General features: G+C 69.3%; 34 protein-coding genes and 4 pseudogenes (1 of these 38 running past the window's edge). 19 read left to right on the top strand and 19 right to left on the bottom strand.

From position 1 onward, the window contains the following. From ACZ7LY_RS30080 to ACZ7LY_RS30060, 5 genes are all read left to right on the top strand, one after another. Positions 1–380, top strand: the 3' portion of a protein-coding gene (locus ACZ7LY_RS30080) for a hypothetical protein (RefSeq protein WP_471627895.1). The gene continues 154 nt to the left of window position 1, outside the view; the window shows 380 of its 534 coding nt (coding positions 155–534); the start codon falls outside the window, past its left edge; its stop codon occupies positions 378–380. Beyond that, positions 377–2,443 (top strand): DEAD/DEAH box helicase family protein, encoded by a 2,067-nt coding sequence (locus tag ACZ7LY_RS30075; protein ID WP_471627894.1) that lies wholly within the window; start codon positions 377–379, stop codon positions 2,441–2,443. Before ACZ7LY_RS30080 ends, ACZ7LY_RS30075 begins: the two co-directional genes overlap by 4 nt. Further along, positions 2,433–5,153 carry a TerD family protein gene (locus tag ACZ7LY_RS30070; RefSeq protein WP_471627893.1) on the top strand — a complete coding sequence of 907 codons (2,721 nt, stop codon included), beginning with the start codon at positions 2,433–2,435 and terminating at the stop codon, positions 5,151–5,153. The genes ACZ7LY_RS30075 and ACZ7LY_RS30070 overlap by 11 nt, the downstream gene beginning before the upstream one ends. A 239-nt stretch (positions 5,154–5,392) precedes the next feature. Continuing rightward, on the top strand, positions 5,393–10,657 hold the full coding sequence (locus ACZ7LY_RS30065; protein ID WP_471627892.1) for an AAA family ATPase: 5,265 nt from the start codon (positions 5,393–5,395) through the stop codon (positions 10,655–10,657). After that, the gene (locus tag ACZ7LY_RS30060; protein ID WP_471627891.1) at positions 10,654–11,829 is read left to right on the top strand and encodes a hypothetical protein; all 1,176 of its coding nucleotides are present in this window, start codon (positions 10,654–10,656) and stop codon (positions 11,827–11,829) included. The genes ACZ7LY_RS30065 and ACZ7LY_RS30060 overlap by 4 nt, the downstream gene beginning before the upstream one ends. A 63-nt stretch (positions 11,830–11,892) precedes the next feature. Here ACZ7LY_RS30060 and ACZ7LY_RS30055 read toward each other — a convergent pair whose 3' ends face one another. The 5 genes from ACZ7LY_RS30055 to ACZ7LY_RS30035 are packed head-to-tail and all read right to left on the bottom strand — an operon-like array spanning position 11,893 to position 17,090. Then, a complete protein-coding gene (locus ACZ7LY_RS30055; RefSeq protein ID WP_199837036.1) occupies positions 11,893–13,257 on the bottom strand; it encodes an ATP-binding protein in 1,365 nt (454 codons plus the stop codon). Beyond that, complete coding sequence (locus ACZ7LY_RS30050; protein WP_471627890.1) at positions 13,254–14,756, bottom strand: hypothetical protein; 1,503 nt, start codon at positions 14,754–14,756, stop codon at positions 13,254–13,256. The genes ACZ7LY_RS30055 and ACZ7LY_RS30050 overlap by 4 nt, the downstream gene beginning before the upstream one ends. After that, the gene (locus tag ACZ7LY_RS30045) at positions 14,753–15,889 is read right to left on the bottom strand and encodes a hypothetical protein (RefSeq protein ID WP_471627889.1); all 1,137 of its coding nucleotides are present in this window, start codon (positions 15,887–15,889) and stop codon (positions 14,753–14,755) included. Before ACZ7LY_RS30045 ends, ACZ7LY_RS30050 begins: the two co-directional genes overlap by 4 nt. A 56-nt stretch (positions 15,890–15,945) precedes the next feature. After that, complete coding sequence (locus ACZ7LY_RS30040; RefSeq protein WP_471627888.1) at positions 15,946–16,785, bottom strand: hypothetical protein; 840 nt, start codon at positions 16,783–16,785, stop codon at positions 15,946–15,948. Between the two features lie 35 nt (positions 16,786–16,820). After that, positions 16,821–17,090, bottom strand: coding sequence for a hypothetical protein (locus ACZ7LY_RS30035; protein WP_471627887.1), 270 nt, complete (start codon positions 17,088–17,090; stop codon positions 16,821–16,823). A gap of 125 nt (positions 17,091–17,215) precedes the next feature. Between ACZ7LY_RS30035 and ACZ7LY_RS30030 the strand changes: the two genes are divergently transcribed. The 5 genes from ACZ7LY_RS30030 (at position 17,216) to ACZ7LY_RS30010 (ending at position 25,692) form a co-directional block, all read left to right on the top strand. Further along, positions 17,216–18,460: a metallophosphoesterase family protein gene (locus ACZ7LY_RS30030; protein WP_471627886.1), complete on the top strand. Its 1,245-nt coding sequence runs from the start codon at positions 17,216–17,218 to the stop codon at positions 18,458–18,460. Next, positions 18,457–21,669, top strand: a complete 3,213-nt coding sequence (locus ACZ7LY_RS30025; RefSeq protein WP_471627885.1) for an AAA family ATPase — start codon at positions 18,457–18,459, stop codon at positions 21,667–21,669. The genes ACZ7LY_RS30030 and ACZ7LY_RS30025 overlap by 4 nt, the downstream gene beginning before the upstream one ends. A gap of 495 nt (positions 21,670–22,164) precedes the next feature. Further along, positions 22,165–23,760 (top strand): Mu transposase C-terminal domain-containing protein, encoded by a 1,596-nt coding sequence (locus ACZ7LY_RS30020; RefSeq protein ID WP_319697799.1) that lies wholly within the window; start codon positions 22,165–22,167, stop codon positions 23,758–23,760. After that, positions 23,757–24,530 (top strand): AAA family ATPase, encoded by a 774-nt coding sequence (locus ACZ7LY_RS30015; protein WP_078968246.1) that lies wholly within the window; start codon positions 23,757–23,759, stop codon positions 24,528–24,530. The genes ACZ7LY_RS30020 and ACZ7LY_RS30015 overlap by 4 nt, the downstream gene beginning before the upstream one ends. A 130-nt stretch (positions 24,531–24,660) precedes the next feature. Then, on the top strand, positions 24,661–25,692 hold the full coding sequence (locus ACZ7LY_RS30010; RefSeq protein ID WP_344420761.1) for a hypothetical protein: 1,032 nt from the start codon (positions 24,661–24,663) through the stop codon (positions 25,690–25,692). Positions 25,693–25,842: 150 nt separating this feature from the next. Here the strand turns inward: ACZ7LY_RS30010 and ACZ7LY_RS30005 are convergent, their stop codons facing one another. The 5 genes from ACZ7LY_RS30005 to ACZ7LY_RS29985 are packed head-to-tail and all read right to left on the bottom strand — an operon-like array spanning position 25,843 to position 32,777. Beyond that, the gene (locus ACZ7LY_RS30005; protein WP_471627884.1) at positions 25,843–27,261 is read right to left on the bottom strand and encodes a Wadjet anti-phage system protein JetD domain-containing protein; all 1,419 of its coding nucleotides are present in this window, start codon (positions 27,259–27,261) and stop codon (positions 25,843–25,845) included. Continuing rightward, complete coding sequence (locus ACZ7LY_RS30000) at positions 27,254–30,325, bottom strand: coiled-coil domain-containing protein (RefSeq protein WP_471627883.1); 3,072 nt, start codon at positions 30,323–30,325, stop codon at positions 27,254–27,256. Before ACZ7LY_RS30000 ends, ACZ7LY_RS30005 begins: the two co-directional genes overlap by 8 nt. Beyond that, positions 30,322–30,972, bottom strand: a complete 651-nt coding sequence (locus ACZ7LY_RS29995; RefSeq protein WP_346011188.1) for a hypothetical protein — start codon at positions 30,970–30,972, stop codon at positions 30,322–30,324. Before ACZ7LY_RS29995 ends, ACZ7LY_RS30000 begins: the two co-directional genes overlap by 4 nt. Positions 30,973–30,976: 4 nt before the next feature. After that, on the bottom strand, positions 30,977–31,540 hold the full coding sequence (locus ACZ7LY_RS29990; RefSeq protein ID WP_053644326.1) for a hypothetical protein: 564 nt from the start codon (positions 31,538–31,540) through the stop codon (positions 30,977–30,979). Then, on the bottom strand, positions 31,533–32,777 hold the full coding sequence (locus ACZ7LY_RS29985; RefSeq protein ID WP_471627882.1) for a hypothetical protein: 1,245 nt from the start codon (positions 32,775–32,777) through the stop codon (positions 31,533–31,535). Before ACZ7LY_RS29985 ends, ACZ7LY_RS29990 begins: the two co-directional genes overlap by 8 nt. Positions 32,778–33,129: 352 nt before the next feature. Between ACZ7LY_RS29985 and ACZ7LY_RS29980 the strand changes: the two genes are divergently transcribed. Beyond that, entirely contained in the window at positions 33,130–33,438 is a 309-nt protein-coding gene (locus ACZ7LY_RS29980; protein ID WP_053644319.1) for a hypothetical protein, read from the top strand. Between the two features lie 19 nt (positions 33,439–33,457). Here the strand turns inward: ACZ7LY_RS29980 and ACZ7LY_RS29975 are convergent, their stop codons facing one another. Further along, entirely contained in the window at positions 33,458–34,453 is a 996-nt protein-coding gene (locus ACZ7LY_RS29975) for a hypothetical protein (protein ID WP_471627881.1), read from the bottom strand. A 208-nt stretch (positions 34,454–34,661) separates the two neighbouring features. Between ACZ7LY_RS29975 and ACZ7LY_RS29970 the strand changes: the two genes are divergently transcribed. The 3 genes from ACZ7LY_RS29970 to ACZ7LY_RS29960 all read left to right on the top strand — a co-directional run bounded on the left by ACZ7LY_RS29970 (position 34,662) and on the right by ACZ7LY_RS29960 (position 38,021). Then, positions 34,662–34,925 carry a helix-turn-helix transcriptional regulator gene (locus ACZ7LY_RS29970; protein ID WP_053644315.1) on the top strand — a complete coding sequence of 88 codons (264 nt, stop codon included), beginning with the start codon at positions 34,662–34,664 and terminating at the stop codon, positions 34,923–34,925. 160 nt (positions 34,926–35,085) lie between these two features. Further along, positions 35,086–35,973, top strand: coding sequence for a DUF6083 domain-containing protein (locus ACZ7LY_RS29965; RefSeq protein WP_466627212.1), 888 nt, complete (start codon positions 35,086–35,088; stop codon positions 35,971–35,973). A 560-nt stretch (positions 35,974–36,533) separates the two neighbouring features. Then, positions 36,534–38,021, top strand: a complete 1,488-nt coding sequence (locus ACZ7LY_RS29960) for a UvrD-helicase domain-containing protein (protein ID WP_471627880.1) — start codon at positions 36,534–36,536, stop codon at positions 38,019–38,021. Positions 38,022–38,272: 251 nt separating this feature from the next. On the opposite strand, the gene ACZ7LY_RS29955 is transcribed toward ACZ7LY_RS29960, so the two are convergent. The 4 genes and pseudogenes from ACZ7LY_RS29955 to ACZ7LY_RS29940 form a co-directional block, all read right to left on the bottom strand. Then, positions 38,273–40,270: a zinc-ribbon domain-containing protein gene (locus ACZ7LY_RS29955; protein WP_471627879.1), complete on the bottom strand. Its 1,998-nt coding sequence runs from the start codon at positions 40,268–40,270 to the stop codon at positions 38,273–38,275. A gap of 142 nt (positions 40,271–40,412) precedes the next feature. Beyond that, positions 40,413–41,064 (bottom strand): annotated as a pseudogene (locus ACZ7LY_RS29950) (DUF6083 domain-containing protein). Positions 41,065–41,231: 167 nt separating this feature from the next. After that, positions 41,232–41,459: a helix-turn-helix transcriptional regulator gene (locus tag ACZ7LY_RS29945; RefSeq protein ID WP_053644310.1), complete on the bottom strand. Its 228-nt coding sequence runs from the start codon at positions 41,457–41,459 to the stop codon at positions 41,232–41,234. Then, complete coding sequence (locus tag ACZ7LY_RS29940; RefSeq protein WP_466627223.1) at positions 41,450–41,578, bottom strand: hypothetical protein; 129 nt, start codon at positions 41,576–41,578, stop codon at positions 41,450–41,452. Before ACZ7LY_RS29940 ends, ACZ7LY_RS29945 begins: the two co-directional genes overlap by 10 nt. 430 nt (positions 41,579–42,008) lie before the next feature. Here ACZ7LY_RS29940 and ACZ7LY_RS29935 point away from each other — a divergent pair, with 430 nt between their 5' ends. From ACZ7LY_RS29935 to ACZ7LY_RS29920, 4 genes are read left to right on the top strand one after another with little or no spacing between them, the layout of a single operon-like run. After that, a complete protein-coding gene (locus ACZ7LY_RS29935) occupies positions 42,009–42,980 on the top strand; it encodes a lipase family protein (RefSeq protein WP_466627227.1) in 972 nt (323 codons plus the stop codon). After that, entirely contained in the window at positions 42,977–45,061 is a 2,085-nt protein-coding gene (locus tag ACZ7LY_RS29930) for a vWA-MoxR associated conflict system protein (protein WP_466627230.1), read from the top strand. The genes ACZ7LY_RS29935 and ACZ7LY_RS29930 overlap by 4 nt, the downstream gene beginning before the upstream one ends. Next, the gene (locus ACZ7LY_RS29925) at positions 45,058–46,068 is read left to right on the top strand and encodes an AAA family ATPase (RefSeq protein ID WP_053644304.1); all 1,011 of its coding nucleotides are present in this window, start codon (positions 45,058–45,060) and stop codon (positions 46,066–46,068) included. Before ACZ7LY_RS29930 ends, ACZ7LY_RS29925 begins: the two co-directional genes overlap by 4 nt. Beyond that, positions 46,061–51,451, top strand: coding sequence for an SAV_2336 N-terminal domain-related protein (locus ACZ7LY_RS29920; RefSeq protein WP_471627878.1), 5,391 nt, complete (start codon positions 46,061–46,063; stop codon positions 51,449–51,451). The genes ACZ7LY_RS29925 and ACZ7LY_RS29920 overlap by 8 nt, the downstream gene beginning before the upstream one ends. Here ACZ7LY_RS29920 and ACZ7LY_RS29915 read toward each other — a convergent pair. Then, on the bottom strand, positions 51,394–51,846 hold the full coding sequence (locus tag ACZ7LY_RS29915) for a TatD family hydrolase (RefSeq protein ID WP_471627877.1): 453 nt from the start codon (positions 51,844–51,846) through the stop codon (positions 51,394–51,396). The genes ACZ7LY_RS29920 and ACZ7LY_RS29915 overlap by 58 nt on opposite strands. 555 nt (positions 51,847–52,401) lie before the next feature. Here ACZ7LY_RS29915 and ACZ7LY_RS29910 point away from each other — a divergent pair. Then, positions 52,402–53,156: pseudogene (locus ACZ7LY_RS29910) on the top strand (IS5 family transposase); the annotation flags it as partial. 109 nt (positions 53,157–53,265) lie between these two features. Here the strand turns inward: ACZ7LY_RS29910 and istB are convergent. The 3 genes and pseudogenes from istB to ACZ7LY_RS29895 form a co-directional block, all read right to left on the bottom strand. Then, positions 53,266–54,057 carry an IS21-like element helper ATPase IstB gene (gene istB / locus ACZ7LY_RS29905; protein ID WP_471627876.1) on the bottom strand — a complete coding sequence of 264 codons (792 nt, stop codon included), beginning with the start codon at positions 54,055–54,057 and terminating at the stop codon, positions 53,266–53,268. Then, positions 54,056–55,553: pseudogene (istA, locus tag ACZ7LY_RS29900) on the bottom strand (IS21 family transposase); the annotation flags it as partial. The gene istB and the pseudogene istA, both read right to left, overlap by 2 nt. Positions 55,554–55,565: 12 nt before the next feature. Beyond that, positions 55,566–56,809: pseudogene (locus ACZ7LY_RS29895) on the bottom strand (IS110 family RNA-guided transposase). Positions 56,810–57,671 lie beyond the last annotated feature (862 nt).

Below are 57,671 nucleotides of genomic sequence, written 5' to 3'. Positions count from 1 at the left end.
AGGCGCTGGAGCTTCCGGGCTCGGCCAGGGACTACCACTTTGTTCTGCAGAGCGCGGTCGATCGACTGTGGAGTACACGTCGTGCGGAGCCTGGGGCCCTCGCCGCGCTTGAGGTGTTCGCCCTGCTGGACCTGGAGTTGATGGAAGCAACCCCGCACGCCGTGTCCTTCGACACCACTGATGCTCCGGCGGCGTTTGTGCGGGTGTCCTCGGTGCCACGGTTGATCGGCCTGCTGGAGCGCGAGGGCGCCTTCGCGGAAGCACTTGAGCTGGCGCGGCGGTTGGCCCGTTTCGGGCAGGGCGAGGATGTGGCGGCCCGGCTGTCGGAGAAAGCTCAGGCGCTGGTTACCGAGGCTGCGGCACAGGGTGGATCGTCATGAGTGCGGGCCTGGAGCGACTGATCCCGGCTGCCTCCTACTTGGAGGAGGCGTTCTTGCGGTGGGTGCTCACGCCGGCCGTGGACGCGTCGATCGTTGCGCGGATCCGCAGTCAGCACCCGGTCACCGTCAACGAGCGCGCTTACCGGCTGGACTACCTGATCGCGGGTGAGGCGCTGCAGTTGGCCGTCGAGCTCGACGGGTTCGCCTTCCACAGTGACCGGGCCGCGTTCACCTACGACCGGCTGCGACAGAACGATCTGGCCGCGACCGGCCTGACCATTCTGCGGTTCTCCTACGATGCGGTGCGTACGGACACGGCGCGCTGTGTGGCCCAGTTGCAGGCGATGCTGAGGCAGGATCCGCTCCTGGCGCCGCTGGTGACTGCCGTGCCTCGCATCGGGATCCCGGACATGGCTGGCGATCCGATGCGGGCCGCCGATCCGCCTGGCGGTGCCGAACTGCCTTCAGGCGGGGCGTACTTCGCCGGTGAGCGGGCCAGGGTGGACCGGGCGCCGCTGCGGGAGTGCCAGGACGAGGCGTTGGCCTCGTTGGCGAACTACTACGCCTCCGGCGGCCGGCATGCGGCTGCGGTGATGGCGGTGGGGTCGGGCAAGACGGCCCTGGGGGTGGCGGCCGCGTTGTCGTTCAGTCGACGGCGGGCGCTGGTGGTGACCCCGGGCTCGGTCATCCGCGGCACCTTCGCCAAGGCCCTCGATCCGGGGATACCGGGCAACGTCCTGTATGGGCTGGCGGGCGGGCCGCTGCTGCCCGGTGCCCGTCCGCCGGCCACGCTCGTCCTGGACGCGGACGACGGGCAGATCAGCCAGGTCAGCCGTGAGCGGCTCCTGGCTGCGGACATCCTGGTCACCAACTTCCATGCGCTGGGCACGGGCGACAGTGACGGGGACCTGCTGGCCAAGCTGGAGGCGGAGGACATCGACTTCATCGTCGTCGACGAGGCGCACATCGCGGCCAGCGCCTCCTACCAGCGGCTGTTCGCCCACTTCCAGGGTGCGCGCACACTGCTGATGTCGGCGTGCTTCCAGCGTTTGGACGGCAAGCCGATCGACGCCGATGTCGTCTACCGCTACCGGCTGGTCGACTCCGTCGCGGACGGGTCGGCGAAGAACCTGCGGGTGCACCGGTTCGCTCCCGAGGTGGCGTCGACGGTGTATGAGGCGGTGTGGCCGGACGGGCGGCGCGAGCAGATCGTGGGCCGTGATGCTTTGCTGGCCACGCTGGGCGACGAGCGGAAGATGGCACGCATCACCGCACAGTCCGAGGCGCCGATCCGCCAGGTGATGGCCGTGACGCGGGCGTGTCTGGATGCACAGGCCAAGCTGCTGGCGCCCGTGAAGCCGAGGGTGCTGTTCGCGGCGATGGGCCAGGCGCATGCTGAACAGATCGCGCGGATCGCCGAGGAGTACGGGATCCCCAGTGCCACGCTGCACCACAGCATGCCCGCCTCCGCGATCGCCTCCACCCGGCGGCGCTTCGAGTCCGACGCCGGGGATCTGCAGGGCATCGTGCAGCTGCGGATGCTCGGCCAGGGCTACGACTTCCCGCCCATCACCGTGGTCGTACCGCTGCGCCCCTATGGCAGCTTCGGCGAGTTCTACCAGTTCGTCGGCCGCGGTGTCCGCGTCCTGCGCCAGACCGCGGTGGCTGCCGACCAGCAGTACCTGGACGTGGTCTGCCATGCCGAACTCGGCCTGGAGGAGCATCTGGAGGCCATGTGCGCGGACAACGACATGGATCCCGCTGTGCTCCTGGATGTCCCGCTGATCGACGCCACCACCATGGAAGGGGATCTCCCCGGCCCCGGCGGCGCCGCGGAGGGGGCCGGCGGGGGTCTGGGCGGTGTGGACGCGTTCGTGCTGTACGAGCGCGGACGCGTCGAGCAGCGCGTGGTGCACGAGCTGGACCGTGTGGAGGCCCGAAGAACGGAGCGGGAGATGCAGCTGATGGCCCAGCGCTACGCCGTCTATGCGCAGAACACCGCTGCGCCGGTGCCGTTTGAGCAGTTCGTCGAAACCATGCGGAGGCTGACCGGTGGCCGGTGACCCGACACGCTGGTGGCAGCCGGCCGTGGAATGCAGTCCCGAGCAGGCGCTCACCCTGGAGCGGGCGGCCGGGCAGCAGCAACGGTTCGCCGACGTCGACGCCCTGGCGGCCGGGCTGCTGGCCGCGGGGTTCGCCGGACGGCCGGTGGCCACCGTCGTCCCCGGCCGAGGACGCCACACGCCGGACACCGCCAAGGTGACGGCCCTCACCCGGGAAGAGGAAGTCTTCTGCGTCAACGCCTTCGGGGTCCAGGAGCAGCAGCGGCTCGGGGCGTGGTACCTGCCCCAGAAACTCTCGGTCAAGGCAGGGGCAGTCAATCTGCCGTATCTGCTGCGGGAACGCCCTGGCCACGCTCTGACGCTGGCCGCCGATGAGACCGCCCGCCTCACCGCTGTGGAGGACTGGGACACGGTGCTGCTGTGGGCGCTGCTGGTGCCGCTGTTCGAGACACTGCTTCAGCCCATCCGGCTGCGGGCGGCAGGAGAGATCTTCCCTCGCACAGAACAGCAGCGGTTCTGGACACTCATCGAGGAGCGTTACCGGCTGCTGGGCATCGACGAGAGCGCGCTGGAAGCCTTCCGCTTCGGCGGCGGCTGGCACCAGCTGGACCGTGTGGGACAGCAGCAGGCCCGCCTTCGTTTGCTGGACACCCTTGCCGCCGCCGACCTCGTGCAGCTTGCGGCACGTCACCGGATCCAGCGGTTGCAAGGGCTGATGGCTGGTTTCGCCAAGAAGGCCAGGACGGGAACAGCCCTGGCGCGCCGGGTGCTCACCAAAGAGCTGCAGCCGGTCGTCTCCGCGTACTTCGGGGGCGACTGGCTGGCTGTGCTGGATTACCTTCAGGCTCCCCCTCACCCGGATGAGGAGATCATCACCGCTCTGCCCGAGCCTCGTCTGTACGTCGGCATGGCCACGCAGACGGCCGGCATGGCTGCCGAGGCGGGCATCGCGGAGGACGAGGTCCATGCGATGCTCGCGGCCTTCCTCGGCGGCGGCAGTTCTCTGTCTCCGGTGGAGGAGCGGGCTGCGGCCCTGCGCGGCTGGTGGGCGGGCTTCGACCAGGCGCATGCCGGCCAGTCACGGGGAATGCCGTCGTTGTGGGGGCTGGTCGATCAGGATCTAATGAGTCTGAACCGGACCGAGCAGGGGTACACCCCTCAGTTGTACCGGCAGCGTCTGCCCGCCGATGTCTTGGAACGGGTGGGGCGGCTGTGGGAGACGGTGACGCTTGCGCGGTATCCCGGCAGCATCGTCAGCAACCCGCGCCCGCACCAGACCATGGCCGAAGCCCTCGGTCCCGCGGCCGAGTTCTGGCACGGCGTGGGCCTGACCGCCTGGTTCGTGTGCGAAGGTCCCTACTCCCGCACCACCTTGGACCGTGTCGACCGCTACTACAGCAGGCCGCTGGCCGCCCTGCGCGCGGCCGGATGCCCGGTCGACAGCGCCTTCTTCCGCGAACTGCAAGCCGCCGAACAACTCCTGGGGCCGGAGGAGGAGATCACGGACAGCGAGGACAGTACGGTCGAGACCCCGTACGGGCAGGTGACGTTCACCTCCAGCATGAGTCACGGCGCCCGCCGGGACGGCTTCAAGCGGGTACGGGATCTCATCACACGGCACCGGCGGGCCTGGGCCGAGCAGTATCTCGGTGCCTACGTGGAGGGCCGCTGGCGCTCCCAGTTGGAGGAGGTCGCCCACCAGCATCACCGCTTCGTCGCCGCCAAGGGGCGTCCCCCCACCCTGCCCCAGTTCGCGCGGTTCGCGACCACGGCAGCCAACCACTGGACGGGCGGCGACCTGGGGGCGCTGTACACGGCCATCGGCGAGCCGACGCCATCCCAACAGGAGCGGCCTACCCGCCTACTGACTGAGGACGGCTACGACTTCGCCCGCCGGGTGTACCAGGAGCTGGGCGGCAAGCCCGTCGACCACGACACCTGGGTGAACAACCCGGAAGAAACCCAACGGCAGTGGCAGCTCAGCCGCCTGGCCACCGAGAGCCTGCGCCACCTCCAGCTGCAGGAAGCACTCGGGCAGCCGCCGACCGCCAAGGAGTTCGGCGCCCAGCGTCTGACCTGGCCCTGGCCAGGCGAGGAAACCGAAGGCTGGCCCATCCTCGAGCGCGTCCTTGCAACGCTGACCCGTGCCAGCCTGGCCCCGGCCACTACCCGCTCCCCCACCAGCCCGCTACCCGGCGAGGAGAGCGGCACCCTGCAACTGCGGACGAGGGGAGCCAACGCAGCCATCCGCACCGAGCCGACGACGGTCCGCGTCACCTGCACCGGCGCACCCGTTGACGTGTCCGCTGTACTCCTCACCCGCAACGGCAAGGTACGCAGCGACCACGACCTCGTCTTCTACAACCACCCCAGTCACGACGGGGTCAGCGTCGGCGGGGACACCGTCACCGCCGACCTGGGCCTCATCCCTGACGACATCGCAACCATCGCCGTCATCGTCAGCATCGACCTCGAGGCCCAACCCGCCGCAGTCTTCGACCATCACACCCAGTGGCAAGCAGACATCACCCAGCCCTCCCGCACCCAACTGGCCTTCACACCTGACCCCTTCTCCTCGGGTGAGACCGTCACCATCGCGGTGGAGCTCTATCGCCACACGACCGGATGGAAGGCCCGTGCCGTCGGGCAGGGCTACGACACCGGGCTGGCGGGCCTGGCCACCGACTACGGCATCGACGTCGAAGCCTGACGCCCCCTGTCTGGTACGCGAAGCCGTCGACGACCAGGTAAGTGCGGCCACCGCCGTCGATCTCGCGTGCGAGAGCCGCTGCTGGTGCCCAACCTTCCAGGTGTTCCTGCGCCAGCTGGATCTTGCGCACACGATCTCTCCTTGGGTTTCCGTTCCGTCCCGGTACGTCAGGGAGGTTAGAGTGACCGCGACGCGCACCATGGGGGGTGCCAAGTGAGCAAGGCACGCTGGAGGTGAGCATGGGGCTGCGCCCGACACACCTTGGCTACGCTTACCAGGACCTGCTCACCGCGCTGCGACTGGTGGACCTGGCGGTGGGACGTGCGAATTCCCTGCTGGTCGACACAAAGATGTTCACCGGCGACCGATTCGATGACATCACGTGCGAGTGGAGCACCGGCAGCCGCGAGCGGCTGCAGATTAAGCACACGGATTATGACCGCGCGTTGTCGCTGGAGAGTTTTACAAAGGACAAGCGAGGCCTACGCCTGGATCTGCTCTTCTCCTCCATGGACCACGACTTCACCTCGGATCCGGGTTCCTCGCACCGCCTCGTGGTGCGCGACATGCAGCCGGAGGATCCCGAGCTGACCCGGGTGCTGCGCCCGGTCCACGCCAGCACCGATCCCGGGCCTGCACTGCACGGCCTGAGCAGCAAACGGTTCCGTTTCGACGCCGCTGCGCTGCGTGCACACGCTCCGTGGAAGGAGATGCTCGCCCAGGTCAGTGATGACCTGCTCAACCGCGCTTGCGCATCCCTGGTCGTCGACACGGATCTTCCGGCGTGTTCGCTCAACATCCGCGAGCCCGGGCCAGCCGAGGCGGCCTTGCTGCACCGCATCACCGAAGAACTCGGTGCCGGACGGCCGCCGAACCGGCATCGCACACCCGAGGAGGTGGCGCTGGCCCTGATCGAGGCGGCCAAAGCGGCGCGCAGCCGGGCGGGGACCGTGATGGTCGAGGACCTGCTTCCTCGTCTGAGTCTGGAAGTCGACTTCGGAGCGGTCCGTGAGGGGCACCCCGTGGACCGTGCCACCGAGGTGAGACGTCCTACGGTGCTCACGGGCGTGGTCGCGGCCGTGAAGGACGCTGCGCAGCAGGGGGGTGTCGTGGTGGTCACCGGCGCTCCCGGCATCGGCAAGTCGTGGTTGTGTGAGCAGCTCGGGGATGCGCTGCGGGAGACATGGCTGGCGGTGAGGCATCACTGCTGGCTCGGTGCCGCGGACATCGACCGTGAGCAGCGTGTGCTGACCGAGGTCGTGATCGGCAGCCTGCTGAAGCAGCTGGGGACGGCCGTTCCAGAGGCGCTGGCGCAGGTCAGGCCACGCTACGCGGCCACGCCGGAGACCCTCACGGCCGCGGTCACTGCCGCGCGCGGCCTGGCACCGGACCGGCCGATCGCGCTGATCGTGGACGGTATCGACCATGTCAGCCGGGTTCTTGGATCCACCACCGGCAGCGCCTTTCGTCCGCGGGTGGACCCGGCGGCCTCTCTGGTCACGGACCTCTCCGCCCTGGAACTGCCGCCCGGTGTCGTGCTCGTCCTGGCCAGTCAGCCCGGCCCTCACCTCGAGGCCGTCGACGCCGGTGCCTCCCGTCTCACCGTTGCCCCGCTCAACCGCGCCGAACTGCATGCTCTGGCGGACCGCCTGGGCGTGCTGACGGCCCTGGCGTCCTCCCCTGCCGGTGAGGGGCTCGATCCCGCTGCGCGGGCGAGGACCGCGGTCGCACTGATCGAGGAGCGCTCTCGAGGCAACGCCCTGTACGCCACGTATTTGTGCCGGCAGGCCATTGGTCCTGCCCCGGGCCTGGGAGCGGCGCCGGCGCCGGATGGTGCCGGCGATCCTCTGGAAAGGTTGCGGACGGTGCCGTCGTCGGCGCACGACCTCGACGACTACTACGCCTATCTGCTGGCCGGTCTGACCCCCGGACAGCGCTCTGCTGTCAGCATGCTCGCAGTCTGCGACTTCGCTGTGAGTGCATCGGAGCTCGAGGAAATTTTCCCGCTGCCCGGAATGCAACTCGGTGCCGCGCTGAACAGCGTGGCACCAATCGTCGCGCAACAGCCGGGCATCGGCGGACTGAAGATCCATCATGAGAGCTTCAGCCGCTTCATCCGCCGGGTCGATGGCGACGACACGTGGGTCGATCAGGTCCGGTCCCAGGCCGCCGACTGGTTGTCCCAACGGGGCTTCTTCACCGATCCCCGCGCGTTCCGGCACCTGCCCGAACTGCTGGCCGCACTGGGGCGCGATGACGAACTCGCTCTGCTAATCGAACCCGATTTCCTCACCCGCGCGATTGCCGGGCTGCAGCCGCCTCAGGCCATCGTCCACACTCTGACCGTTGCCGCGCGGCGTGCGGCGGTCCGCAACGACTGGCCCACACTGGTGCGCTGCGTCGAACTGAGCCGGGCGCGGGCGACGTATGAGGACGAAGGCCTGCCAGGTTCCCTGGTGCCGTATGCGGATGTGCTGGTGGCGCTGGTGGGAGCCGACCGCGTGGCGGCAAGCCTGATGTACGAGGGTGTGACCACGTTGGCGGCGCGGTGGGGCCTGCAGCTGTGTGCGGCGGTCGACCGGGCCGGCTGTGCCGCCCCGTGGGAGGCGTACCTCACGGCCTGGGACAAGGCACGCAAGGATGAGCGTGTCGACTACGGATCCGAGAGCGATGAGTCGGTGTTCCTGGCGGAGTTGCGCGGACGGATCCGGTTGCCAGCCCGGGCTGCTGACGATGTCGAGCTCGGGCAGGCCCCGCGTACGCTCGCGCAGCGGGTCGCCCGGTTCCTCGACCAGGAGGCTCTGACCTCGCCTGAGGATGCGCTGGGTGTGCTGTTGGACTGTCTGGGTCCAGACCCGTTGCTCGAGAGCGCGGAGCTCATCGAGCAGCCCGACCGGCGCGCGGCCCTTTTGCTGCACCTTGCGGACGCCCATGGCACGGCGGGCGGCGCGCTGCCGTCTGCCCGCACGCTGGCCACCGCGGCCTGGGCCAGCGGGCCGTGCGACCCGCGGCGCCTGCTCCGCCATGGTGTGGCAGTGTCGGACCTTGCCGAGGAGCTCTTTTCCGGGGACATCGCCGCGGTTCTCGCGAAAGCAACACAGGATGTACTGACCGATCGTGCCAGTGGCCTGTCCGGCCCGGTGAACAGGTGGCTGACACTGCTGGCCGTGGCCCATGCAGCCGATCCGCAGGCGCCCGCCCGACTGCTCCCCCTCCTGGACGGCGATGGCTTCTACCGTGCCTGGCTGCGCTTCACCCTTGCCACCGTCGGCCTGCACCGCGACGTCGAGGCGGGCATCCTCACAGCCGAAACCGCGTCTGCCACCGTGCGTGTCGCGCTCGAACAACTTGCCCAGCATGCAAACGCGTTCACGGGCAGCCCCCGGGCTTGCGATCTTGCGGACATCCACCGGCAGGTGCGGCAGGTGTTGCACGACGCCGTCGCCCTGCTGCGCGGCGATGATGTCGCTGTGGGCATCGCCTTCCTGCAAGCCGTCAGCAAGGGCACCACCACCTCTCTCATGGGCATGGCCGGAACCGGCCCGCTGATCACCACGGAGCTGGTGTCCCTGCTCGCCGGGAGCGTCGGTCAGGCAGGGGCCGACGTCGTGCACGAGCTCATGCGCACGTTGCGCGGAGCGCAAGCCGAGCGCCGTGCTCTGTATGCGGAGGACGCCGACTTCGAGCTTGAGATGGCCCGTGTGAGTCTCGCCTGCGACGACCCGCACGAGGCGCAGCGGTGCTGGGAGCGTGCCGCCCGCTACATGGGGGCCTATGGCGGTCACAAGGACATCACCATCGAGGAGCTGCTGGATCCGCTGCCTCAGCTCATGCAGGCCGATCCCGTCCAGGCGCAGGTGCGTCTGGCGCGTACGCAGCCTCTTGTCCATCTCGTCGCGGACTGCACCGACGGGCGGGGCACGGCGGGAACGCCGCAGGAGTGGTGGCGTTCCCTTGCGCGCCTGGATCCGCGGGGTGCCGCGCAGTTGGGCGCCCAGGTGCTGCTGGCCGAGTCCGGGCTGCCCGATGGCCGGGTAAGCGCGGCCCACCGGCAGCTGCTGGCCACGCAGGCTGACACGGCCGACCCCGTCGTCCTGGCCGCGCTCCGCATCGCCGCTGGACCCGATGGCCGCAGTATCCGGCAGGACGTTGCTCTGCTCACCAGGCTTGCTGACCTGCCCGGCGACGACGCGGCCCGCGCATCGCGTCTCCTGCCGGTGCTGGCCAATGCAATCACCTCCACCTACGACGACCAGACACTGATCGCCGCATCGCAGGCTGCCGGGGACGAGCCCACTTCTGCGCTGCGCACAGCAGCACAGCGTTGTGGCGGTGAGGGCGGCTTGCCCTGGGCGCCCCGCCCCGTGCCCAACAACACCTCACGTGACTGGTTCGGCCCCGAGAAGCACCCCACCACAGCCGCGTATCTGCACGCCCAGCAGCGCCCGACGCTGCCCGTAGGTGCTGCTGGCGCGCTTGCTGCGGTCCGTGACCGCACCAGCAAGGCATACGATGCCCCCTCGGGCCCACGGTGGTCGAGGGATGCCCTGGCCAATGCGGTCGGGTGGCGGCTCTTGGAGGTCATCGACGGTCAGGGAGCAGACGCAGCCGCCCAGTTCCTGCACCGGATCGCCGACGAGATGAACGCCTCCAACCCTCTTGAGCTGCTGGCCGACCTCGCCTCGGGGCTCCGCTTGCGCCAGGACAGCGATCCTGGTGTTTTCGGCCCTCTCGCCGCCACGGCGGGCATGCTCGCCTACACCAAGATGCGAGGCGGCGGCGGATGGCGTTCCTTCGGCGGCAATGACCGGCTGGATCTGTGGCAGCAGGCGCACTACGCGGACCCGGCCACCGCAGCCCGCAACCTCGCAGACCAGGTGGCCCAGGCCGTCGCCGAGGCGTCCTACAGCCGCACTATCGGTGTCAGCCTGGCCCTGGTCTCGGCGTTCGCTGTTCAGCCCCCGCTCGCTTCACCCCCGGCTGTCAGCGCTTTCGCCTGCTGGGATGCGGCGTATGGCGTCATCGCCCACCGTCTGCCGGGCCGTGCCCGTCTCGGCCAGGGTGCCTACCACCCGGTGCCGGAGCAGGCGACCCAGCACGACATCGACACCGCACTGTGCGAACTTGCGTTGGCCACGATTGCCCTGCCCGAACGCGGCGACAAGCGCCGCGCCCTGATCGCAGCGACGGTTCTGCTGGCCAGCCGTTCCGGCCAGGCGCAGGCAGCCCTGGCACGCGTCCTCTCCTTCGACCTCGGAGCTGGCCCCCTGACCTGGCTCCTGACCGTCCTACAAGGACACCTGCCCGACGGACCTCTGGATGCCGCCCTTCTCGAACAGCTCGTCACGCTGTGCGGCAGTGACGTGCTGTCCGTCCGTGCCGATGCGTCCGCCATCCTGGCCCGCGCTGGCCACCAGGCGCCCGCCCCTGCGGCAACGGCAGCTCATCCGACACTCGCACGCGCCATCGCCGCCGCCCTCTCCCCCAGCGAGGACAGCGCATGAACAACCCTCGGGAGTTCGCAACCCACCTCGTCGACCACTACCTGGGCGACCGCCTAAACGCCGCCGGCAGTCCGGCCGGGCTCCGCGAGACCGTCATCGATCTCGTGATCGATGCTCTTCCGGACGTCGAGACGCTCATGCGCATGCAGCTGGACCTTCTGACCAATGGACGCCGCAGCCAGCTTCCCGACGCCTATCTCGCCGACCAGGCCGCCGCCGAAGACGCCCTGCAACGCGCTGCCGCCGGCCTGCGTGCCGCGCTTGCCCAAGCGGGACATCTCGGCAACGCCCAGAATTTCGAACGCGGCGCGGCCGCGCGACTGCGCGATGACCCCCGCGCGGCCCTGCGTGCCGAATTCGCCCGCATTCCCCGCCCTCTGACTCGTCCCGAGGCCCTGGCGTGGTCGCTTGATCCAGCACCGTGGTTCAGTGAGAGCCATCAAGCGGACAAGCCCTGGCCGCCTTCCGGCTTCGCTTCGGTCGCGGGCCTGCGGTCCCTGCCGGGAAACGCCATGGCCTTTGCTCGCGTGAATGAAGGTCCGCACGAGGGCTGGGTGCAGATCGGCTTGTTCGAGCGGCAGCGCACTCCTGCACGCCGATACCCGGATCAGCCCGCCCGCCAACTGCAGATCGCCGTCGGCCTGGAGGCCCTCGACGACGACCCGCCGCCCGGCACACTACCCGCCTGCCAGGCCCCCTGGCAGCTGTGGACCAGCCCGTGGCGGCGCCTGGGACTCGGCCTTACAACCGAGTTAGCAGCCGAGCACATCAGTGCCGCAGACCAGGCCTTGACGGCCCTCACTGACGCTGGAACCGCTGGCCTGATCGATACGCCTCGCCCTCGCACCCTGAGCGGCCTCGGCCTGCCCGTCTACGTACTCGCACCCGCAGCCAGCGTCGTGGCCGCACTCGGCCTTGAACCCACAGAGGGAATCTGCGGGTTCAGCCTCAGCGACGCCACCGGTGAGGCAATGATCTGCCGCCAGTGGCACGGCCGCCTCGTCCACGACGGAAACTACGAACCACTCCTGCCCGCGGTCGCGGGAGCTGATCTACTCATCCGGCCCGACCTGTTCGCCCGGCTGCACGACACGATCGGCGCCGCGCGCTGCCGAGCCGGCGTCAACGTCCACCACGAATCAGCCGACGACACCCTCGACGACGAGGACTGAGGGCGCCCCAGCGACGACGCTCCCATCAACCCGCCTTCATGTGGCAGGCGTGCGGCGACCTATTCATCCGCGCCAGCGACGGGGCTGTGCCTGAGCGTAGATGGTGTGCTGGGTCAGGTGGGCGAGGACTGCGTGATTAGCCTCCCAGCCGTCGGCGACCTTGGAGGCGGCTCCGGGGTGTGCGGGATCGTTGGAGGGGTGGGCGTCGAGGAGTTCGGCGATGCCGGCGCGGGCCACGACGATGCAGGCGTGGCGGTGGCGTGAGGTGAGGACGCACAGGCGGCCGGCTTCCAGGTGGAAGGTGGAGGCGTCGCCGCGGCCGGAGAGGGGGTGCAGGACGATGGTGACGCGGAATTCGCAGCCTTGGAGCCGGTTGGCGGTGTCGACGGTGACGCCGTGCAGTTGGGGGTAGTGGCGGGCCAGGAGCGCGCGGATGTCGTGAGCCTGGCTGCGGTGGGCGGTGCCGATGGCGATGTCACCGGGCTGCAGGGCGTGCCCCTGGGGGGTTTCCTCGCAGGTGGTGATGGCGCGTCGGGTCAGCAGCCGGTCGGCGATGCCGAGGGTGGTCTGGAAGGCTTCGATGTCGCGCTGGCCGGTGATGCGGGCCGGTAGTTCGAACAGTGCCCATCCGGTTCGGGCGGCGTGCTCGATGACCTCGTCGGTGGGGGTGCGGATGTCGAGAGGGGAGAACGTGAGGGTTCGGTCGGCTTCACTGCTTCCGGCGTGGAAGGTCGTGGAGGGGTAGAAGGCGTTGCTGATCGGGGGGACGGCTGAGGGCGGCAGGCGCCAGGACACGGGCAGTGAGTGGACGGGCAGGTCGCGGTTGTTGGCGAGCAGGACGGCGACCGCGCTGTTCATGGGGTCGTGGGACAGGCCTTGGAAGCGGTCGGTTGCGACCTCGGAAAAGGGGTCGAGTTGGCCGGGGTCTCCGACGAAGAGGGCCCGTTCGAAGATGCCGGCGGTCCACAAAAGCGTGTCGGAGCGCATCTGGTAGGCCTCGTCGATGATCGCCCATGGCCATCGGCGGTCGGTGACCGTGGCCCATTTCATGGCGGTTCCCACGATGACGTCGGCCGTCTTTTCGAGGGCTTCGATGCGGGTGCCGATGCGGATGCCGGGATGTGCCTGCAGGTCGTGCGGGACTGTGTAATCCGTTGCGGTGAGCCGGGCGGTTCTCAGGTGCGGGTGGTGCCGGGCGAATCGCCGCACGAGGTGGTCGACCTGGCTGTTGGTCTGGGCGATGACGGGGCAGGGGGTGCTGGATTGCGCGAGGGTGTCGGCGGCTCGGGCGACCAGGGTGGATTTGCCAGCGCCGGGCGGGGAGTCCACGACGAGTCCGCGGTGGGTGAGCGTGGGCAGTTGCTCCAGGACGGCGCGGGCGGCCTGGTCCATCTGCTGCTGCGGCGACTGCCGGTGAGGCGGTGTCACTGTTCTTCCTCGCCCTCGCCCTCGTTGCTGTGGTCCGGCTGGTCGGCGGGAGGCCCGCCGTGGGTCCAGGGTGTCTGCTCTCGTGCGGGGAATTCAGGCATCCGGTAGGGGGCGGGTGCGATGGTGAATACGAGGAAGGCGCCGGCGTCGGGCAGGACGGCGTGGTTGGGGCGGTCCATGGTGCCCATGCCGGCGGTGATCTCAAGTTCGACGAGAGTGTCGCCGTCGGCCGGGGTGACCTCGCAGATCTTGTAGCGGGCGCTGCGGTAGGTGTGGCAGGCCAGGAGCTGACCGGGTTCCATCGGCACGGGGTCCGGGGTGGACACGGTGAGCCGGGGCCGCCATTGGGTACGTCCACTGGGGCCGCGCAGGGTGTGTTCCGCGTCGATGGTGGTGACGGTGCCGCCGAAGGCTTTGCCGGTGGTGCGCAGTTCTGCCCGTACGAAGGGGTCTTCGGCGGTGCGTTCGGCGGCGAAGGCGACGGCTGCGTGTTCCATGCGGGCCAGGCGGACGGCGGCGGCAACGGCATTGTCGCGGGCCGGACGGGGGCGTCCGTCCTGGGTCAGGTAGGTGCATTCGTCGGTGAATACGGTGCGTTCGTGGTCCCAGCGGCGTGCAGTGCTCTTGGCTTCGGGGAGGGCCTGCAGGAGCGTGTAGGCCTGCCACATCAAATCCCAGGTGGGCTGCAGGTAGGTGGCCAGCAGACGGTCGAGTTCTTGCAGGGTGCGGGGCTGCTCCTGGTCCAAGGCCCGGCGGCGGGCGCGGGCATAGGCGTCGAACAGGGGCGCCAGGTGGTCGTTGTCGAAGGGGGCGTCGGTGGCTGGTCCCGCCGGACGGTGGGTGGCCGGGTCTTCTGCCTCCAGTGCGGCGTCGCGTCCCGAGGCTGCGTGGCGGGGCGGGTCGATCCAGGCCAGCAGGGTGGCCAGGTCCTCGTCCTCGAGGGGGCTTTGGCCGCTGATCCAGTGCATGCCGAGGAAACTGGTCATGGGGATGAGGGCGGCTGAGCCGGGGAGGTCGGCGCGGTCGGTGAGATAGGTGAGCCAGTGTCCCAGGCACTGGACGGCCCGGGAGCCGGGAGCCTGGTCGTCGACGCTGCGGAACCTCAGGTCGTCTCCGAGGTCTTTCAGGTGCTGCACGGTCTGGGGGTTGGGGACGAGGATCTGGGGGGCGTCGGTGTAGCGCCAGCGTGCCGGCTTGTTGTTGGTGGCGGGCAGGTGTTCGCGGTGCCGCTGGCAGGCGTTGATGTAGGCGGTGACCGTGTCTGCCAGGGCGGCGAGCATGGGGCCGGTGCTGCCCGAGGGCGGCGCGACCAGGAGCTGGGGGCGGTGCGGGTCGGTGCCCAGCATGACGGCCAGCGGTCGTGCGGCGGGGCCGGTTTGCTTCAGCGCCAGCAGCATCAGCGGCTGGTCGCTGAGGTGGAGGTGGCACAGTTGGCTGGCGCGTTGGGCGTTGCCGGTCTGGGCGGCGCGCATCCGAAGGAGGGAGGTGAGCTGGATCATGCGGTGTCCGTGTGGAGGTCTGCGTGGATGTGCTGTGCGTGGCGCAGGGCCTGGGTGATGTCTTGCTGGTCCCGTGAGGGGTGCATGCGTCCGTCAGCGAGGTCCAGGGCTTTGGCGATGGTGTCGATTCCCGCGAGGTCGTCGCGGACTGCGGTGCCCAGGGCAGCGGTCCTGCCCTGGTTGAGGGCCTCGGTGCGGCAGTGAAAGGACAGGTCGCAGTGGTGGCGGCAGCCAGGGGTGTAGTGCGGCCGCACGGTGACGAGTGCGGCAACGAGTTCACCGCGGGGCCGGGTCGGTCTCTGGTCGGGGCCGGGCGCCAGGTCGAAGGTGGTGCCCGGGGGAAGGTTGTCCAGCAGTTCGGGCAGGCGCCTCAGCCTGCCGAGGTGGCGGCTCAGGTTCTTGATCTGCTTGTGCGCGCTGAAGGGCGTGGCGGTGGGGTGGCCGGTGAAGTTGCGCGGGTTGACCAGGATCACGGTGTCGGAGACACGGTCTGGCGGGAGGCCGTCGCCGGCGAGGAGTTCCCGCAGAGCCAGGACGTAGGCGGCGGCCTGGGTCAGTGCTGCGGTGGCCTTGACGGGGTCGGGCTGTCCGTGGATGACGGGGAAGGATTTGATCTCAACGACGTGGAAGACCCCGTCGAGCTGGAAGGCGATGACGTCGGGCTCGAGGTAGACCTGGTGGCCGGCGACGGTCAGACGCAGTACGGGGTGGTCGAGCAGGGTGCGGGGGTCCGACCTGCGGTGTGCTGCGCTGAGGATGAGGGAGCGGGTGCGGGCGTGGCGTAGTTGCGGGGAAGACTTGTCGTCATCGCTGCCGACGCTGTTGACATCCTCGTAGGACACCTCGGGCAGGGTCAGGCCCAGGGCTTTGCGGAGCAGCGGCACCAGGGGGGCTCCGGCCTGGGCGGTGACCTTGCGCTCGAAGGCGATGCCGTAGTCGAGGGCGAGCTGGGATTTTCTCAGCGGCCGCGGGAGGTCCAGATGGGCGGCGAGGGCGTCTTTGTCGATGCCGGCCGCGTCCAGCATGGAGCGGCGGTCGCAGCTCGGGTTGGCGGTCAGCGCCGCCAGGGTGCGTGCGTTGTGCGGGATGGGCGGGGCGGTTCCGCGCAATGCGCCCAGTCGTGCGTCGAGCAAGCTCACTGTTTTCCTTGGCGGGACAGGGCACAGCTGTGCTGGTTGCAGGGGTGGGTTTACGAAGTACGGCGCAGGCGGGCGGTGTTGCGCAGGATATTGCCGAAGATCTGCTCCGCGTCGCCGAGTTGCTGGCGTGCCCGCTGGGCCGCTTCGGCGCGGGTGTCGGCGTCGTCGTCGGCGTGGATCGCCAGTTCCGCTGCGGCGGCCCGGCGCAGCGCGTCCAGGTCGAGCGGGCCCCGGGGGGTGTCGCCGTGGATGTTGCGGCTGTAGTGCAGCAGGAGCTGTTGGACGGGCTGCGGCATCCCGGCCTCGCCGGCGAGGTGTTCGGCGGCGTCCGCGAGCCGCAGGGCCGATGTGAGGAAGTGGACGCGCTGGGTGAGCGGTCCTACCAGGCGCTGCTCCAGTGGCCAGGTGCTCAGGGCGAGCAGCGCGCGGGCCGGTGAGAGAAGGTCGGAGGTCAGCGCGGGGCAGATGTAGTAGGCGCGGCCGTAGGGGGCGGAGCGGAAGGAGCGTTCCTCGTCGCGGCGCAGGGTGGTCATGCGTGCCGTGTTCAGCGGGCTGGAGAAGAACGCCTGGTGGACCTGGCTGAGCAGTTTGGGCGAGGCGGGGACGGTGAGGAGGGCCAGCGCCTGGTGGACCTGGTCGCGTACGGGCACGCCCTGGTTCGGCTCGACGACTGCCAGCGCGGGCTCGGGCCGGATCTCTGGCTGGACCTCCGGCTGGGCCACCTCCGGGACATCGCTGAGCCCGCACAGCACGTTCCAGGCGTGCCGGGTGCGTGTCAGCTCCTCACCCAGGACGTTCACTTGGACGTTGTCCTGTTGTGTGAGCGCCTGCCGGAGCGCCTCTTGCAGCTGTTGCATGCGCTTCTCGAGTGCGACCAGATGCTCGTCCATACCCGCATGCTAGCAGTCACTCGGGGCTTCCAGTTTTACTCCAGGTATTGCGAAGAGCGGCATGCGAGGGGCCCGGTCGCGCAGGGGTGCGTCCCGGTGGGGTCGGTGACCGTCGGCGCGGACTCCGGCCGGACCGCGTCCGGGGCGGCACTGAGCCCGCACAGAACATCCCAGGCATGTTGAGTGCGTGTCAATTCCGCACCCAGAAGGCGCACTTGGCAAGTATCGTGTTGCGTGAGCGCCTGCCGGACCGCCTCCTGCAGTTGCTGCATGCGCTCCTCGAGAGCGATCAGATGCTCGTCCATGCCGGGATGCTAGCAGTCACTCGGGACGCCCAGTTTTGCTCCAGTTATTTTGGTGTACAGTCCCGGGCTCATAAGGCACCACCGGTGCCCTCCTACGCCTCGCTTCCAGAAGGGCGCATGAAGGCATGAGCAGACTGCTCCACACCTCCGACTGGCATCTGGGCCACATCCTGCACGGGCATCCACGCGACGAGGACTTCGATACCGTCCTGGCCGAGATTGTGGCCATCGCCCGGGAGAGCCAGCCGGACCTGATCGTCCACAGCGGCGATCTGTTCCACTCCTCCCGTCCCACCGTCCGGGACATGTTCCGCGCAATGCGCGCCCTGCGCGAACTCGCCGCCATCGCCCCCACCGTGGTCGTGGCCGGCAACCACGACTCCCCCCACTACCTGGAGTTCCTCCACTTCGTGAGCGGTCCCTCCTGCGGCCGGGGCCTGTTCTTCGTCGACCGGCTCCGCCCGGCACACGACGGGGGCGTGATGACCTTCGAGGCCTGCGGCGGTGAGCAGCGCATCCGGCTGGCTGTCCTGCCCTTCGTGCACCCGAACCGGTTCTGGCGGCGCGATTCCACCTCCGGCACGACGTATGCCGACTACGCCGAGGCGATGCGCGGCCTGCAGGGGGAACTGACGGAGGCCTTGCACGAGGGGTACGACCCCGACCGGGACATTCTGCTGTTCACGGCCCACGTGTTCGTCAAAGGCGCCAGGACCTCCCCGAGCGAACGGGCCGTGGACGAGGCCTTCGAGACCCCTCCCGAAGATCTTCCGGTGGTGTCATACGCCGCTCTCGGACACATCCACCGCCCGCAGGCCATCGAGGGCCTGAAGTTCGCCGCCCGCTACGCGGGCAGCCCGCTGGCCATGGACTTCGGTGAAGCCGACGAGACCAAGAGCGTCGTGATCGTCGACGCCGACCCGGGGCGGCCGGTGCGGGTGCTGCCGCGCCGGCTCTCCAGCGGCCGGCGGCTGACCCACTTCACCGGACCCCTCGAGGAACTGAAGGCCGCGGCCGACCAGTACGACGGGACCTTCCTCAAACCGGTGATCACCGGCGAGGAGCCCGACGGGCTCCTCAGCCAGAAGATCGCCGAGATCGTCCCGAACGCGATCCTCATCAACCCGGCCCCGGCCCGGGAAGATGCCGCCGGCGCCGTCCTGGACGGTGACCTGGGCGATGAGCCGGAACTCCCCGACGCGTTCCGGGCCTACCTGGCCCGTGAGGGAGTGGACGCAGATGCCGCGGAGTCGACCGTCACCGCCTTCCTCCACCTGCTCAACGAACTCGACGACGAGACGCTGACCCCGGTCCCGGCCGAGGAACAGCTGCGCGCCGCGCTGGAAAATCCCTGGAAGGAGGCGTCGTGAAGCCCTTGCAGCTCACCCTCACGGGCGTGCGCAGCTACGCCGGCACCTGCAGCATCGACTTCACCGGCAAGCGCCTGCTCGCCATCCTGGGCAACACCGGCGTGGGCAAGTCCACCATCCTCGAGGCGATCATCTTCGCCCTGTACGGGACGTGTTCGTGGTCCAAGGACCCCAAGGCCGCCTACGAGCTGATCGGCAAGGGATGCCCCAGCATGGACGTGGCGTTCGAGTTCTCGGCGAACGGCCGCGAGTGGAGTGTGCGCCGCACCCTGCATGCGGAAGGCAAGAAGAGGCCGCAGGCCGTGCTCGAGCCCCTGGCCGATGACAGCGCCGACTTGCGGGTCGACGGCAAGTCCGCGGTGACGCAGGCGGTGACCCGGATCATCGGGCTGGACTGGGACGGCTTTGTCAGCACGGTCCTGCTGCGCCAGGGGAAGTTCGACGCCCTCCTCAAGGCCCCCAGGGCCATGCGTGCCGACATCCTGCGGCACATCTTCGGCATCAACGAGCTCGAGCGTGTACGCAAACGGGCCGGCGTGCGACTGGAGCGCCTGAATACGCAGATCACCGAGGGAACCAGGGCCCGTGCGCTTCTCCTGCCGGATCCTCATGCTGCCGCTTCCCAGGCGCTGCTGGATCTGGAACGCACCCGGGGTATCGCGGCCCGCCGGCGCGAGCGACTGGATGCGCTGCGCGCGGCCCAGAGCCGGGCCGTCGAGCACAAGCACCGCAAGACGGGCTTGGACAAAGCGGCGCGGCTGCTGCGTGAGCGCGCTGTTGCGGATTCGAGCATCACGATGGCCGCGCTGGCGCGGAAGAAGAGGGAACTCGATACCGAGGCAGCAGAGCAGGAGACCACCGGACGCGACTTGGCCGCGAAGCTGGAGGCGGCGCAGGGCGCGCTGGATACGGCCGCACAGGCCGGTGACACGCTCCGCTCCCTGTCCAGCGCGTTCGCTGTCCTGTCCCGCCTGCCGGAGCGTGCAGCCGGCCTGGACGCCGTCGAACAGCGGCTGAAGCAGGAGCAGCTTCAGCACGACGAGCACGAACAGGAGCACACGCAGGCACGACAGGAACTGGAAGAGCACGAGCAGCGCAACGCGGCCCTCGTCGAGGCCGCCGGCCGGGCCGAGCGCATGGTGAGCGAGGCGCGCACGCACACCGACCAGGTCCAGGAGGCCGTCCGGGCAGCGCTGCAGGAGGCCAACGCCGCGGCCGGGCATCTGCAGACACAGCGCACGACGCTCGAGACGGTGGAGGAACAGCGCGGCCACAGCGCCGGCCTGGAGAGCGAGCTGAAGAAGCTGCGCGGCGCTCTGGAAGCGGCCCAGGACGACCTCGCAGCGCTGCAGCGCAGGGAGGCGGCCCACGCGGCGGGTGCCGGTCTGGCACCCGGGGACGCCTGCACGGTGTGCACCCAGCCCGTCCCCAGCGACTTCGCTCCCCCGCCGCTGTTGGACGGCAAGGCACTTACTCAGGCCAAACGCAAGGTCACCACACGCTCGAACGCCGTCGAAGCGGCGGTGGAGGCCAAGGCTGAAGCGGCCGCCCAGCTGAAGGGAACCGAGCGGAAGGTCGAAAAGCACCGCCGCGGACACCTGGCCGCCCGCGAGCGCATGGACGCGGCGCTGCTCCAGGTGCAGGAGCTGGTGGATGCGGTACACCCGGCCGGTGCTCCCGCCACGGCCACCGCCCTGGACGCGCTGGGCCGGCAGACGACGGCTCAGGTGCATGCCCTCGCCGAGGGCGAACCAGTAGGCCGGGCGCAGATCACCCGTGCGGTCAAAGCACTTACCCAGCCGCTGCGCGACGCAGAGGGTGAGGCCCTCGCGGCCCACACAAGCGCCCAGGCGCAGTTGGGGGCGGCGCAGGCCGAGAACGAGGCGGCCCGGGCCGAGCTCAAGCGTCAGCGCGGCCGCCTGCAGCGTGAACGCAAACGGCTGGACAAGACCCGGCTGCAGTACGAGACCGAGCTGGCGAGTGTGCTGACGGAGGTCAGCGAACTGCCGCCCTCCATCCGCCCCGCCCAGCCCTCCCCATCACAACTGCCCTCCCTGCAGGGCATCGCCTCCGCTAAGGAGGCGGCCGGCCAGCGCCTCGAACGGCTCGAGCAAAGGACACTGGAGCGTGACGACGCCCAGAAGGCCCTCACGCTGCACAGCGAAAACCTGCAGGCCCTGGACGCACGCCGCCGGCGCACCGTCGAGACCCCCACACGCAAGCTCATCAAACAGCTGGAGCGCTGGGCGGACACGGCCACCGATGCCACAGGTCTTCTCGAGGCCGAGGCGTCCCCCGACCTGCCTCCCGTTCCGGACGCAGGCGACCTGGCCGCCGTCGACACCTACTGCATGGCCCTCACCTCGCTGCATCAGCGTCTGACCGGCGCTCTCGGGCAGGCCGCTCAGCACGCCGACGACGAGGTCCGCGCATTCGAGAAGGAGCTGATCCGCCAAGCCGGCGCCACCGCCGACGAGACGGACCCGGACCCCGGCTTCCCGGTGCCCGAGAAGAGCGACCTGCTCGCCCCCGCCGTCCTCGACCCGCTCAGCCGCAAGACCATCCAAGCCGAAGGCGCGCACGAGACGGCCAAGGCCGATCTGCGCACCGCACAGTCCCAAATCCCCTACGCCGACGCGCTGGGCTCCGCCCTCGAAGCCGCCAGCCGGCAGGCCGCGGTGTGGAAGAGCGTGAGCGACCAGCTCACCGACGGGAAGTTCCTCACCTATCTCACCGATCAGCGCACCCATGCGCTGCTCAGGCACGGCAGCAGGATCCTCCGGCAGATCTCCATGGGTGACTACGCATTCACCGATGACTTCCAGATCCTTGAACGCGCCACCAATCACGCGCGCGACCCGGAGACCCTCTCCGGCGGAGAGACCTTCCAGAGCTCCCTCGCGCTGGCGCTGGCGCTCGTCGAACTCCACAACACCAGCCACAACAAGCTGGAAAGCCTGTTCCTGGACGAAGGTTTCGGCTCTCTGGACAACATCCGCCTGGGCGACACCCTCGCCGTCCTGAGCGACAGCGTGGCCCAGGACAAGAGGGTCATCCTCATCAGCCACCTGTTCCCGGTGGCCGAGGTCGTCGACAACGTCCTACTTATCAACAAAACCGGCCAGGGCTCCACGGCCGCCTGGCTCACACCGCAACAACGCACCGCAGCCATCCACGACGGGATCCAGCGCCTGCTGGAAAACACCTGAGCAGTACCAACCGGCCACCACAGTCGCCGAGGAGCCCATCTCCCAGTCCCCGAACAGCCTCTTCGGGCGCCGGTGGCTCCGCGTTGCGGTGACCGGCAGGCCCGGTACTTCCTTCCCGGCGCATCACAGGGCGCCCCTGCATGCCTGCGGCCGGCGCTGACAAGAACTGGCTCAGCGCCGACCGCAGCCGTCCACCCGACGGCGCCGCAGCAGGGCGGCCGGGCCGGGTCCTCCCCGGTATCCCGGCGCACGAGTGCTCCTCGGGCAGCCGGGCTGTGAGGAACACGCCCCCTTCCTGGCGAAGGTGCTGATGCTCGCACCCGGCGCTGGCTGACGGCTGGGCAGTGCCCGCCTCCCCTGGCATGACGCCGCCTCACAGCCCTGGCGACGGCCCAGGGGCCGCCCGCACCGTCCTGACCGGACACCGCCAACGCCCTGCGGAAGCGCGGCACTTGTAGCCTTCCGCGCTTCGTATCCATTTAAGGAGCAGACCGCATGAATGACTCTTCTGCCGGCACGCAGGGTGCCGGCAAAGCGGTGTTCACCGCCCGCTCGGGGCGGCTGGCCGCGCTGCCGCGGTTGCTGTCGCTGGACCAGAGCGGCGAGCTGACCAGCGCACACGTGAAGCTGGTCGCCACGGCCGTGGGCCGCTCGGAGCGGGCGGTGTGGCGGTGGGTCGCCACCGCGCGCGCCACCGGCCACGTCGACGCGGCATCCCGGACACGGTTCAGCGTCACCCCCGAGATCCGGCGGCTGCTGGTGCTGTGGGGAGGCAACGCCTCCGCCGTCCACCGCGAGCTCAAGCAGCGGGCCCTGGACGATCCCCGCATGCCTGCGGCCCCGTCACTGTCGACGATCCACCGGGCGCTGCGCCGGGACCTGACGCCCGGGGAGCGGGCCGGGCTCGCCAAGGGGGAGGCCGCCCGGCGGGCCTTCGACGTGTTCGCACAGCGTCCTCCCGCGCACCGCAACGCCGCCTGGGAGGGCGACCACAAGTGCGTGCCCGTGCGGGTGCTGCTCGAGGACCAGCTCGTGCAGCCCTGGGTGACCTGGTTCATCGACTGCCACACCAAAGTCATCACGGGGGTGGCTGTGACGCCCCATGCACCCAGCGCGGATGCGGTGCTGGCGGCCCTGCGGATGGCCCTGGACCGTACCGAGCCCTTCGGGCCGGCCGGCGGCCTGCCGGGCCTGATCCGGGTGGACCGCGGCAAGGAGTTCCTGTGTGCCACCGTGGCCTCGGCCCTGGGCGCCTTCGCCGTGCCCGTCGTCGATCTTCCCGCCTACAGCCCGCATCTGAAGGGCACCATCGAAGCGCTCAACGGCGCGGTCGAGGACATGCTGTTCGTCTCCATGCCGCGCTACGTGCACCGGCAGACGCTCACCGGCGGGCGTACCGCGGATCCGGACGAGCCCGCGCTCTCCTTCGAGGCGTTCGTGGAACTGCTGCTGAAGTGGGTGCACTGGTGGAACACCGAGCACCAGCCCAGGGCGCTGGGCGGCCGTACCCCGATGCAGGCGTGGTCGTGCGATCCCACTCCCCTGCATGACGTTCCCGCCGAACAGCTGGCCCATTTCGGACTCGAGGACGACGGCCGCACCCGCACCATCACCACGCAGGGCGTGCGGTGGCGCAACCGCCACTACATCGCCCCCTGGATGGTCGGCCAGGCCGGTGTCCGTGTCGCGGTGCGCCACCTGCCCCACCACGACCTGACCATCGAGGTCTTCGGCCTGGACGGCGTACACCTGGGCAGCGCCGTTCTGGCCGAGGCGGCCAGCGAGGAGCAGGTCCGTAAGGTCCGCAGCGCCCGCACCGCGAAGGCGCGGCGGCTTCGCGCGGACATGAAGGCCGCGGCACGGCTGCGCCGCGAGCGCTTCGAGGCCGTCACCACCGCCGCCCCGCCCGAGCGTCTGGGTGCGCTGACCGAGGCGGAGGCCGAGGCAGAACTTGCCGACTCGGCTGCCACGGACCTGCGGCGGGCCGATCCCGGCTACATCCCGCACCAGCCCGTCCCGGACGGCTGGGCCCGCCCGATCCCACCGGCCGCGGACGAGCCGGAGGACGACACCCCTGAGGAGAACGCGTGAGCGGTGACATGGACTACGGCAGGCTGCCCGCAGAGGACGAGGACCACTTCCACCGCCTCGATGCGCACCTGGTGGCCACCGACGCGCTCATGACGACCCTGGACGACGTCCAGGCGACGATCGATGCCAAGGCCATGATGGTCGCCTACGGAGCGGCCGGATACGGCAAGACGATGTCGGTGAACTCGGCGCTGCGCAAGATCGCCCCCGACAACACCTACCGCCTGGAGCTGCGCTCGGGGCCGACCCCCCGCGACATCCGCCACGGACTGTTTCACGCCCTGGGGCTGCCCGGGGAACCGCCGACCCGGCCGATCGAATTCGACACGCTCCTGAAGGAGACGCTGTCGCAGACGTTCCGGGTGCTGGTGTGCGACGAGGCCCAGTGGATGGGCCGCAGTTCGTTCGAGTACTGGCGCCACCTGTGGGACGACCGCAACACCGACATCGCGGTGATCTTCGCCGGCGGCGATGGCTGCTACAAGGTCCTCAAGCGTGAACCGATGCTGGCGTCACGGATCTTCATCTGGCAGAAGTTCACGCGCATGCCCGAGGCCGAAGTCGTCGGCACACTGCCGGCGTTCCACCCCCTGTGGACCGGGGTGGACCCGCAGATGATCCGCAACATCGACCGGGCCGCGGCCCACGGCAACTTCCGCAACTGGGCCACCATCACCAAGCACATGCTCAACGGCATGAAAAAGAAGGGGCTGACCGAGGTCAAGCAGGACCTCGTCAACTGGGTGTACAGCAAGCTCGGCGGCATGTAGCAACGCCCACGCAGGCGCGGCGGCCCGGCAAGCCCGGGCCGCCGCCAGCAACCGTGCGCCGTACGGACCGGCCTGGCGCCTGGCGGTCCGGGACGGTGTGGCGGCGCGCGGCCGGGAGAGGGTTGTGGCAGTGGCGTACAGCGACGTGACGATCGTGGTGGACGAGCGGGACGACCTGTTCTACACGCGGGCGGCGCTGCAGGCCCACCGTCCCGGGGAAGGCCGCATCACCGTGCAGCCGACGCCGGCCAGCTCCAGCCCGGCCGCGCTGGCGCACGACATGCTGTATGCGCTGGGCAAGCGGCTGGCCCCCGGGCCCGACTCCCCCGATGTGTGGCTGGACTCGGTGAACGCTGCCTGGCTCGCCGCGGCTGCCTGGGGCGTCGCAATGGGGGTGCGGCACGTTGTGGTCCCCCGGGCCCATCTGCTGACCATTCGGCGCATCGACCAACTGCTCGCCTGGCGCGAGTCGACGGGGGCTCAGCTGACCCTGCTGTGGCAGAAGGCCCCGCGCGGACTGCCGCCGGCGCTGGCCCGCGTGGAGCGCCGCATCAGCGGCCGGACCCAGTTCAAGGCGCTCCTCGCCGAGCCGGGACCGATACCCGCGCGCCCCTCCTTCCCTCCCGCTCCCCCGGCGATCACGGGAGCGGCGGCGACGGCTACGGGGCAGTCACCCACCCCGCAGCCGCGCGGGACCAGGGCCGCGTCGACGAGGCCCGGGCGGCGGGCTCACCCTTGCGCCGGTGCGTTGGCCACGGCGCAGCTGGACCAGGCCGCCCCTGCCATCGAGATCGCGTCCGAGGAGGCCGCCGCTCTGGCCGCTCTCGCGCACCCGCTCATCGCCGGAGCTCTAAGCGTACTGGCCTTCACACGGGCCGGTCTGGGCAGCCTGCGCTTCACCCGCGACCTCGACATCTCCGGTGACGTCTGCGTCATCAAGCTCCACGGGGTCGGCCATCGGCACTGCCCTTTGCATGCCGTGCCTGCCTGGGCACGCCCGCTGCTGGCCGGGGCCCGCGCCCACCACCGTCTGATGGCCTGCTCGCCCAGGGAGAGCGTGTTCTCCCCTGTCATGCTGGCCGAAGCCCGGCATCTGCGCGCGCACGCCGGACGTCTGCCTCAGCTCGACTTGTCCCTGCTCGCTGGCATCCTCGTCCCTTGAGCCGTGCGCAGCGAGGCACTCGCCCTGCGCCAAAGACGCGGCAGGGTGTTGATGCCGTGTTCGCAGCAGGCCACCGGCTGGAGCAGGAAGGCTGGAGCCGGGCACGCCCGGCCCGAACCGACCTGCTGGCCGCTGCCCGCTTCTGGGAGGTCAGGAGCTGCCGGACACGTGCACGGCTTTTAGCAGACCGGGGAGTGCGGGGAGGACTTCGTCGTAGAGCGTCTCCTGTTCGCAGCCGTGCCCGTCGGTCCGGGCGATCTCTTCGGCCAGGTCGCGCAGGGCCTCGATGCCGTCGCACGCCAGCTGGGCGGCGAGCTTGCGGTTCTCCTTCAGTTTCGTGGGCTCCTGGCGGTACTTGGTGCCGCCCCGGTAGAGGTCGACGGTCATCGCGACGGGTGTGACGGGCCGCCCGATGCGGTCGGCGAGGTTGCCGATGATGCGGATGCCGTGGGCGTCGAGGTCGCCCCATGCCGCGAGGGGCAGGCCGTCGAGGCCGCGGAGGAATTCGGCCAGGCCGTCGGTCGCATAGCCCTTGCCCCAGATGCACAGCCAGGTGTCGGCGATCTCCGGGATCTTGCAGACCTGTTCGAAGGTGTCCTCGTTCTCGACCAGGAAGACGCCTCGGGCGTCGCAGGAGATCATGCCGAGGGCGCGGACACCGCGGGCGGGAAGCGCGAGCCAGGGGCGGCAGGCTGCCGCGTCGGCGATAACGGTACCGACGCGCCACTGCAGGGGGCCGCGGATGCGTAGTTCGGTGTCGGCCTTGTCGACGGCCTGATCGAAGGGGATGCCGATCAGGTTGGAGAAGGCCTGCTGCCGGGCGGGGGTCCAGGCGCTCTTGGTGTCGCGCAGGCTGCGTCCGGCGAGCTCCTTCGCGGTGATCTTGCGTGGTGCGCCTTGAGCGGGCCACCAGACGCCGGCGGCCCGGATGGCGATCTCGTATACGCGCCAGTCCTCGGCCCTGGTGGCGGTGCCTTCGGGGATCTTCAGGACCCGGCCGGGCGGCGTCGTGGCCAGCAGAGCGTGCTCATGGGCGAGCTCAGGGATGCCGGACATGATGTCGAGGAGCTCGCGGTGCAGGTCCTCAGGATGCTGGCGGCCCTGGAGTTCGGCGAGTTTGTCCTCGGCGAGTTCGGCCCATGACCGGGTCAGGGTCCATGAGCGCGGACTGTAGCCGGTGGCGTTGACGACGTCGCAGCGCAGGATGACGGCGCCACAGCGGATGAGGTCGGCCACGATCTGCCAGGCGTTGTCGCCGAGGTCGGCCTGGATGGTGGGCCAGCGTTTGGCGGTCTTGGTCTGCAGGACTTTGATCAGTTGTCGGGTAGTCAGGGTGGGTGGCGGGTCGTAGGGGCTGACGGGGTGGTCGGCGACAAGGTCGACCTGCCGGGGGCTGACGCGTCGTCGGCGGTCTCGGGGGACGCGCACGTGGATGGTGTCGTCGCTGTCCTTGGTGATCCGCGGCAGTGTGACGGCTGTGATGCCTGGCGGCAGGTTGCGCAGGGGAACGGTCTCGCGGCCGTATGCCTCGCCGATGAGGAGAGGAGGTCGGGGAGTGAGGTCAGGCATGGGCGCGTCCTGCGGTGATCCAGTCTTCGGTGAGTTGGGTGCGGGCGCCGTTGCTGTCGAAGGCCCATGCGCTGGTGGGCTGGTTGATGATGTCGGCTGCTGATGCGTGGACGAACCACAGCAGTTCCCCACAGACGTCGGCGGCGTCGGCGAGGACGCTGTCCTGGCAGGTGCCGAGGATGGTCAGGTGCTGGTCGCGTGCGACGTCGCGTAGGGCAGCGAGCATGTCCTTGCGGTTGACTTCTCCGAGGCTGTTGCCGAGTTCGTCCAGGATCAGGACTCTGCCCTGGGTGTGAGAGTCGGCCAGGAGCGCCGCGAGGACGAGCAGGATGGCGTGCACCTTGACCTGGGCGCTGTTGGCGTTTTCTCGGTAGGAGACGTATCCGCCGCTGCGGGAGCGTTTCCATCGTGGGATGACCTGCCACTGCCAGTCCCCGGCGCCCTGGGGACGGATGCTGATGTGCTCGAGTTTGGCTCCGTGGCCGTCGCTGCGCAGGTCGAGGTCGTGGAATGCGGCGCTGATCTGAGCGAAGAGGCCGTCGAGGTGCTTTTCGATCATGTCCTGGAGGGTTTCCAGGTTGCGGGCGCTGGTGGTGACGCCATCGGTGAGTTCTGCGATGGCCTGCTGCCGGACGTGCTGGTCGTGGGTGATGCGCGCTGCGGCGACCTCGTCTTGGTCCCGATGGCCGGCGAGGCGGTTGTCCAGCGGGGCTGCTACGTCGGCGAAGGTGAGGGAGGGGAGGCCGGCGGGATCGGTGTCGGCGAAGGACTGCATCATTTCCTGGCCCGTGCGGAGGTCTTGGCTGACGTCCGCGCCTGAGGTGCCGTCAACGCCGTAGTGCTCGTAGGCCCGGCGCAGTTGGTCTTCCGATTGTCGGCGCAGGGCTGCCGGCCGGGAGGAACGGGTCTGGTCCGATGTCTGGTCCAGGAGGCGGGTGGCGTCTTCGAGGGTTGCGCCCCACTGTTGCTGCCACTGGGCGGCGGCGACCTGCTCGCGCTGGCGTTCGAGGGCGGCCAGGTTGCGCTGGCGTTCCTTGAGCGCCTTGCTGGCCGCTTCCAGGGTGAGCTTTGCGCTGGTGAGGAGCTGCTTGTGGGAGGCGTGCCGGGCCACGGCCTCCTGCCAGACCTGCTGGAACTCCTGCTCGTCGCGGGCGGCGTTGGCGGAGCGGCTGGCAAGGTCGTCGATCTTGGCCTGGAGGTCGTTCTCCTGGGTGCCAAGGTGTGCGAGTTCTTCAGCCGCCTGGGCGGCTGCGTGCAGGGTCTGGGCCAGGGTGAGGGCAGCGGTGGCCGCGGTCATGGCTTCGGTGGCCTCGGTGCAGGCTTGTTCTGCGGCTGCGAGGTTGGCGCGGGCCTGTCGGAGTTGGGCTTTGCGTCCGGCCAGGGCGGTGGGGAAGCCGCCCGTCACGGTCAGCGCCAGTGCCTGGTCGCGGACGGCCAAGCCGTCGGACGAGGGAATCAGGCGCTGTTGGAGGGTGGCGAGGAAGCGGGTCACGTTCAGGGTGCTGTGAATGCCCTCGGGCAGGGCTTTCTGCCCGGTGTCGGAGGAGATGATCTGGGCGCCGGGCAGAGCGGCATGCAGCAGGCGCCGGGCTGTGTCTTCGTGCTCGGGTTCGACGACGATCGCGTCCTGCCAGGGGGCAAGGCGCGGTTCCCACTCCGGGCGTACGCCCTCGTCTACGTTGAGCTGGTCGAGCAGGCCGTGCGCACGGATGCGGTGTTCGCCCAGCAGATCGATGGCGCGGCCGGCTTGACCGCTGCGGCCCTGCTCGACGTCGTGCAGGTGGGTGCGGGCATGGGTGAGGGCGCTCTCGGCCTCGTCGCATTGCAGCTCTGCCTTGGCGTGCTCGCGTTGGCGTTGGTCCAGGCGGGCGGCAGTGGCGGTGCAGTCGCTGCCGTCCCAGCCCTGCGCCGCAGGCAGCAGGGTGGCCCGCCGGTTCCGCAACATCGCCTGTTGCGTAGTCAACTCCGTCATTTTCCTGGACAGTTCGCCGACAAGTTGTCGTGCGTCGGACCATGCCTGGTGGGCTGCGCCTTTTTGGGTGGCGAGTTCTTCGGCGGACCCGAGCAAGTTCAGACGGTCCTCGGCGTCCTGCACGAGGACCGCGGCTTTCTCGGCGGCCTGCTGCTCTTCCTCCATGAGCGCGGCAACGCGCTGGTCACTGTGGTGGGCGTCGCGGTAGGAGGCCGCGAGGTAGCGGTGCCATGCCTCGTGGCCGCGCTGGAGGGCGAGGCGGGCGGTCTCGCGGGCGCGCACACCGCTCATCACCTGTTCTTCGGCGAGCAGTGCCTGGGTGTGCTCGGCCTGGGCCTTCTCGAGGCTGATCCGATGCTGCAGGGCCTGGCCGCGCAGGTCGTCTTCCTCCTCCAGCAGGGGGGTTATGCCTGACAGGGCGATCAGGGACCGGCCGATGTCTTGGGGCTCCATCTCGGTCAGCTGCTGGCTGAGCAGTGAGGGCACGGGCGGGCGCAGGGCGGTGTCGAGGTAGGTGAGGCAGCGCGGGGCGGTGCCGTAGAGCTTCTCGGCCATGGCGCGGGCGGACAGGAGCTGGCGGGTGCCCAGTTCGCGCCACAGGGCGTCGGCCTGGATGCTGCGCTCGTGATCGGTGGGGGCGTCGGCGACGTGCAGGCCTTCGGTCCAGTTGGCCTGCAGGTAGGGGGTGGTGGTCGCGATGCGGACCCATACGGTCAGGGGGTTCGCGGCCGGTTCGTCGGGGTGGGCGAAGACGCCGACGATGTAGCCGTGGGTGACAGGGGAAGCCTGGTGAGCCTGGTCGACGCCTGCTGCGTCGGGGCAGAACAGGATGCCGCTGGCGTGCCGACCCCCGTTGGTCTCCAGGCGCCACTGCGGATCGGCCAGCAGCAGGGAGACCGCGATGAGGAAGCTGGTCTTGCCGGAGCCGTTCGAGTCGTCTTTGGGGCCGAGACCGGAGACGGCGATGAAGGTCTCCGGGATGATCGGGACGGCGTGTGCCGTGAGCCGGGCGATGTCGAAGGCCTGGACAGCGATGAGCTGGCGGTCGCCGACGATGCCCCGGGACGGGTCGGAGGTGGGCGGGGTGGTCATGATCTGTCGTGCTCCTCGTGATCAAGAGCAGTGGCCGTCGGCGCGGTGGGGTGGGCGCGGCGCCGGCGGATCGATTCGGAGAGAGCGCTGTCGGGATCGGCGAGCAGGATCAGCTGTTCGAACAGTTCGGCGCCCACAGCCGCCGTCAGCCGCAGAAACTGGTGGCCCAGGACGTAGCCCGTTCTGGTCCGCCGGACCAGGTCGGCGTCGGTGAGGCGCTGCAGCGCGCTGGTGAGAACGACGTCGGACACCTGGCAGCCCTTGAGCTGGTCCCTGGGCACGGGGGTGCCCTGGGTCCACAGCTGCTCGGGCAGGGCGGTGCCGGACGCTCGGGGAATGGCGACGCTGAACAGAAGGATCAAGGTGAGGACGGCGCGGTCGTCTCGCGGCAGGACTCCGATTCCTTCGTGCGCCAGACGTTGTCTGATCTCGTCGGTGTAACCGGAGAGGTAGCCGCCGCCGACCGCGAGCAGGGTGCGTCCGGATGCGGCCAGAACCTGTTCCACCACGATGCGCAGCGGGATCTCGGCGAGGGCACGGAAGTGGAGGGACGGTACGGGGATCACGGCGGTCTCCACGGCGCAGACCGCCGCTCGGACGTCGGCCCGCCGGTTGTGGGACAGGGCTTGCAGTGCCGGTACGTCCACGGGCTCACTTCTTCCTCGGAGCGGGCAGGATGTCGTAACCGTTGCGCAGTTCGGCCACATCGCGCTCGGACCACAGCGCGACCATGGGTCCGAGGCGGATCATGCCGTCGCCGCCGTCTGCCGCGAGGTGTCCGCATGCGCGCAGGAACCGCAGGGCCGTCAGGAAGTGCCCGGTCTGCCCCAGCACGGCCGCCCCGTCGCGGGGCGCGAGGGTGTCCTGGAGAGGAGTCAGGGCGGCGAGGACGTCCTGCTGTGCGGCGGGTTGTCCCGGGTATAGCGGCTGGCTGGGGTCAGGCCAGCAGTGGCGGATGCAGCAGGCCAGCGTGAGCAGGCGGACGGTCGAGGCGGTTCGGTGGACGTCGTTGTCGCCCAGCGCGCCACTTGCCGGTTCCACATCGGGAGCCCAGCCGGTCATCAGCTCCTGGGTCCCGTCGGGGGTGACGACATCGACCAGCCGGCGCTCCACATCGTCGGCGGCGCAGCGCAGCTGGGTGAGTTCTGCGCGGTCCGCCGGGACAGGGACCGTGCGCAGGGCTCGGGCCCGTGCCAGCAGGTAGGGGTCACTCATGGGGGCTCTGCGGTGCGGCTTCGGTGTCGTCGTTTATGTCTTGTGGGCTGTCGGGAATGCGGTACACGGTCACCGGCGAGGCGTAGGTGACCGGCCCTGCGGCGTCCACGATGACCTCGCGGGAGATGTCGAGCATGAGCGGGATAGCGGGGTCGGCTGCGGCGCGCAGCATGTCGACCAGGTGCTTGACCGCTGCCTGCCAGGGCAGGGCACGCAGGCGGGCGGTGACGTCGGCTTCGTCCTTTCCGGCCATGAGTAGGGTCACGGTGGCCTCTCGCCGCTGCCGTGCGAGCGCGGCTTTGGCGCGTGCAGTCTCGACCGGATCCGGGCCGGGCGGCTGCGTCGGGGGGCGCGGCAGGCGCTGCCGCGGCGGCGGGGGCTGGTGGTCGGCTGCAGCGGTGAGGATCTGGCCCGTGGTGATCTGGACGTGGGGCGGATCGAAGACGGTCGTGGCGAACACCTGCGCGAGCGTTTCCGTGGAGGAGCGAAGGGCCGCAGTCAGGTACTGCTCGGGTAGGAGCATGCTGAAGTCGCGCCGGGTGGTGGCTTGTTGCATGAGCCGGTCGTGGAACTCGTGGACGGCTCCTGTGTAGCGCAGGGCTTCCCGGATCAGGCGGGTGCCGCCGGAACGCAGTGCGGGGTACTGCTCGGCGACGGCATGGACGAGGTGTTTCGCTTCCTCGAGCGATGTGGTGTGGGCATGGTGGTGACGTTGGCCGAGCAGTTCTTCGATGGGCCTGGTGCGCACCAGCCGCAGCAGGTGGTTGGTGTAGTTCGCAAGGCTCCGCCGGGCCTGGGCGATCTTGGCGGCCAGTTGTTCCTCGGTCAGGGAGCCGTTCAGAAGGCCTTCGCGGGCCCGGTCCAGCAGCATGGTGATCTCCTGGACACCGCCGGCCTCCCCCAGGCGCTCGTACACCAGCAGTGCGGCACCGCTGGTCGGGTTGAACACATACCGCTGGTCGTATGACTTGCCGTGCAGCGACTCCAGCAGACGAAGTTTGATGAAGATCCGGAATCTTGAATCGAACTCGTCGGCGGAGGCCACTGCGGCGCAGGCCTGGGCTATCTCCCCGCGGCTCAGGCCGTGTTCGGAGCCGAAGTCGCCGAACACGTCCCGGACGGCCTCGGCGATGCGCAGTGCCACCGGATCGCGTGTCACTGCGCTCGGTGCAGCAGCGACCGGTGCCACGAATGGCGGTATGTGTTCTAGACCCTTCGCGTCGTCCTCCTGCTGCACGGAGAACAAGTCAGGCTGATCCGGCAAGTCCCCCTCCACCCCCGCATCACGCGCGTCCCTGGACCAGCATGACCGCTACCGGGCTCAAAGGGCCTGGAAACCACAAAACTTGTCTTTATCCATCCCCAGCCCCAGCCGCAGCCGCAGCCGCAGCCGCAGCAGTGAGCGTGTGTCAGGCGCATCGGGCTCGCCGAGGTCTCTATCGTCCGTCTCGCTGGAGCGGGGCCTCGCGTCGAGCCGGCCGCCATGTACGCGAGTATCAACGCCTGCGGCATCGCCGCTGGCACCGTCAGCGCCAATCCCGCCGGCATGCTCGCCCCTCAGCGCAACCGCCTCGGTCCGCCAGCGGGAGTTGCCGCTGCGCACCGACCTGCGGGTCCTCAAGGCTGAGGTCCTGGCGGCCATCCTCGTCGGGCTCATGCAGCTGGCCGGGCGCGCACGCCGCGGCGGCACCTCCGTCGAGCTCTACCTGGTCGGAAGCGCGGACGGAGCGCCCGCCGGCTCGCCGAACCGCCGCGCGCTCACCTGCGCCAGCGCCCCTCTCGAAGCTGCCGAGTTCGTCGCCGGTCTCTACGAAGAGCCCGGCTTCGACGCGGTCGACGCGAGTCCGCGCAGCGAATGGCCGCTTGCCCCCGTCCCGCGTAGCCCGCTATCCCGGTGACCAAGGAGCAACTGTTCGCCTACCTCGCGACGGCCAGGCGCGCGGCCTGAGGATCGGCCCACCGGCAGGTCCAGTGCAGGTCCCCGGAGTCCGGGCAGGCCTGCCATGACCTGACCAGTCCGGTCCGGGCCAGCCGGTCGAGCATGTCGGGCAGCTCCGTGGGGTGCGTTCCGCAGGCGCGCGTCATCTGGTCGAGTTCGGTCAGGCCGGAGCCAGTTTCGGGATCGGTATGTGCCGCGAGGTAGACAACGGCTAGTTGAAGCAGTGGCCCAGTAGCCTCTGCCCCGGCCGGGGAGCCAGCGCGCAGCGCCCAGTCCGCGGCCTGCACACGGTCGGGGCGGGCTGGGGCCTGGCCGAGCACTGTGATGTCGAGCAGTTCTGCGACGACCTCGCCGGCGGAGCATGCGTGGGCGATACGCAGCCATCGCGCGCGCTCCAACTCGTGCCACGGGCCGGGGCCGTTGAGACGGAGGCTGCGCGGGATGCCCTGGGGCAGCCGGACGTGCATGGTGGCGTTCATGCGCAGGGCGCACTGCAGAGCGAGCAGGCGTGCGGCGGGCGAGACACCTGGCGGAAGTGCGGCCGCCAGGTAGTTGAGCATTTCGCGTACGCGGGCCTGCTCACCCGGGCCTCTGGCGCGCCGCTTTCGCCTCCGAGCGGTGGACGGTTGCGGCGACGTGCGGGCGGGGGTGGTGTCGGGCACGACGGCGGCCTGGGCGGTCGCGGCGGCGCAGGTACTGCAGGCGTCGGCGAGTCGCCATACTCGTCCGCCGCGTTCACAGGCGAGGAGAAGGCGGATGGGGCCGTCGCAACCGCGGTGACGGGGGTGCCAGCGGCAGCCGCGCTCATGGCACTGGCAGATCCTCAGGTGGGGCGGGAGGATGTCGCTGCGTGCGTGGCGTGCGAGGTGGGTGAGGGCGGCCGAGCGGGCGGAGGCCGCGGCGACCTGTCCGCTGGCGTGCGGGCATTGCGGGCAGACCAGGACGAGCCCGCCGGGGTGCGAGCGCAGTTCCACGGTCCAGGCGTGTGGCGTCGCCGGGCATGTTGTGCGCTGCCTCATGGGCGCGTGTTCCTCCCTGTGCTTGCGCGCCGGGCCCATCAGGGGCTGTGGGCGGCCACTCACCATAGGGCAGATCTCTGCCCTATCGCTGGCGCCGCGACCTGCAGAATTAGGGCAGAGGTCTGCACTGACAGGGCAGGGGTCTGCCCCGTCGGATGGACGGGTGACGATCTTGCCGCCCGATCCGGACCTCAACGCGCTGCGCTTGGAACTAGCGCGCCTGCGGGCCGTGCGCGGATGGACCTATGACGAACTTGCCGCCCGCAGCGGCCTGGCCAGGCGCACTCTCATCGAAATCGAGCAGGGGCGCACCATCGGCACCTTGAAGACCTGGCACGCCCTTGCTCACGCCCTGGACACCCCGCTCGACGACCTCTTCAGCACGCTGTGCCGCGGGCACGACCTGCCTGGGCCGAGCGAAGGCTGATACCCGGTCCGAGCGGCCGCCGCGGATCACTCAAACCAGCGAGGCGACCTCGAACACACAATCGGCTTTTCGCACCCCCGTTGCACTGCGTGCGGCCAGGTAGGTGACCCGGCGGCAGCGCTGCCGTAAATGCGGCGTGTTGGCTGGCAGGTTCGCGCGCATGCGCTCCACACCTCCCGCCCCCCGCCGCTGGGACGGCAGCCCGGTCCTCGCCCACCGCGTGCGCCGCTCCCTGCAAATCTGCCCCGACGGCGTCAGCCGACTGCTGCGCTGCGGCCAAAGCGGCCGGTGCCGCGACTGCGGCAACCGGATCGAGTGGTATCACCGCAGTACTGAGCGGGCCGTCCGTCTCCATCCCCAGGAACTGCCAGCCGCCCGAGTGCCCGCCGTGTGCCGCTGGCACGTAAGCTCCGGCGTGGCCCACCCGGCCGGAGACGGCAGCAGCTGGTGTCGTCTGCCGCACGCCGTCGTCTGCCCCGCCCGGGACATTCCCCCCACTCCCCCTGAACTCGCCGGACTGCGCCGGTCTCTGGCCGTGAATACCCGCCGTCTGATCGACGCCGGCGTCTTCACCCCTCCCCCGGCTTCGCCGGACGGCCCTGCGTCCCAGCAGGCCGTCTGCCGACCGGCCCGGCCCATCGTGCAGCTGCTGTATCTCCGCTACCTCGCCTCCCGGCCGGTGGAGGAGATCCAGTGCGTCGCGCAGACCCGGCGCCGCGATCGCTGCACCAGCCCGCTGCTCACCCCCGGCGCTCCGGCCGGCGCCTGGGCGCTGGTCCCGGCCACCGCATCAAGCGGTCAACTGGCCCTGCCCGCTCAGGCCATGGCGGTCTACGACCTCAACCGTGTCCCCTACGCCGAGCAGCTGCGCTGGCGCGCGCAGCGCTGCCCGCAGCACGCCGCCGCACCTACGGCCGCCGACGTGGCGGTGGCCGATTGGGAGCCCTTCGACCCGCTGCGCCACCACGAGCACATCCACACCCGCCTGCCCACCACTACCCGACGCCCCCGGCCTGCGGACCGCGCACGGCAGGCGGCCCGGCCGTGACGTCGCACCACGCCGTCGAGATCCTGTTGACCCAGCCCGCCGCTCCCGGTGAACTCCACCAGGCGCGCTGCGGTGTGCGCCTGGCCGCGAGTGCGGACCGCACCCGGCTGATGGCGGTCTGCAGCGCCCGCAGTCCCAGTGGCGCCTTGTACGCGCTGCGGCGCCAGCTGGGCGCACGCCTGCCGATCCACGTCCTGACCACGCACTACCCCGACCGACACGGCCAGGTCCTCTCAACGTCGCCCTGGACCACGCCGCCGTGGGGGCCCTGCGCCAGACTGCGGCCGTCCTGGGACAGCGTCCCCAGGAGCTGCTGCGGCGGCGGGTGACCGCGGCCCTGGCCCGGGACGAGCAGGAACGCGCCCCGGCGCCTGGAGGTCCGACTCGAGAGTCTGCTCGCCGACCACCAGCCCGAAGAAGTCCTGGCCTGCGTGGCCGGCCTCCTGCACAGCCGCCGGCACCATCCCGCCCGCACAGCGCCGTAACCCCGTCTGCCGTGCCGCTCCCGACGCAGCGGCTGCAGGCGCTCCTGATCCTCTTCATCTTCCGCGGAGCCCTTGTTGCACACGCCCACCGACGAACAGGCCCACGCCGTCGACACCTTCCGGGCCGGTCACCATCTCGTCCTGCAGGCCGGCGCCGGGACGGGAAAGACCAGCACGCTCACCCTGCTCGCCGCCAGCACCCTCAGCCGCGGCCGCTATCTCGCCTTCAACAAGGACATCGCGCGCGATGCCGCCGCCCGCTTCCCGCGCACGGTGGTGTGCAAGACCGCCCACGCCACGGCCTACGCCGCCCTCGGCCACCGCTACACAAGCCGGCTCAACAGCCCCCGCCAACAGGCATGGAAGACCGCCCAGGCACTCGGCATCACCCGCCCCCTGCACATCGGCGATCACGAGATCAGCCCCCGGACGCTCTCCCACACTGTGCTGCGCACGGTCACCCGCTACTGCCACTCCGCCGACCGCACCCTGGCCCGCCATCACGTACCGCACCTGCGCGGCCTGAACACCTCCGGCGAACACGCCCAGCTCGCCCACGAGGTCCTGCCGTTCGCCCTCAAGGCCTGGGCCGACCTGCACAACCCCGAGACAGGTGTGGTCCGCTTCGAACACGACCACTACCTGAAGATGTGGGCTCTGACTGAGCCGACCATCGACGCCGACTTCCTCCTCCTCGACGAAGCCCAGGACACCAATCCCGTCCTCGAGGAGGTCTTCACCGCCCAGCGCCGCCATGCCCAGCTCGTCATGGTCGGCGACTCCGCCCAGGCCATCTACGGCTGGCGCGGCGCCCGGGACGTGATGACCGGCTTCGACGCCACTCCCCTGACCCTGACCCGCTCCTTCCGCTTCGGCCCTGCGATCGCCGAGGAGGCCAACCGGTGGCTCACGCTGGCCGACGCCCCCATCCGCCTGACCGGCACCGACACCATCCCCACCGACACCGGCAGCCTCAAACGGCCGGACGCAGTGCTGTGCCGCACCAACATCGGCGCCATGGCCGAAGTCATGCGCCTGCTCACTGCTGGCCACCGCGTCGCCCTCACCCGCGGCGGCCGGCAACTCGCCGCACTCGCCCTCGCGGCCCGCGACCTGAAGGACGGCCGCCGCACCTCCCACCCCGAACTCGTACTCTTCGCCTCCTGGGGAGAGTTGCAGGACTACGCCGCGCACGACCCCGCCGGACGCGACCTCCAACCCTTCGTCGACCTCGTCGACACTCACGGCCCCGACGCCATCCTCACCGCAGTCGATCAACTCACTGACGAGACCCACGCCGACGTCACCGTCTCCACCGCCCACACCGCCAAAGGCCGCGAATGGCCCACCATCCGAATTGCCGACGACTTTCCCCCGCCCAGGGACACCAACCAGCACGACAGCCAAGGACGCCCCATCCCCGAACCCGTCAGCGACACCGACGCCCGCCTCGCCTACGTCGCCGTCACCCGCGCCCGCCACCACCTCGACCTCGGCGGCCTCTCCTGGATCAACACTCACCCCACCGCCCCGAGCTCGCCCTTGCCTCCCGGACACGCCTGACATCGAAGAGCAGCCCGAGCGGGGCGACTGCACACGCCATTGCCCGTTCCGAATGTCCGCACGCGCCTCACCGACTGGCTTACGCGTCCGGCACCCTGAGGAGGCGGGCGGGTACCCGATCCCATGTGCTGGTGGTGACGGACCCTATGCCGCATCGACATCTTCGAAGAAGGAGATTGTCGGCACGAGGCAGACTTCAAGCGTGGCTACCGCAACTGAAGCAACGGTTGGTTCGGGTCGTCCACCATGTCCTACGCGTCCTCGTCCGGAGCCTTCGCAAGCTGGGCCAGTACAGAAGCCGCGTAGCCGAGCCAGGTGTGCCGGGGCAGACGTCCGCGTGCACCGAGTGCGATCTCCTCATCATCGACCCATCCACGTACGGCGCCCTCGGGAATGAGATTGTCGTCGCCGAGGAAACTCGCCATGCCGACAGCGTGGAGCTGATAGGAAGCCAGGACTCGAGCGTCCAACGGGCCATTTTCCCTGACCTCGGTTCCCGCCTTCCGCGCCCATTGGCGAGCCGCCTGGGTCAGCTCCCGATCTACCCGGCCTCGCGGGACCGCACGGGACGCATCTTGCCGGCATCCGCAACTCTTGGTGTTCCCGCGAGTAACCTCGGCCTGCGGAAGCCCGGTGACGACCGTCTTGCACCTGCACTGGTAGTCCCGCAATGATCCGGCTCGCTTCTTCGGATTGGCGTATGGGGGGCCCATCGGTGTCAGCCAGCTGTCCGCAGGTGGCTCGGTGGCCTTCAGTTGCCGTGGTTCAGCGGGCGCTTTCGATGCCTTGGGAAACTGGCGGGGGCGGTATGGCATCCCTAGCAGAGCCTTCTCCACATCGGCCGCCGCTGTCTCCGTGCCATGCTCCAGGTAGCTGGCGAGGCCGGGCAGGGGGTGCAGGCCAAGCTGCTGAACACGCTGCAGGACTGCGGCGGCTACCTTCCACGCGCTCCAGCCTGAGCCGACAACGACATCGTGAGGTCCAACCGGGTCAAGGTCTTCGCGGACCCGGATCACCGTCTGGCAGGCGGCGGCCAGACGCTCGGTCTTCAGGCGGTCGTCGGCTGCGCGGTCGCGCCAGGACTCAGGGCCGTGGGTCTTCCAGCCGTCGAACTCCACAACGAGTTGCAATGCCTCTTCCCACATGTCGACCCGCACGCCGCGGTACCGTTTGCCGGGCACTGGGTCGAGTGGAATCGGCGCCTCGAGCTCCAAGGCGGGCAGGTGGGTACGCAGCTCGTGGTAGAGCGCCAGCGCCTTGGCGGAGACGTTCTTGCTGCACTTCAGACAGCCGGACCGCAGCGCCTTCGCGGTGCGGCGGTTGGGCGGTGCCGGCCAGTCCTCATGCTCCCCTTGTGAGGACGTACAGCGCCACGTCACCTCGATCTTGGACCCGACGGTGGTGTTGTGCGTGTTCCTGCTCGCCGGGCCACGCACCCATTGCTCCGCAAGCTCCGGATACCACGCAGCCAGGCTGTTGGAGGCGTCGGCTTGGTCGGCATTGCAGACCGGGCAGCCGTTGATCCCAGCCGCTTTCCCGTTCCTGCTCCGCAGGCCGGTGCGGCTCTTGGGGGGCTGCTCCCAAACATGGGTCGCCCAGTACCATTCTCCGGTTCCAGGCCGAACGGCAGGAACCTGATGCCACCAGGTCACCGGCTTGTTGCTGCCGTAGCTGATCTCCTCTGGCGCACCAGAGTCGGGGTGGAGTTCAGCGGCCAGCGCGGAAATGGCGGCCACGGATCGCTCGAGGGCGGGTCGCTCTCCTGGCCGCGGCGCCGCGCCGGAGCACTTCGGGCACATGCTGGGCCGGTCGGTGCGGCTGCGGTCCTTCGGCGAAGCCATCCACGATCCGTGTCCCGGTTCCACAGTGCAGCGCCATCTTCTGTCGGTTGCATCCCGCACGCCCACGCGCGCGGCATCCGTCCTGTCCGCCCACTGGTTATTCAGCACCATGACGTCGGCCACCGACAGCTCGCGCGGATCAGGGGCAGCCTGCATGGCACTGAGGATGTTGTCCCGGAGCTCCCGGTTGACAGCGTTCTGCTTCTCGATCTTCGCGCGTACCTGTTCCAGCGAAGCGGCAACCTCAGCACGCCACTGCTGCGTGAGCTCCTGCCAGAACTTCTTCTGACGCTCGTACTGATCTGCCCGGCACAGACCGACAAGCGGTTTCGGAAGAGCAAGCACACCTGTGCGTGGCGGCTCAACAGTTGAAGTAGCCCTGGCTTTCGGCGAGGCGGCAGCGGTCATGCGCCGATGATGGCGTACAGCACTGACACCCCCTCGGCTGACCCCGCTGGATGCGACAGCAGGCATCCGCCGAGGACTGGGCCGCCTACGCAGGCGCCGTCGCCAGCCGGAAGTGCCCGTGAGCCTTGCCTCATGGGCTTGGCTACCCGAAACCACCGTTGATCTGCAGAAGCTGACCAATCGGCAGCAGCCTCCATGATCCGGGCGGGGCGTCCGGGGCCAGGACGGGACGGGGGCAGCGGTGTCGGTGGCTGGTCTGGGCCACACAGCGGATGGTCTCTACGGGGCCTTCGGCGAGGTAGTGGCCCAGCAGCATCCGCACGACGAGGCGGCCGGTTCCGGCGGGCGCTTCACGGGCGGGGAGGAACACGGGAGTGAAGGCACCGGTGTCGATCAGGCGGCGGGTTCGTACGACAAGTTGGCGGCGCACCGACGTGAGGGCCGGCAGGCTGATCCGACAGACGGGCGTGCGCTGCGGGCAGAACACGGCGTGCGGAATGCGGCACCAGGCGCTGCCGTCGCCGTGTGGGTGGACGATGCCGGAACTCAGGTGCCAGCGGCAGGAGGCGGCGACGTGGGCGGTGGACACTTCGGCGGGATGCAGGGCGATGGGCCGCCCGTCGGCCCCGCGGGTAGAGGTCGATGCGGTTGCCGCAGCGGCGGCAGCGGCCGGTCTGGCCGGCGCGCAGCAGACGACTGGGGCTGGTGGCGGCCACCCGCAGCGGGCGGCGTGCCGGCACGGTGCGGGCGCTGCCGTCCCAGTGGCAGCCGGTGTGGGTGGAGTTGGGGCGCATGGCGAGGGCCGTGCCAGGTGGCACGCCTCGGGGGCGGCGCGGTGGTAGGCCAGTCCCCCGGGCGGCCCAGCAGTATCGAATACCGGCACCACGTAACGCACGTGCGTTCTGAATGCGTTCGCCGGTTCGGATTAATCGCGCCGCGCGCCAAGCCCGGCGCGGCCGGGTCAGGCGCCCTTGGATCCGGGTGGGGTGTGGTCGTCGCAGAGCGGGTCGAGCAGGTGCTCGATGGGGACATCGAAGGCGTGTGCAAGGGCGTGCCAGGTGGTGACGGTGCCGACGTCGCGGCCGTGTTCGAGGTCGATGAGCGTGCGCCGGGCCAGGCCGCTGCGGTCGGCGAGTCCGTCGAAGGTCCACCCTCGCGCGTTCCTCGGCCGCGCCAGCGTCACACGCAGGGCGTCGCGGTCTGGGTCGGGCGGCGGCCGGCAATCAGGTCAGCGACGGCGGCGACCACCAGCGCGGCCGGGACGGGCCGGTTGCCGACCACCAGACCGGCCAGAACCAGGACGACCACGACGACGACCACACCTCGGGGATGCCCAGCCGGCCGTGCCGGGGGCACGGGCCGGGAAGGGGGTGGAGCAGGACGCCGACGGCTCGGGATCGGCGGACAGAACGTCTGTCCCTGCTCAGGGCCCATGAAGATCGGGTTGACCCGAAACCGTCCAGAGCGTGCACCGTCTCGGAGGTTGCTCGCCGGCTGGCGAATCCGTCTTCCTGCGTGTGCCCGACCGTTGGCCGGACAACCGTGGACCAGGGACCGGGGCCGTCCTTGCTTTCGGTCGTCAACGCCCGCTGACTGGGTTGTAGTTGACTGGGTGTCTGGGTGCGGGAGAGCGGTGCGATGTTCGCGAGCGCCGCGGCCGTGTTCGGCGCTTCAAGTACCGTCCTTGGCTCTCCACAGGGCAGGATGGCCTTCGCACAGTAAGGCCCGGGGGAGGCTCATGGTGGCGACGGCGCATCCGCAACTCGTGCTCGTTCACGGAATCGGCGGACTCCGGAACGCGGAGACGGAACAACGGCAATGGCTGAAGGCGTTGGCCACCGGCGTGCGGGCGGCCGGACAGCCGGAACTGATCTCGGCGCTTACCAAAGGCTGGCTGGCGGATGTGCGTTTCGCCGACTACAGCGATCTGTTCACCACCAAGGGAGCCCAAGGAGGCGCGCTGGGCGAGGAGTTGGACCTGTTCGAGGAGCAGGTGCTTGCCGGCTTGCTGGAGGCGATGGTGGATGAGCTTGCCGAGCAGTTCCCACCGGATACCGGTACGCGCGACGCCCGGCTCATCGAGCAGGCCCGGCACCAGCTCGAGGGGCTCTCATCCGGCAGCCAGGCGCAGGGGGCGGGCGCGTTCGCACGGCGGCTGGTCTGGGTGACCACGACGCTGGTGCAGCTGCCTGGTCTTCGCCAGAGCGCGCAATGGGCGAACGGTCAGGCGTTCGCGTTGCATCTCTCTCAGATTGCGCGGTACTTGAGTCGGCGCGGTGACAGAGCTGCTCTGGGCGCGGCCGTCCGCTCCCGGGTGCTGGAGGGACTGGATCCCGCCCGTCCGCTCGTCGTGGTCTCGCATTCCCTGGGCACGGTCGTGGCCTACGAAGCCCTGCATGAATACCGGGGCCCGGTCGCACTGTGGGTGACGCTCGGCTCCCCTCTCGCGCTCGGCGGCGTGGTCCTGCAGCGTCTGGTGCCGCGGCCGCCGTCCTGCCCGGAAGAGGTGGGGGCGTGGCTCAACTTCTGGGACCGGAACGACATTGTGGTCGGGCGTCCCCGGTTGGCGGACTGGATCGCGCCAAGCGGCCGAGGGGTGAGGGCGCAGACCGCGGCCGTGAAGTCCACTGGGGCGTGGACCCATACGGCAACCAAGTATCTGGAGCACGGGGAGGTGGCCGGGCCGATCATCAAGGCTCTTGTGCCATGACAGGCGCTGTCACATCAGTGGTGTCCCGCCATGTGCTGGTGGTCGGAGCTCAGTGCCAGGGCGCGGAGGAACTGCCGGGCCTGGAAGACGCGGCGCGCCGCCTGCACCGGGCGCTGGTGGACCCGGATCTCGGTGCCTGCCGCGACCGCGGTGAGGGTGATGCAGGGTCCCTGCTAGTGGGCACCGCCCTGGGCAAAACGGCTGTCGAAAAGGCCCTCGCTACCGCCGTCGGCCGGGCCAAGGACGACGGCGGCCCCCTGATCCTGGCGCTGTTGGGCCACGGAATGGGGGGCTACGGTGGCCCGTTGTACTTCGTCACCTCAGGCAGCGCCCAGGACGGAGCGATCCACCAGCTGCACGTGCCCTCCATGATCGGCACGGTGACGAACGAGACCGGACCCAGTGGTCTGATAGCCGTCATCGACACCTGCCACGCGGCCGCCGCCCTTCCGGATGCGCAGTCCGCGACGGCGGGGCTTCAGCAGGGCGGTCTGCGTCTGTCGCTTTTGTTCGCCGCCTCCGCCCACCTGCCGGCCTGGGACATGAACCTGAGCGTCCAGCTCGCCGAGCTGCTGGAGAACGGGTTGCCCATTGCTGGCGACTTCCTGACCGTCGACGACCAGCTGATCAAGGAACTGCGCAGCCGTATCCACACCCAGGAGCCTGGCGGCTTCATGTTCGACGGCGCCGCCATGTCCGGTGACTCGCTGTGGCTGGCCCACAACGTCCGGGCCGCAGGCCGACGCTCCACCGGCTCTCTCGGTCTTCTGGCGTGCGAGAGGCTACACAAGCTGCTCAGCCGACTGCACGGCACGCAAGGCATCATCAGCCAGGACCAGCTGAAGGACTGGCTCGGCGGCCTGGAACCGGAACGCCTTGGCCACCCCGCGGTCCAACGGGTGATGGAGTTCAAGCGTGACCTGGCTGTCTGCGCTGTAGCCGTCACCGTCCTCGAGGAGACCTTCGGGGACGCCCTGACCGATGACTTGCTCCGCAAGGCGGCGGTGCGTGCCGGGTTCCCGCTGGAGGTGGTGGTACGACTGCCCTGCCCTTCCCTGCGTGACATGGTGGAGTACGCGGTCCTGTGCCAGTCGGCCGTCGCCCCTGCGGGACAGAGCCGGACGCTGGTGCATTTCGTCGCCGCCCTTGCCCACCTGATCAGTCCCGGTGAGGTCCTTCCACAGCAGCTGGCCGTCTGGGCGACCAGATCGGGTGTGAGCTCTGCTCTGAACAGCCGACTGATCGAACTGCGCGCGGCCACACCCCGCCTGGTTCTGGTGGCCGCCGACGACGGTGGTGAGGACGTCGTCCGGGTGGAGGCCTCGCTTCTGTTCGGCTCGGCCGTGGTGCACACCGCAGAGTTCCCGTGCGAGCCCGGGCCGGTGCCGGGTGCCCTGGTGTCCGCGCTGGATGAGGGCCGCCTGTGGGCGTTGTCCTGGCTGACGGCCGCGGGCGAGCGGCTGGTGGCGGTCGATGTGTCGGTCCCGACGTCCCTGCTTCTGGATTCCCCTCCGGAGGAGTGGAAAGTGGTCCGCGGCAGACGCATGCTGGGCGTCGACTACGACGTCACGACCCGCTGGTCGGGTCTGTTGACGCCCCCGTCCGATGTCCTCCTCGACGAGATGCTGGACGCCGGCAGCCGCTTGCTGTCCTCCTTGCAGAGCAAGGCCCGCTGCGGCCCCTCGTGGCTCGGCTTGGACGACCTCAGCAGCATCGAGAAGCTGCAGGAGCTGCTCGGCCGTCGTCGTGCGGGCGATTGCGTATGGGGAGTGGGCGCCCTGCCGGAGAAGGATTTCGACCTCATGCTGGAGGAACTCCTCATCCATACCCCGGCCTTGATCTGGCCCCGGCGTGGGAGCGTCTGCGACGCACGGGCCTTGCAGGATGAGGTCGCGGAACATTGGGACTCGCTGCCGGAGAAACTCCTGCGCGCTTTCCAGGAGCAGCTGGAGGGCGTTCCTGGTCATCTGGCTGATATCCGTACGACATGGCACGACGCGCACTGGCAGGACTTCTGCCAACGGCGCGCCGGCCGGGCGGTCGTCGCCCCGCAAGACGTAACGCCGAAGGAGCAGGCATGAACTGGACGCCGTACTACACGGGTACGGGAAGCATTCCTGAGTTGCCTCAGAGGCTTCCTCCCCCGCCTCCGTGGCGCGCGCCGACGGGCACGGCAGGCGTGGCCGACGCAGTGCAGTCACCGTCCCCGGCGAGCACCTACCGCGCGGATCCCGAACTGGTCGACGCGGTCAACGCCGCGCTCCATCTGCGCCGGCCTCTGCTGCTGACCGGGCCGGCCGGCTCCGGGAAGTCCTCCGTCATCGAGCAGATCGCCGCCGAACTCGGGCTCGGGAGTGTGCTGCGCTGGCACATCACCTCCCGCAGCACCCTCGCCGACGCGCTCTACCGCTACGACGCCCTGGGCCGCATCCACGCCTACAACCTCCGCGCCGTCGATCGTCCCGCCGTGTCCAAGCGCGGACGGGCCGCGCGCCTCGCCAGCCGTGCCGCACGCGACGACATCGGGGACTTCGTCCAACTCGGCCCTCTCGGCACAGCCCTGCTGCCCGGCCCTCTCCCCCGCGCCCTGCTGATCGACGAGATCGACAAGAGCGATCTGGACCTGCCGAGCGACCTCCTCGACGTTCTGGAACGCGGGCGTTTTGAGATTCCCGAACTGGCCCGGCATTCGAGAAGGCAGGTCACCGTCCGCACCGCCGACCCCGGTATCCGGCATGACGTCAAAAACGGCCTGGTGGAGTGCGAGGAGTTCCCGGTCATCGTCCTCACCAGCAACGGCGAGCGCGGCTTCCCCGCCCCCTTCCTGCGGCGCTGTGTGCGCTTCGACATGCCCGCGCTCACGGTCTCGACTCTCACCAATGTCGTCGAGGCCCACCTGGAAAAGGTCGAAGAAGACACCACCCACACTCTGGTGACCGCTTTCGTGGACCGGCTGAACCGCGGTGAGAACCTCGCCGTCGATCAGTTGCTGAGCGCCGTCCACCTCCTGCGCGGCGACCGCATCCAGGACGACGGGCAGCGAACACGGCTGCAGGAGTTGCTCTTCCAAGGGCTCGGGCGTGGCTGAGAACCGGGCCGCACAGCTGCTGGCCGCCCTGGCCCGTGTCGGCCTGGACGACATCAACGCCAGTGCGGAGGAGGACATCCGGGAGGCCCTCGACGCTCTTGTTCTCGCCGCCGCCAGATCCGGCGCCAGCCGGATGGGAGACATTCCCGCCGGTCCGCCCTCGGCCGCCGAAGGGCCACCCGCCGATGCGCCCCTGCAGCCCGACGCGGACACCGATGACTCCGGCGATGACCCGCCGGCTCCTGGACCCGGTTCGGACGCAGGCGCTTCAGGGGTTGCCTCGGTCTGGTTGAAGGACGACAGCAGCAGCCACTCGATCCCCGGCAGCCTTTTGAGCATCGGCCGCGCCCCGGCCCTGCCGAACGCTCTCGGCATCGGCCGTGCCCTGCGCCCGCTGCGCCGCTTTCGGCCATCCCAGGTTCACCAGCGCCTCGACCTGGACGCCACCGTCGACCACTACACACGTACCGGTGTGCTCGTCCCCCAGCTCGCGCCTGCCTCAGAGCCCTGGCTGGAGGTTGTCGTGGTCGTGGATCGCGGCACCTCCATGGCTGTCTGGGACGAGACCTCACTCGCCCTCACCCAGATGCTGCGCACTCTGTCCGCCTTCCGCAGCATCCGCGTGTGGCACCTCGAGCATCCACCGCAGGCCGAACCCGTACTGCGCGACCAGCACGGCCGGCTTCTGCCCATGGACCCGTCCGATCCCCACCACAGCCAGCCCGCCCATCGGCTCCTGCTCGTCGTCTCCGACTGCGCGGCTCCCGCCTGGCGTCGAAGCAAGCTGTGGCAGACGCTCCACACGTGGGGGCGGACGGCACCCGTGGCCCTGATCAACCCACTTCCCAAACGCCTCTGGCAACGCTCCGGCCTCGACCTGCCCCGGACCACCGCAACCGCCTCGGTCCCGGCATCCCCCGGACGGCTCCTCGCCTACCGCCGTCCCCGCCTCTTCCGCAATGACGCCCCAGGGACGCAGCCCTGGCAGGCGCTGCCCGTACTGCAGATAGATGCCCACCAGATCCTCGCCTGGGCGCACGCCGTGATGCGTACCGACCCCAGTGGCTGCGAAGTCGTCCTCGTCCCGGCATCAGGGCGAGTGCCCCCCAGAAACCGCAGTCCACGGCCAAGCGCCGCCTCGCCCGATGCGCCGACGACCGATGCACGCGTCACGGCCGCGGCCCAGGCCTTCACGGACAACCTGCACTCCCCCGCCGTCCGGCTGGCGATCGCCGCCTCATCACTCGACGTGTTCACCCTCCCCGTTCTCGACGTGATCCGTGAGCGCATCGTCCCCGACGCCGCCCTGGCCGACACCGCAGAGTTCCTCACCGCCGGACTGCTCACGGCAACACGGCACGAGAGGGCAGACATCGTGTACCGGTTGCACCCGGCTGCGGCGGAACACCTGCGCGGACTGCTGAGCCGCGACCAGGCTTGGGACGCCCACTTCGCCCTCACCGACCACCTCAAGGCTCACCCTCAGGCCCCGCACGGAATCGTCGCCGCACTTCACTCACCCACAAGCCAGGAGATGCTGCCCACCGGGCTGCGGCCCGTCGCCCGAGCGGCTGCGGCAACAGCGCGTCTCCTGGGCGTCGAGTCCACCGAGCCCTACTCCGGTCCCGACGCCCTGTCCGGCTTCGCGGCCCGGTCCGGCGATGGCCAGAAGGACGACGCCCAGCAGACCCCCGCCCCAGCAATGCCGGACGATCCCCCCGAGCCTGCACCAGACGTGGAAGTCGCGCCGCACGAACCCCAGTTCGACGGGGCGCTCATGTTGCGTGCCCACCAGCGCCACATGCTTGACCGTCTGAACGCCGAGCGCGAACTCCACGACCGGCACCGTAATCTCCTCGTCGCTCCTCCCGGCACCGGCAAGACCACTATGGCCGCCTTCGACTACCAGCACCTGTGCGAGCAGCACCAGCAAGACCTGAGTCTGCTCTTCGTCGCGGGTTCGGTAGAAGCAGTGGACCAGGCACGCCCGACCTACCAAGGCGTCCTCTCAAACCCGCAGTTCGGAGAGTTCCTGTACGGCGCGGGGACTCTCGAGCGGGGCCATCACGTGTTCGCCACGTGGCAGTCCCTCGACCGAGTCATGGACCAGCTGAGACCTGATCACTTCGATGTGATCGTCATCGACTCCCACGCCATAGGAACCCGGCCGTTCGCCAACATCCTGGAGCGCTTCGCGCCGAGGGAGTTGCTCGTCCTCTCAGCGGCTCCCGAACGAACGAACGGCCCCGGCATCCACGAGGTGTTCTTCGAAGGTCGTATCGCTGCGGAGATGCGTCTTCCGGACGCCTTGGCGACTGGTGTGCTGTCTCCCGTCCACTACTTTGGCTTTGCGGACGGCACCGACCTTCAAGGGCTGGACTGGAAGGGGGGACGGTACGACCGGGCTTCGCTGAACGACCTGCTGACTGGTGACGACGCGCGGGCGAGACTGGTCATCCACGCTGTCCGGGACACGGTTCCCGACGTGAGGGTCATGCGGGCCGTGGGCTTTTGTGAGTCCGTGGCACACGCCGAATTCATGACTCGGCGCTTCCATGACGCCGGCCTTCGTGCCGCTGCTCTCACGGCGAGGGACCGTCTGGCAACGCGCCAGGAGACGCTTTCCTCTCTCAGGAGCGGCGGCTTGCAGATCGTCTTCTGCGTCAATGCGCTCAGCGAAGGCGTCCACATTCCTGAGGTGGACACCCTGCTCCTGCTGCGGCCACCGTCCAGTGCCACTCGGCTCCTGCGGCAGCTGAGTGTCGGCCTTCCACCCTTCCCGGGCAAGCCCGCACTCACCGTGCTCGACTTCATCGGGCACCACCGCAAGGAGGTCCGCCTCGACTCCCAGTTCCGGGCCATGACGGATCTGACGGCCAGCCAGCTGCTCGACCATCTTGAGCACGGCTCCACTCGGCTCAACGACGGTTTCATGATCACCCTTGACGAGAAGGCCAAGATTCTCGTCACCAACAGCCTCAGAGAGCAGGTCCACGGCAGCGCCACTGACCCGGCAGACGGCAACCAGGTAGGCGAGGAACAGCCGTCCGCGGAGCAGCTGGCGGCGCCGGTTGCGGATCTGGCTACGGACACCGACCCGGCGTCCGACCCCCCAACCATGAACCAGTCACGGGCGTTCGATCAGTCCCCGCGTGTCGTCATGGTGAGAGCGACGAACAGCACAGCCCCAGACATCGAAGCCGGCATCATGCTGACCCCCCGTCTCGTGCTGACGTGCGCCCACATGGCGGATGCCGCGGGGTCGCGGCCGCGAGTCGTAGGCCCGAGCGGCACGGAGATCACCTTTCGAACCATGTGGAAGGGGCAGGGGGTGGACGCCGCCCTGATGCTTACGGACGAGAACATCCTCGACAGCGATGACTGGGAGCGGCTCCTGCCGCTCCGATTGAGGTGGGGGCGCCTGCCCAAAGGACTCATGTCATCCGTACGCGTCGCTGGCTTCGGGCGGTCGGGCGAACCAACTGAGCTGAGCGGGCAGGCACGGCCTACGGACGTGACCCTCATCATCGAAGGCACAGAGCCCTTCACAGCAGGCGCATTGGCGACGTCGCCGGGCGCACTGGTGTCCTGCGACGGCGTCTTCGCGGGAATGGTCACCCGACGGCATCCCCAGCGTCCCCAGCTCATGGCCTTGCCTGCTGCGCTCCTCCTCCAGGACCAGGGCTTCCGCCGGACACTGGCGACACACATGACGACGCCGTACGAGCTGGAGGACATAGGAAGCGGGCCGCCCGACGATTCCTCGACCGCACCAAATGCCGTATGCCTCGCCGTCGAAGTGCACGCTGTCAGCGGTCGGAGCGACACAGACGCTCCCCACCTGGAACTGGAGTTGACGCATAGCATCAGGGATTCCCTGACCGCGATCATGCGCCGCGCAGGTATCGACGGTGTAGTCGCCGAGGAACCAGTGGTGGCTGATCGGAGAGTAGATCTGCTGGCGAAGCTCGACGGCCCGACGCCCGTGCAGGACATGGGCCGCGTGTTGGCCGAACTGCAGACCGCCGTCGCCGCGCAGCACGATGTGACGATCGAGGTCGGGGCCTCCTTTGGAGAGGTGGCGGACACGCGCCGGGGTCTTGTCGGTGAAGCCGTGGCGCAGGCCGTCCGGCTTGCCAGCAACACGTTCTTCAGGGAGCAGGTGCACCAGGCGGAGCTTTTCGCCGACTCACCCGTGCACTTCGCCGTGTCCAACACCCTGCGCGTCCTGATGGCGGAGATGCTGGATCCGGCTCTGAAGGACCGGTTTGTACCGCTCAAGCCGAGTGCTCGACCGGATCCCGAAGCCGGCTGGCTATACGAGGGATCCACCGAGGAACTGGGAAGAGCGCTCGCGGCCGGTTCTGCACGCAAGAACACCCCCACAACGGCCAGCTCCTACCGGAATCGACTGGCCACGAAACACCAGGCCCTCGCCGACGCGGAGAAGAAGGTCAGCGAATTCCGAACAAAGGAAGCCGACCGGCGAGCAAAAGCCACAAGAGATCGGTCGGCCGCGGCCAGGACGACCAGCGTCGGCATCCAGTCGGCCAGACTGCACAGCGCGCAGCGGCACGACGCCGAAGCGAACAAAGCCGCTCGCGATGCAAGTATCTGGAGTACAAAGGCCGCCAGGTACGGCAGGGAAGCGGCGGACCTGGCCGCAAAGCTCGCCAAGGCGGAGCAGGCCGAGCGTCGTGCTCCTGCCAGTCAGGCCAGGAAGGAGAGTCGTCTGTCGACAGCCGAGGCAGAGGTACGCAGCGCGCCGAAGAAGCTTCGGGCTCCAAACCCGGAGAAACTGCGAGTGCTGCTGCTGGGGGCCACCTCGGACGGCGACCTGCGTATCGCGCGGGAACAGCAGAGGATCCGTGCGGCCGTGCAAAGTGCCACGCACCGCGACCTCATCGAGCTCGAAGCCCACCCGGCTCCGACCACCGACATGTTGCTGGACGCGCTCAGCCGGTTCCGCCCGCACGTCGTGCACCTCTCTAGCCATAGCGCCAACGAGCAGGGCGCGGACCTTTTTCACGGGCACGCCATCGCCAGCGCCGATGCCCTCGCACGGGCCATCGCGGCCGTCGACGACAAGCCGCTGATCGTGCTGCTCAACTCCTCCCTCTCTGAAATCCAAATCACCCAACTCGTCGCCGCCATCCCCTTCGTCATCGCAATGCCCGCCTCCATCGGTGACGTCGACGCCATCACCTACGCCGCTCGGTTCTACGCCGCCATCGCCGACGGCCAGTCCGTCCATGCCGCTCACCTCCTCAGCCGTGTCGCCGTTGAAATGAACGGCCTGGACAACCACGATCTACCAACCCTGAGCTATGCAGCGGACATCGACCCCCGCGCCTCTAAGCTGGTGACGCCACCCCCGGTGTAAGGCTTCCGGGAAAAACCCGTCACGCGAGGCGGCACGGGTTGGGTCATTGCGGCGGGAGTGAAGCGAGGTAAGACCGGACGCGTCAGCTGAGCTGCGCAACGGGTGTCGCGTACAAGCTTGGCCAGGTTGCGCCACACGATCGGGCGGATGCTCTCGGGTGTCGTCCGGTGGTGGCGTGCGAGTGCCTGCTCCGCGAGGGCGACGTTGCCGGGCAGCGGTCGGCCGGAGCTGCAGTCACCGAAAGGGTGGTCGGTCTCGGTCAGGACACGGTCGAGGGGGATGGCCTCCAGCAGCGCGGTCTTGCGTACGGCGGAGGCGTTAAGAGAGAAGTAGCAGCCGAGGCTGACGGCACGGGTAGTCAGAGCCAGGTCGCCGAGCCACCAGTGGAGGACCATGCCGGGCGCCGGGCCCGTTCCAGTTCCTCCAGCACCTGCCCGCAGGCGGCGTAGCTGCGGATGTTGGCGATGCGCGGGGTGCGGGTGAGGACGTCGAGGACGCGGCGGAGGGTGGCCTTTGGCGGTCCATCGGGACGCGGCTCTTGCCGTCGAGCCCGATCTCGCTGACCAGAGGGTGCGGGCGATCAGCTGGGCGAAGGTGTCGGGGTCGAAGCCGGTGTGGCTGCGGACGAGTCCGGGATGGATGCCGACTCCCCAGATGATCCGCTCGTCGTGCCGCTGTACGGCTCGGGCGGCCTCGGTCAGAGAGCGGGTGGCAGCGAAGACGACGGCCTCTTATGTTCGCGCCGCCGGGTCCGCATGGGCGCTGGACGACCTGAGGGCCGCAGTTTCACCCTGCTCGCGGACGACGGAGGCACCTACCTCGCTATCGACGGAGGACCTCCGACCGGAGGTGCCCTCCTTGGAGGATGCCGCAGGCGGATAGGTGAACCCCGGGAGCCCTTGCACAGCACTAGGTCGTGTCCGGAAAGTCGGCGGCTCGTTGTTCCGTTCGTGGTGCGGCGACATGAACTGACGGATGAGTCGTGGGCGTTGATCGCTCCGTTGCTGGCCCCGGGCCGGATGGGCAGGCCTGTGCGGGACCGGCGTCAGGTGGTGAACGGGATTTTGTGGAAGCTGTCCACCGGTGCCGCCTGGCGTGACCTGCCCGAGCGATATGGACCATGGAAGACGGTCTACGAACGCTTCCGGCACTGGTCCGCCGACGGCACCTAGGACCGCCTCCTGGCCCACGTCCAGCAGCACTCCGACGCCGTCGGAACGGTCGACTGGTCGATCGCCTGCGTCGACTCGACGACCGTGCGGGCTCATCAGCACGCGGCGGGCGCCCGAAAAGGGGGCACTGGGAAGGTGAAGCCCTCGGCCCGTCCCGGGGCGGCCTGACCAGCAAGATCCACCTCGCCTGCGACGGGCAGGGCCGGCCCCTGGCGTTCACCCTGACCGGCGGAAACGTCAACGACTGCACTCAGTTCGACGCCGTCATGGACCGGATCAAGATTGCCCGGCCGGGGCCGGGCAGGCCCCGGACCCGGCCCGACCGCGTCGTCGCGGACAAGGGCTACTCGGCCCGCAAAATCCGGGCCTACCTCCGGCGCCGAGGGATCGCCTGCACGATCCCTGAACGGATCGATCAGATCAACGGACGCATCCGCCGCGGCGAAGCCCGCTGCCGCCTCGACAAGACCACCTACCGGCGCCGCAACGTCGTCGAACGCTGCTTCAGCCGGCTGAAGCAGAACCGGGCTGTCAACGGCCTCTTGCGGCGCCCCGCTGGCGGCCTTGAGACATCCCCGCAGGTGGACGGCATGATCGCCCCGCCTGCGGCCAGATAATCTCCCCGCCTTCGGTTGGTGTGGATCAGCTGAAGGGCTTCACTCCCTTTCCGGTGGTGGCCTCGGTCAGTCGGAATGAATCACCCTGAGTGACCACGACATGAGCGTGGTGCAGAAGGCGATCGACAGTCGCTGTGGCCAAGGTCTTGGGCATGATCTCGTCGAAGCCAGACGGGTGAAGGTTGCTCGAAACCGCAATCGAGCGTCGTTCATATGCGGCATCGACCAGCCGGTAGAAGCCCTCGGCGGCGTCCTCGGAGACGGGCAGGAGCCCGATGTCGTCCACGATGATCAAATCCGAGCGGATGATCCGCGCCAGGGCCCTGGCTATCGAGTCGTCCGCGCGGTGGCGGCGGACCAGCGAGCCGAGGTCCTCGATGGTGAACCAGGAGACGGCCAGGCCCGCCTCGACCGCGGTCTGCCCGAGGGCCTCGGTGAAGTGGCTCTTGCCCGTGCCGCTGGGTCCACAAATACAAAACGACTCCCGGCGGCCGACCCACTCCAGGGTCTTGAGGGCGTCCTGGGTAGCTCTGGGGATCGAGGACTCGGTCTCGCGCCAGTCGCCGAAGGTCTTGCCGGTGGGGAACCCGGCCCGCTTGCGGCGGGTGTGCAGGTTGGCGCGGTCGCGTCCGGCGGCTTCCTCGGCGAGAAGGACGCGGACGACCTCGGCCGGGTCCCAGCGCTGGGCTTTCGCGGTGGGGATGATGTCGGTCAGCGACCGGCGAATGTGCGGGAGTTTGAGCCGACGGGTCAGTTCGATGGCCTCGGCGAGCGGGTCGCCGTTGGTGTAGGGAACGGTGCGAAGAGGGGTGGCCATCAGGCGAGATCGCTTTCGTCGTACTCGGGAAGATCGGATGTGGCGGACAGGCCGAAGGTGGACCAGGCGCCGGTGCCGGGCTGCAGGGAGTGGTCCTCGCTGCGGCGATGCGGCTCGGCCTGCTCGTGGACGGCCTGGTAGTCGAGGATGGACAGCAGGTCCTTGTCGGCGAACCGGCCGGTGACCGCGGCGGTGCCGAGCGCGCGGTCGACTTCCGCCGCGGAATGGAGCTTTGCCAGGGCGACGGCCTCGGCCATCTTCGCCTTGATCCGGCGGACCCCGGCCGCGGCGGCTTCGATCAGCCAGGAGGCCGCCCCGGGGCCGAGGGCGAGGAACGCTGCTTCCTCCGCGCTGGTGGCCCGCGGGGTGCGGTCAGCGTTCTTGTCCTCGCGCGGCGGATAGTGGGCGTCGTCCAGGACCGGACTGCCGGGCTCGCCGCGGCGGTGGCGGGCGGCCTCGCGGGCTGAGCCGGTCTCGTCGACGGCGGTGATGATCAGTTCGTCGCCGTGGAAGCGGGCCCAGACCCGGGTGTCGATCAGCTCGTGCGGAACCGAGTAGCGGACCGCCTCGACGGAGATCGTCGAGTCCCAGCAGACCCGGCGGGTGGTGCCGAACGCCGCGGTGAACGGGCTCTTCGGCAGTGGATGCAGTCGGTGGACTTCCTCGGCGAGCCGCTCGACGGGTTTGCGTCGAGTCGTCTTGTGCATGCGGGAGTTGACCTCCTCGCAGAACTGCCGGCAGGCCGCTTCGAGGTCGCCGAAGCTCTTGTACTGCTCGCGCAGATTCACGTTTTTCGGCACGAGATCCGCCTTCGCGATCTTCACCGTGGATTCCGAGCCGCCCTTGGTCTCCGGGTCTGCGGGCAGGCAAGTGCGTATCGTCGTGCCGTAGTGCCTCGCGACCTCGACGATTTCCGGGTTGCGGACCGCGATCCCGGCGACGTGGTCGGTGGTGACCGTCTTCTCGTTGTCCGTGAGGACGTAGGCCGGGATGCCGCCGATCCGGCGGAACGTTGTGTCCAGACACGCGGTGATCGTCGGGAGTGTCTTGTCCCAGATCGGGATGACGACGCGGAAACGCGACCAGGCCAGCTATGCGCAGAACAGCGTCGTCTTGCGGCCGTTGATCACTGGTCCGTCGCCGAAATCGTATTGAATCCACAGCCCCGGCTCGGTCACCCACGGTCGATAGACCCGCCGCCGACCGGCCCTGAACTGGGCTTTTGCCTCGGCGACCGTGCGGCGGGTGGTGCGTTCCCCGCCGGTGAAGCCCATCGCGGTAATCCTCTTGTGGACCACGTCCGCGCGGATCTTGCCCTGCGACCGGACCACCAGTTCCTCGATCTTCGGCAGATAGTCGTCGATCTGCCGGGCCCGGTGCCGACGCTTGTCCGGCTGCTGGCCGGCCGCCCGCATCTTCACATATCGGGCCACCGTGTGGTGGTCGCACCCGGCCAGCTCGGCCGCGGCGCGGTAACTCCCCGTGAGACACCTCAGGCGCTCAACGTGTCAAGCGGCTGCGGCGAGTTCGGTGGGGAACGCGGTGTGTTCGTCGAACAGTGTGTGGTGCTGAAGGCAGTGGTAGAGCTGGCCAAGCATGCGGTTGAAGAGGTTCCGTTGGGCGGCGGCGTGCCAGTCTCCGTGCTCGTCCCGGCGGCGCCGGTAGTGCGCCTTGGCGCCCGGAGAGGCGGTGATCGCGGAGAACGCCCACAGGTAGCCGACGTGGTTGAGCCTGTCATTCTTCACCCACCGGCGGGTGATGCTCGACTTCTTGCCGGAGGCCCGGGTAATGGGCGAGGCCCCGGCGTACGCCTTCAGGCCGCGGGCGTCCGCGAAGCGGGCCTTGTCGTCTCCGACCTCGGCGAGCACCCGGGCGCCGAGCTGGATGCCGAGGCCAGGGAAGCTGAGGATGATCTCAGCGTCCGGGTGCTGAGGGAAACCTCTTCGACCGCCTCGGCGAGGTCGTCGGCAGCGGTGCAGGCGGCCTCCAACTGGACCAGGAGCGCGAGCATCTGCTTGCCCAGCGCGTCCTCGACCAGCGGCGGCTGGTGGGCGTATTCGTCGCGGAAGATGTCGCGAAGCCGCTCGGCTTCAGCCGCAATGCCTCGCTGTCGGCCGGCCCGCCTGAGTGCGGCCTCCAGCTGCGTGCGGGTCAACCGCGCGGCCCGAGTCGGCGTCGGGGCCGCCTTCAGGAGTTCCCGCGCCTCCGGTCGGCACAGACCGTTTCGCCAGGGCTCGAAGGCCGCCAGGGCAGCCGGGTAGTACTCCCGCAGCAGCGAGCGGAGCTGGTTGGACAGCTGCTGCCGGTTCCAGAGTGAGTCCTGCTGGGCACGGGCGAGGACGGCGACGGCCCTGCCGAGGTCGCTGTCGGCGGGCAGCGGCCGGTGGGCGTGCATGTCGGTGCGCAGGATGTTCGCGAGCACCAGGGCGTCGCCCGGGTCGGACTTCTTCCGCGAGACGGAGTGGCGGTCGCGGTAGCGGGCGGCAGCCATCGGGTTGATCGCGAACACCCGGCGCTTGCCGGTCCGCAGCACCGCCACGAGCAGGCCGCGGGAGGTCTCGATCGCGACCGGGATCGGGTCCTCCTCGCTGTCGCCGTACTCGACGAGCAGATCCAGCAGGATCTTGTAGCCCGCGGCGTCGTCGGTGATGTGCCGCTTGGCCAGTAACTGGCCGCTGTCGTCGACCAGGGCGACGTCGTGCGTGCGCTCAGCCCAGTCGATGCCGCAGTAGATCAAGATGTTCCTCCCCATGGTGCTGTTTATGCAGGTCACGAGCTCATGCGGAACCACGCAGCGACCTAATCCCAGGACTCAGCATGAGAGCCGGTCCGCCACCTCAGTAGCTGTTCGTGGCACCAGCTCACCCCACGGGCCTCGGTCTATGCAGGGAACTCAGACGGTTCGGGCTTCACAAGAGGTCACCGTGCGGCGGGCTCGCACCACCAACACCAACGAGTGATCAAGGTGTGGGTGTTGACGCTGGACGGCCCTGGACGCCGCCACTCTCCTCGAAGGGGCCATGTGGCCAGGTGTGGCTAAGGCGTGCGTCCAGTACCGACGAGCAGCAACACCCACACCGTGGTGGCAACCGGGGAGGTGCCGAGCGCGCACGATCTCACGGGAGGCTTCACGGACCCGGTCGTAAGTAGGCGTCCTCTCGGCACCCGCCAGGCTGCCACCACAAGAGCAGGGCCGCCTGCCGCTCTATGGGAAGGCATCCAGACCTGGATTGGGAAAGGCATGACGGACCCTACTGTTCGAACAGCCCGAGGGCCTCTGTACCGGTCCGGCCTGTCCTTACACGGGGATTAGGTCGTAAGCCTCCAGGATCTCCATGATCTCCTCGCTGTTCTTCACCCGCTCCAGCGTCGTCGAGCGGGATTACTCGGTGCGAGCGGGGAGAAAATCTGGCCGTACCCGGGGACCCCAGTCCGTACGTGGGGAAAACCGTGGCCATAAATTGCGCCGTAGATGGCCGCCAGAGTGGAGCCTACGAAGACCGCCGTCACCGGGCCCTGGGTGAGGTCGACTCGGGGCGCCCTGCCGGTGTTTCCACCAGTGGGTTTCCCCGTGCCGCCTCCCGAACCCGGCGTGCCCGTCTCCGGGCACCGGG

The sequence above is a fragment of the Streptomyces sp. NPDC107550 genome, from assembly GCF_055639095.1.
The sequence above is the reverse complement of the archived record's forward strand: the minus strand, read 5'-3'. Positions and strand labels throughout refer to the sequence as shown.

What these genes read in the sequence shown, in the direction of transcription:
- ACZ7LY_RS30075 (WP_471627894.1), top strand. Translation starts at nt 377, where the DNA reads ATGAGTGCGGGCCTGGAGCGACTGATCCCGGCTGCCTCCTACTTGGAG.
- ACZ7LY_RS30065 (WP_471627892.1), top strand. Translation starts at nt 5,393, where the DNA reads ATGGGGCTGCGCCCGACACACCTTGGCTACGCTTACCAGGACCTGCTC.
- ACZ7LY_RS30060 (WP_471627891.1), top strand. Translation starts at nt 10,654, where the DNA reads ATGAACAACCCTCGGGAGTTCGCAACCCACCTCGTCGACCACTACCTG.
- ACZ7LY_RS30050 (WP_471627890.1), bottom strand. Translation starts at nt 14,756, where the DNA reads ATGATCCAGCTCACCTCCCTCCTTCGGATGCGCGCCGCCCAGACCGGC.
- ACZ7LY_RS30040 (WP_471627888.1), bottom strand. Translation starts at nt 16,785, where the DNA reads ATGGACGAGCATCTGGTCGCACTCGAGAAGCGCATGCAACAGCTGCAA.
- ACZ7LY_RS30035 (WP_471627887.1), bottom strand. Translation starts at nt 17,090, where the DNA reads ATGGACGAGCATCTGATCGCTCTCGAGGAGCGCATGCAGCAACTGCAG.
- ACZ7LY_RS30030 (WP_471627886.1), top strand. Translation starts at nt 17,216, where the DNA reads ATGAGCAGACTGCTCCACACCTCCGACTGGCATCTGGGCCACATCCTG.
- ACZ7LY_RS30020 (WP_319697799.1), top strand. Translation starts at nt 22,165, where the DNA reads ATGAATGACTCTTCTGCCGGCACGCAGGGTGCCGGCAAAGCGGTGTTC.
- ACZ7LY_RS30005 (WP_471627884.1), bottom strand. Translation starts at nt 27,261, where the DNA reads ATGCCTGACCTCACTCCCCGACCTCCTCTCCTCATCGGCGAGGCATAC.
- ACZ7LY_RS30000 (WP_471627883.1), bottom strand. Translation starts at nt 30,325, where the DNA reads ATGACCACCCCGCCCACCTCCGACCCGTCCCGGGGCATCGTCGGCGAC.
- ACZ7LY_RS29990 (WP_053644326.1), bottom strand. Translation starts at nt 31,540, where the DNA reads ATGAGTGACCCCTACCTGCTGGCACGGGCCCGAGCCCTGCGCACGGTC.
- ACZ7LY_RS29965 (WP_466627212.1), top strand. Translation starts at nt 35,086, where the DNA reads ATGCGCTCCACACCTCCCGCCCCCCGCCGCTGGGACGGCAGCCCGGTC.
- ACZ7LY_RS29955 (WP_471627879.1), bottom strand. Translation starts at nt 40,270, where the DNA reads ATGACCGCTGCCGCCTCGCCGAAAGCCAGGGCTACTTCAACTGTTGAG.
- ACZ7LY_RS29935 (WP_466627227.1), top strand. Translation starts at nt 42,009, where the DNA reads ATGGTGGCGACGGCGCATCCGCAACTCGTGCTCGTTCACGGAATCGGC.
- ACZ7LY_RS29930 (WP_466627230.1), top strand. Translation starts at nt 42,977, where the DNA reads ATGACAGGCGCTGTCACATCAGTGGTGTCCCGCCATGTGCTGGTGGTC.
- ACZ7LY_RS29925 (WP_053644304.1), top strand. Translation starts at nt 45,058, where the DNA reads ATGAACTGGACGCCGTACTACACGGGTACGGGAAGCATTCCTGAGTTG.
- ACZ7LY_RS29915 (WP_471627877.1), bottom strand. Translation starts at nt 51,846, where the DNA reads ATGGTCCTCCACTGGTGGCTCGGCGACCTGGCTCTGACTACCCGTGCC.
- istB (WP_471627876.1), bottom strand. Translation starts at nt 54,057, where the DNA reads ATGGCCACCCCTCTTCGCACCGTTCCCTACACCAACGGCGACCCGCTC.